Origin of the sequence: Legionella clemsonensis (genome assembly GCF_002240035.1) — a bacterium.
GTDB classification, from domain to species: domain Bacteria; phylum Pseudomonadota; class Gammaproteobacteria; order Legionellales; family Legionellaceae; genus Tatlockia; species Tatlockia clemsonensis.
Map to the genome: position 1 here is coordinate 1856200 of NZ_CP016397.1, position 57671 is coordinate 1913870.

The window sequence follows — 57671 nt, forward strand, 5'->3', positions numbered from 1 at the left end:
TGTTGTAGAAAAACTATTAACAACACCCAGTGGTAAACTTGATAGAAAACATCTCCCTACCCCTCTGAAACAACTCTACCTGGCTCAAGAACACCTAGCACCTCAAAATGAGCTAGAGAAAGTACTACAAGAAATTTGGTGTTCTGTTTTAAAAATAGACCACTTAGGCATTTATGATGATTTCTTTGAAATGGGTGGTCACTCCTTAGCTGCGATGAATATTATCTCGCAGATTAAGGAGAAATTTTCCATTCACTTAAGTATGAGAAAATTATTTGATTTTCCTACCATTCATTCCCTGGCTATTGAAATAGAACAATTACTGCAAGTTGAAAAGAATTGTAATAGGGAATTAACGCTTTCTGAACGCATTATCATTCCAATTAAAGAATCAGGGAATCAAACACCTTTGTTTTTGATTCATCCTATTGGAGGAAGTATATTTTGGTATAAATCCCTTGGCAATTATCTCCATGAAGAGGTGCCCTTATACGGTTTACAAGATCCAGGTCTTGAGAATCAGGAATTCTTTTTTCAAGAGCTGGAACAAATGGCAAATGCTTACATAAAAGCAATACAAACAATTCAACCTAAAGGTCCCTATCTTGTTGGAGGAGCTTCCTTTGGAAGCACTGTTGCTATTGAAATAGCCAAACAACTTCAAGAAAAGAATGAGAAAATACTAGCAATTGTATCATTAGATGGCTGGGCTGAATATCCTGCCCTACAAAGAAATGAGGAGCACTTTAAAGTGCTCATGCAAGAACAAAATAAACGAATATTAGAACATCATCTAAACCATAAAATTAAGCATTCTGAAAATTTATTAGAACTTCAATGGCAACGCGAAAAAATGCTCATGCACTATAAATTGCCTAGAATTAGGTCAAAACTGATTTTATTCAAAGCCGAAACACTGACTGATTTATTTAACTATGATGCACCTTTAAACTGGTGGGAAAATTATTCGGAAGAAAAGATCACCTGTTATTTAGTGCCAGGTGATCATGAGTCTATGTTTTCTGAACCTCATATTAAGGTCTTGGCTGATAAACTGAATGAATTTTTAAACTCGATACATAATATGCTATAGAATAAGAATAATTCTTTCACGAATATTTATCTACTTCATGGAAATTATGTCTTATGACTACTGTGGATGGACAAGCACTATCAACGATTCTTCAAATGGCCCAAGAACCCATTCTCTTAGTATCGGAAGAGTATATTATTCTTGATGTAAATAACGCTCTGACAGACAAATTAAGGCTTAAAAAGAACCTTCTTGTTGGAACTTCGCTCACTAATTTCTGCTCGAAGGAGGATTTAGAGCAAACAAGTAAATCTCATCTTAAACAAATTATCCTAAAGACAAAGAAAAACAAGTGTATTTGTTATGCCTTAATCATTGAACCATCCACACAAGGTGAGAAAGAGACTATAGCTCCACCTCGAGAGAACACCTCTTATGCAACGCCAATTCAAAAGAACATAAAGGACTACAGTAACACCAATTACCAATACCTTGAAGCAATAATTTCTGAAATTCCAGTCAGTGTGTATTGGATGAATAAGGATTATATTTATCTTGGCTGTAGTAATAGCATGGCAAAGCTACTTAATCTGCAATCACGACATGATATTGTTGGTAAAACCTATGCTGATTTATATGACAAAAAATCGGCTGACTTTTATAGAAAATCCGATAAATCCGTTATTGAGAATGGAATTTCATTAAGTTTGGAAGAACCACTTTATCAAGCGGATGGCACGAAACTTATTTATTTATCCAAGAAAGTACCGTTGCATGACAGTGATGGAAAAATTATAGGTATGTTAGGAATTTCAGCCGATATTACCGAAAGAAAACAAATGGAAAGTGATTTAAAGTTGGCCAAAGAGGCAGCTGAAGCTGCAGATCGCGCTAAAACAGAATTTATTGCCAACATGAGCCATGATCTGCGCACACCTATTTCAGGGGTTATTGGTATGGCAGAAATTTTAGAAGACGCCTTAGATGACAATGAACACAAAACAGAAGCTCATATGATTCACGACAGTGGTGAAGAGCTACTATCTATGTTTAATGATATTCTTGATGATATAAAAGCAGGCAACATTAATTACGAAGAAGTACAAGAAGAAGCATTTGATTTGTACGAAAGCATCAATGATTTAATCAAACTAGAGCTCCCGACTGCCACAGCTAAAAAGTTAGGGTTACATTTAGAAATCGATGAAGCAGTTCCCCGAAACATTATAAGCGACCGTAAAAAAATTCAACGCATTCTATTAAATTTATTAGGTAATGCCATTAAATTTACGCAGGCAGGGAATATAACCGTTCAAGTAAAATGTGTTGAACGCAATAATGACAGGATTAAAGTTCAGTTTACCGTATCTGACACAGGTATTGGGATCCCGAAAGAATGGCACAGCAAAATATTCGAACGTTTTTTTCGTTCCACGCCTTCTTATAAAGGGATTTATAAAGGTTATGGGTTAGGATTACACATAGCGAGCAGCTACGTTAACTTATTAGGTGGTCAGATAACACTAACCAGTAAAGAAGGCGAAGGCAGTACCTTTCAATTTGAAATACAATGTCAAATAGCTAACCCTCCTGATAAAAAAGGCGAACCTCCTTTACTTACTATCAATCCTAATCAACCCTCCACAAATTCTCCTCTTTGCTTATTGATAGAAGATAATGTAGCAGCACTAAAAGTGTTGGAGGCGCTAGCTACAAAAGCAGGTTTTAACTATAAATCAGCTACAAGTGGTGAAGAGGCACTGGATTTAATCAAATCGCTATCGTTTGACCTAATTATAACGGACATTGGTTTACCGGGCATTTCAGGCACTGAATTTTGCTCACTAACTCGTCTATGGGAAAAAGAAAATAATAAAACACCGCAACCTATTGTTGGATTAACTGGCCATGCTCGTGAAATAGCCTATGACGAATGCATAGCCTCTGGTATGAACGATGTTTTTACAAAACCAGCAAATTTAGAACTTATACACAGTTTAATTGAACGATTCTCATTAGGCGATTCTTCGAGAGAACAGGAAAAAAAGGAAACTACTCCTGATCTTGTGTTACATGATCTTCCAGCAACAGAAGATGAATTATTTCAATTAGAACAATACGCATTACTTGATGACGAGCAAGCATTAATCAACTGCGGGAATAACAAAGTATTGTTAACTGAATTACTTACTTCAATAATTAATAAAGAAGTACCAGAGGATCTAGAAAAAATGAAGAAGGCTTATGCTATCCACGACTTCTCTATGGTGGAAAAATTAGCTCATAAGATCAAGAGTGGTGCTGTGTACGTTGGTGCTACACGAATGAAATATGCTTGCCAATATCTCGAGCGTTATTGGAAATCTGGACAACGTGATTTATTTGAAAAATTGTATCAACAAGCACTCTTTGTTATTGATGAGAGCATTCATGAAATTCACCATTGGATAGATAACCAATAATTTAGTGGAGTTAAATAAAAGCTCATTAAACACCACTATTTGAAACTTCATTCAAAAAGAGTGATTTTAAATTTAATCTATTTCCATAACTCATTGATTTTATTATGCCGTTGCGGAATCGAACCGCGGACCTATTTGTCCTTTTATAGCCTATTTCGGTGATAAACCAATCGGATTTATTCAGTATTATTGGGCAAGTAAAGTAGGTGACAATTGTGGCCGGATGAGGATGATTATACAATCGGAACGGATCAATTTATTGGGGAAGAGCTATCTTAATCAAGGCTATGGGGACACTTATGATGAAAGCTTTTGTTAAGTTCCTTTTAATCCAAAAATTAACAAAATCATTACTGAAGCAGATCCTAATAATATTCGAGCCAAACGATGTTATGAAAAAGCAGGATTTCAAGATGTTGGTTTGATTAAACACCAGATGGTAATTCTATTTTACGGATAGATGAAATTAACCTGTGCTATCGAATAAATTCTAGAATAGTTAAGTTGCCTCCCCATAGATCCGTAAATTTTTTATTTAAATACGGTCTCATTTAGTAATCTCTCAAGGCATAGTTTGACTTAATCTAAACAACATAAAGTTGGCACATAACATAATCAACATAATGAAAGACTGTAATGAATAATAATGATGATGATGACAGCGAGTTAAGCGTTCTAAAAAAAGAAATTGCAAATATTCTTCGCGAAAGAATATCTGTAGAACCCGAGGCAACTCTTCATGAAAATGAGGAGTATTATCTTGCTTCCGGGCTTATAGCAGTATTGCTTGAATTTAAATCCAGAATATTAAAAATTGCTCCTACCGTTCGAATTAACTCAAATAATAAGATAGCTTGGACTTCCGAAATTGAAGAAATAGTATCATGGCTTTCTCAATGCTTAGCAAATATATTCTATGTTATAGATTCCTTTTCCCCTGAAAATAACTCCGCGTTTTGGTCTGGAAAGGCGGTAGTACGCGCAGAAAATTTTGGCATTTGTTGTTCAAAAACACCAGCTGGATATGTGATGAATAAGGCTATTCCTATTATTCAGAACGTACTGTTTTCTGGAGAAACACAGGATATTTTAAAATTGATGTTTAGTACCTTAATTTGGAGTGCAATATCAGATTTATATGCACATGGCACAACGAGTAACGCACATGTTTTTATCCTGGACGGAGTCAGCGACTGCCATTCTATATTTTGGAACGTAGAATTACCCATTCTCCGCCAAAAGCAATGGTCATTTAAAATTTGCCAAATCTATTTGCATACATTAACTCCAGAAGCATATCAACAGTTTAAATTATTAGAGAAGGAGAATAATAACAAAAACATTAAACCTGATATACGTGCTGCAAACTGCGCCCAAATAAATGCTCTTTTACTAGACGAGGAGAACTGGATTAGTAGCGCATTAGATGAATCTCCCAATTATAAAGTAGGCGCTTTAAATACTATTAGCTTTAAATTACTTAAAAAATATGCCGCCCACTTCCATAGTTCAAATAGCTTAAATGGAATAAAAAGAAGAAAACCTTTAAACCAACAGAATCTCAATAATGTGGCAAAAAAAATAATTAATGAAATAGGGTCCTCCTGTAACCAATTAGAAGGAGTTGTAATGATTATTATTAATCCTCAAGATGTGCATCAAGAAATCAGCCTTTTATTTAATAAAGCGAAGAAATATAGAAAGATAACTCCCGTTTTAGCACGATATGTTCGTGAAGATGAAATTCAAACAAAGTTAATTACTTATATTCCCAGTGAAAAGTCTCCAACTGGTTATGAAATTGAAACTGAAACTACATTATTACCCAATATGGTCATAGTGCGAAATGTCGATGCGATGTTTGACATTAAAGGGATACAACTAAAAAATGCGGAAGGAACAGATATACATAATGAATATGCTATGACTATAGAAGATTTTAGTGAACGGTATGCTAATGCCACCTTTCTATCCAAGGATTTTGGTAGGTTATTTTACAAAAAGACCGTTATTGAGGCCATAGATATTGATGAGCATTTTTTAAACACATTGCAAAATTTTGCAAAAAACACTCAAAAAGAACCCAGTAAAATATATATACAAACCTCTTGGGGGATTGAAATGCTAGAACTTGGAGGATTGTATGTTAAAGAAGGATATGCAATATCCAAGCAATACAGAGACTCTTATGTAGAAATTGCCTCAGCCAATAAAGAAACCTTCTTTTATCCGGGAAAAAAAGAAAACGCTAAAATAGACGTTCAATCGGAAGCGGAACAGAGGCCAGACGAATTTTCATGCAATCCTTAGAGGAAACATGGCCTCAGAATCCTTTAAATGTAGTAGTTCAAACTTGATCTGACGGTTGCCGGTTTTTTTAGAAGTGTCTGTCAGGTCAAATTCAGTTTATAAATTTTTCCATCCAGATTTGTTTGCCATCTGTCAAAGTTTGCATCGGAGTTCGTCCACAGCACATTTTTCCTTGATGGGTGCGCTCATTATCATAATAATGAAGCCATTCGTCCAGATCTTTTTGCAATTCTTCAATGTCATCATAGATTTTCTTACGAAATGAAATTTGATAAAACTCCTGCAAAATAGTCTTATGGAAGCGTTCGCAAATGCCATTGTTTGTGGTGGGCTGTTTCAATTTCGCCGCAGGCCTCATCGTCGTGTTTCTTCCTCTCTAAAGCGGCTATTTGTGACTCTGTAAGAAGAATACCTTCTGATGCTACCTTTATTTGCTTTTAATCAGTTTTTGAAATTGGCTAAATTATGCCTAAGCCAGACACTACGCACACCGCTCCCAGAAACAAATATCCCTTTCTTACGTAGTTCATTGCTTGTGCGCTATTGGCCATGGGCAGGGTATTCTATAGCATACTCTTTTACCGCAAGTTCAATAGACTCTTCTACTCGATTCTTGTGGTTCGGCTTCCTGCGGATTTAATCCAATAATGCTTCAACTCCGCCGCACTCCACGGCTGATTTATAGCGATAAAAAGTATCTCGAGATATGCCCATTACTTTACAAGCTTTGATACATTACCCAGTTCTTCTGCTAAATTTAACAGTCCAACTTTATGTTTAATGATTTTAACGTTTTTATCTATGATGAGAGTTTTTCTCTTGGTTTGATTAAAGTTCGCACTTCTATCAAAACCGGAAACTCTCACCTTTTCGAGTCATGGGGTCAGATTAAGTCAAAACTAATTCATATAACCTCTGTTATGTTCAACTACATACTCCGCTTGTTTGGTAGGAGAATTAACAGACTGCTTTAGTTTTTCTGGTGTAAAAAATCTTCCAAATCTCTCCATAAATCCTCCTTTAGGTGCATGATGACTATACCATTTATTGATACATTCAATTTTAGATTTTTCTTTCTCCGGAGAGAACCAGTCACTATGTCTACGTGCAGAATGGATTATCATTCGTGTTCTTAAGTCGACAGGTTTAAATAGCTTTTTCTCAATTAGATGGTCTAAGGCTTCGCACAAAAATTGATTATCCGCACGCAAAAGAACGAATAAAACATCGTCATTCACATCAGCCCCTAGATTTATCAGTTTTTTAAAATTATCCAAAAAATAAGACGCTTTATCGTTATCAAATCGCGCCAAAAAATTTGCTAATAAACTACTTTCTTTCTGTAAAGAATTATTCCAATCTATTGGCCGATTAATATCAAATCCTTTCTTCAAAAGAAAATTCACTTTTAAAATTAGCTTAGCACCCTCCGACGGGAAGCAGACCATCCGATTTAGTTCTCTTATTTCTCGTTGAAAAATGGGATAACTTCCTGATTTTAAAATGGGTCTCTTGTTAGGAGATTTCTTATGAGGTAGCCAGCTGCCTCCTCTATCATAGATAATAAGATCTTGTAGTTGGAATAATTCTGTTTTAATCGTATTCTCTAACATCGAATGTCGAGCATATTTTTTAAATAAAGTTTCACTATCTAACGCTTTATTTTCTTCAGGAGCAATTGCACGAAGTATCTCGGTTATGAAAATTCGATAAACAGCATCCTCTTTAAATGAATTATAATAAGAAGAATCTTTCTCCTTCGCTCGCTTTAACATATTTTGATAAGTGGTATTCTTTCCCCCTTTCACAGCACTAAAACCGTTTTCTAAATAATGATCAATAGCTCCCATATAGTCAATCCTGATGCAATCCAAATCTTTTTCTATTAAGGGTAAAACATCAAAATGCTCAAAAGAAACCTCTAAATGTTCAGGAATAACACAATCAAAATCAGAGATAACCGCCTCATCAAGTCCTAACTGATGAAGATTTGCCCCTATATATATTTTAGCTAAATCAATGATATGACTAAATTGCAATGCCCTCCTCTTTATTAGTTGGCAGAACTGAACATCGTCCTTAGCTAAATTAAACAAATTATGAATTTTAATGTTTAAGCCCCTGGCGACACAATCAGACTGCAAATTCACAAAAGCATCGTCGATGCCAGTATTTTGATGAAGATTACATTGTACAATATGCACGCGCCGTGAGTCGGAACTATGCGCAATCGCATTTTGTAAAAAAGGATAGTTATCTGAGTTAAAGATTGGACAATAATCATGGCTCGGATTAAAAGGAGTGTTATTAGTAACCCAGATGTAAATAATATTGCTAATCTCTGTTTTCATGATGATTCTCTCTATAAAACCACAACTAGAACAGATATTAGCCATAATGATATTTTTTTAAATCGGTATTTAAGCTTGTTTTTTACGGATGCACACTTACAAGCATACTTTAACTAGTTTCTTACCACTCTTAATTACAGCACTAACCATACCTCAATAAGCAGCTCCGTAATTTTTTACCAACAATTACCATCCAATAGTTTACTCATTATGGTTCAATAAAAACCAAAATTAGACATTATAGATAGGAGCAAGTCATGCATATTCCATTGAGCGAACCAATATCACCGAGATACCTCTATATAAACCCAACCACCAATCGCGTTCATCTCTTAGTACCAATTGTTAGTGGTCAAGAAATCAGCACCGATAACACCTGCAAAGCAACTACCACCTTAAAAGAGTTCTTTGATGGTGGCGCGCTTAATGTATTAAATGCTTATAAAGACGCGTTAACATTTGATATTCGACTATTAAGGGCAGGTAGTCTTGAGGCCTCCCTCAAACAAGATCGCTTAACCCAAGTTCATACCTATATTGAAGCATTACAGCCCTGAAGTTTGACATTGCCAGTAGTAGCAGCTGCCAATCCCAGTTGACCCAACCCTTGGGATGACCATGATTTTTTGTATACAAAGAAACAACTCTCCAGAAGCCAGAACATTAGTGGATTTTCTGGCTGCATAAGTCTTTTCAATTTCTGGGGTCAGAAAAAAAGTCTGTGCCTCACCGCCTCTTGCCCAAACGGGCTCTGCGGCTATCGAACCAACCCAGGTCCAGTCTTTAGAGGGAATAACAGACCACCCCATGGTGCCGGCAAAGGCTGTACTTCCCCACACACCGGCTGCGGCGATAGAAAGAAATAAACGATACCTCATAAGCACTCCTTGTAAAGTAAAAACGAATCATTAAGTGGAAAATAGTAAGCGGTCAGCGGCAAGCGATTGGATAGCAAGAAATTGAATGCAAAGCGCTCTTCCTTACTAAGGATCATGAGCTGTTAATTTGCGCAAATTGTCCTAGCTCAAATTAACCTGCCCTGTCGATTTTAAAAGAAACCGCCTCTTAATTCTTCATATTGGCAACTACTACACCGTTCCGGGATAAAATTCATCCTGGCTTGTATTTCCTGAAGAGCTATGGCCACCCTTCCTCAGGTGGAGTATAGCGGTGCTTAAATAGATGGTTTAATAACTGCATTAGCTTGCTCCACATAGTTTTCCCCCTCACTAGGATGGAAAAATTGTGGAGTCCCCCCCGTAGCCATACGTGCAAAGGCAACGCCTGAAATCAGTAGCCCCAGTATTCGGAAGCAGTCACGGAAAAATCGTTGCCAACAAGGATCACGGTGTTCTTTAAGCTTTGTTTCATTCTGACGTAATGTTTCCTGAAAATGGTGCAAGCGTTTACTCGGTAATTCGTCTATTTGCTCAAGAATTTTTTTTAGCTGAGAGACCGCTATTTTTTTATCATTCAATAATGTGGTTTTTGATTTTTGGGCATTTAAATGAGCAAAATAAGTATTGGTTTTCGCTTGCAGTAAGACTATTTCCACCAATGACTGTTGCTCCATTGGGCCTTGCCATTCATCTAATTGGCTGCACAGCGATACAATTTTTTCATTTTTACTATCCAATTCTTTCTGCATTTCTTGGATGTTGGTATCTTTTTCTTGCAACTCATGCATTAATGCTTGCATGGTTAATCGTTCCGTCTGTAGGAATTCCACTTTCTGGATTTCCAGTTCTTTCTCCTCTCGTATTTGAGCTATTTCTGTCTGTAATTTGGCCTGTCCGTTTTTTTCATTTTTTAACTCTCCGCTTATGGCATTAAGCATTTTTTGAGTAGATGCTAAGTGGCTCTGGGTAGATTTTAAGGTCGCATTCGCGGTATTAAGCTCCTTTCGAAGCGCGTCAAGCTCTTCCCCATAAACTCCTAATAGTTCTTTAACATCAGCTTGCAAGCGAGCAATTTGTTGCTCTAATGACTCATCAAAAGAATGAGGATCAAGCTCTAAAACCATCATTAATAAGGGCGAGATATCTCCTTGCAGCACTAGATTTGCAAGCTCAAGATTCGCTTCTAATGTTTGCCAAGCCATTCCATTTTTCCTGTGTTTATCACGGCGAAACCAATGATAAGAGGAACTATATTCCACGGGGAAAAGCTTTTTCAATAATGTTTCTGTCTCAAGAGCCGCTTGAGGATTAAGTTGATTGTATTTAGTTAAAATTTGATTAAATAATTGTTCGTTACCCAAGGCAGAACAAAAATAAAGAGCGTCATAAAGAATCAAAGCATAATTATTACCTGGCGGTAAGCATTGCAAAACTGCGTGTAATTGTTCTTTATCATTATTGCGAATAGCACTGTGAAAACAATTACTTGCCCACCTAATGGGAGTCTGATGCTCACCCGGCGCTTCATAAACCCTCATCATCAACGAAAAAATATCTTCTTGAGCTACTCCTGAACGACGCAGCGTATTAATTAACTCCTTAAATACACCTGCCATTTTGTGTTCAGCAGCATAATGAAGCAATCCCTCTTTGGCAATCCTCTCTAAAAAAGCAGGTCCCCGCATTCTTTGTAATAAATGGACTAAAATAACCTCCTGCCCCACGACAATACATTTATGGAATAAACTAGGCCTCGAAACTGCATTACCTAAAAACAGTGTTTCTATTTCATCAGAATTAAGCTGGTTTAAAATATCAATTACTTGTGCTTGATGATTTTCTGCCATGGGGACAGTGCTTAATAGCTTTAATAACTCCAAGCCATCGTTATCACGCATAAAAGCAGCCAACGAACAAATATTTTTATTACGGCATTGATTAATTATTGTTTGCAATAATTGTTGTTTTTGAGCAAGCTCTGCAGTTGCAAGAGCGTTTACAGGGAATTGCGCCAGCTCATCACCACTCCGCTGCGGATCGTTTAAGCCTTGCGTACCTAACTGTTCTACGCTGAAAATATTAGGTAAAGAAGCTAATTGTGTATAGACCAGTAATACATCAGCATCCACGCCTTCTACCGCCAATGCATTAGTATAATCTCCAGCATCCAAATGGAAAAAAGCTTGTTGTAGTCTTGTTGAAAACTGCAGTGTTTTTGCGAGATAAAATTGACTATAACGTAACTCTAATAACTTGCGCAATAATAATTCATCGTGGCTACTTAATTTTAACTCATTAATATAGACTGCTCTTTTTTCTGCCACTTCAGCCGCAACACTACGTTTTTTAAGCTCATCTAAAACGCGATTAAAATCATGTTGCTCCTGCTCGGAGAATGTTTCTGCAACTACCTTCGCCTTAATATCAGTTAAAGAAAATCCTGTAAGTAATTGATACTTAACCGAGTCAAGCAATGCCACCAAGCCAGGCTCATCAACATAAGGTCTAATTACTGATACGGGGTCTCTACCAAATCCTCCTAACTTAGTATTGGCAATATAGTCCAATAATTTTTCTGCAGTTATCTCACTTGAATCCACAAAAGAAAAAAAACCAATTAAAAACTGGCCATCAGCATTTTGGTGAATTATCGGCTTACTAAATTCTTCTTCCAAACAATCCCTTATAATAATAAGCGCATTATATCGATCCTCCCCAACAATTGGATTTTTATTATCACCGATAGGAAATACCTCCTTCCCCTCAACCTTTCTTGCTGTTTTAATAGCAGACAAAGCACCTATTAATCGTTTTCTGATAGATTCATCCCGTCCCTCAGCAGCCACAAATTGGCTCAAGTAACGCCGTTCAATTAGCTGAAGAAAGGCATGATCAGCTACACGCTCTTTTTCTTTAGTTAATAACTCAACTTCATTAATTCCCCTGGCCCAAAATAAGTCATAAGCCAAATTATCCTCTATAGTCCACACATTATTTTGGTAAGATCTCGGCCCTACATTAAACTGCTCTAAAAACTGCTTTCGTTGAATAAGAACCTCTTTTACTTCTTTTTCCATCCAATCCTGGGTCAGATTAATTCGCAATCGTTGTTCTGCTTCCACCAATAATGTAAGGAGCGTTTTGGTACATTCTCCTCGATATACGCTTAGATTATTAGTTAGCAAACCAAGTTCGGATAATTTAGTGGTTAATGAAGATAACAAACTTAGATATTGGTGAGAGGAAGAGACCGTTTCAGAGTAGTTAACCAACTCACAAGTACGCCGTACTAACTCATAAATTCCCTTATGAGCTAACCCTTGATAACGTTCATCCAGTAAAGCTTGCGGCGATTGCTCTACCAGTAAAGCTAAATGCTGAAGTATGCCTTGAATATCAAATAGCGAACAATCTGCTAATTGACTTTCTTGTTCATTAGGTTTTAAATTTAATAAGAGCTCAATACATAAATTAACTTGTAAATTTTTGATCGCCTGTGGTGCATCAGTAAGCGCATAGGACAAATGCCTAATAGTACCGAAATTTACAGCGAAATCTTTAACAAAGGACGCATCAGTAACTGGCGGTACGGTTAAATTAATATTTTTCTCGGCAGCCTGTTTTTCCAAGTTAGAACATTGTATGCTAAGCCTATTTAGCATCTCTTGTAACTGCTCGTTAACCCCTCCCTTATTAGACGACTTTTGCATCGGAACATCTAAGAGCGCACGCACTTGCATCAACTCCTTGCTAAGCTCATTATACGTATGAATAATTAAGGTGTTACGCACTTGCTCTCCCGAATCACCGATGAAATTAATCAAATTAAGCGCGTCCATAAATTGCTTACAAAAGGCCATAGCTCGAATCACTAAATTAAAGTTGAAGTCAATACTATGTTCGAGGCCCAAATAATGGGTCCGTATTTTTATCTTAATTTTACGGAGAAAAGAAAGGTTTGTTTGCCTCTCTGGAGTGCTTATGAGTGTAATACGGCGGTTACTCGTTGTAAAATTTAGGACATTCCAATCCTCATATTTACAACAGAGTAATCGCACGTAGGTAAGTAATAATTTTTGGCGAGCTCAAATCATTGTCTTGCCAAATCAGTTTGTAAAACTGGAGGCTTCCAGCCGAACATGAATTAACCCGGTCTACTATTTATAAAAAGTTGCCCTTTCTCACGTAGAACATCAGAACTTCTCTGTTTATCTGTGCTCTTGAAAAATCGTACCTGAGATGATTCACTCATTCTATTTGCCCGCTCCATTTGCGATCGTTGATAAATAGAACTTCTTGAGGAAGCAGAACTCCCAGGAATACTTTCATAAACATGTTCATGTTGAGGTGATTCTCTTCGCTGAGCTCCTTGTGAGCGCTGATAAGTAGAACTCGTTGAACCCCGTGAGGCAGAGTGATCGTTCATTGCTCGATGCTGCCTGATAGGATTCTCATTAGTGGAAGCACTATCAAACGAACTATCTAAGCCGCTATATAAACTAGCTGTATCTTCAAGTTTAACTGCAAATGCCTGTTTTAAAATATGATACAGTGAATTATGAACTTCTGGTTGTTGACTTTGAACTGACTGCCCTGCCATTACTAAGCAAAATTCTAACTTATCACTCATATCGGCTTTTATTTGCGTGTGAAACAATTTAATTAGTTCACTAGAAACAGGCTGCTGCCTATATCGAAACCGCTTTTTTGAATCCAATAAATCCTTATAAATTTGGATCAACTTAGTGGCATTTCTTTTGACACAGCTGTACAAAATCTGCTCTTCTTCAGAAAGAGAAGTATCGCTCAATGGATGAATTACTTTATCAACTATTTTTTGAATATTAAATTTGACATTAGCTATTCCTTTTAAAGCAAAGCTATTTTCAAGTTCTCTTTTAACTGCCAATGTTGAAATATTGCACATTAACTCTAAATAAACTCCTTGGGGGAAAAAACCTAAATCGGTATATGGATGAAGAGATTTATCTATTTTATCGATTGCTTTATTTAGAGTATAAAAAAATAATTGATAAAGTTTTGGAATAGCTACATACAAAAGTCCCACAGGGAGAACAACACCAGCAGTTACTCCTAGCACTCCCCCAGCAACGTCACCTATGGCATTAGTCAAGGCAGATAAAGGATCACGAAAGATACCGGCTGAAGAAACAACTCCATCAAATGCGGACGTTATGCCATTTTTACCCAGATCATAAGCGAGACTAGAACCTAATTTAGCCCCATACCCGGCCAAAGGGCCAGCAACAGTTAATGCCCCAGCAGCAGCGGCCACTCTTGATGTGTTTTTCGCTAAGGAACCAATATTTCCGCTGTTTCGCGGAGAATTTTTATTTACTTTAGGTAAATTACCTGCATGTGCTTTTTCATTATTTTTTTCTATTTTTTCTACAGCCTTATTAAGCTTTTCTTGCAGGAAACTATTATATCTCCTGGCTTTCCCAGAATGATCATTATTGCTTAAATAAAAAGTAATTTTTTCATTAATACTTTGAACTTTATTTTCTTCTATGGTTTGTGTATTTTGATATAATGGCATAATAATGCTCCAAATATAAAATCCTTAATTTATAAAGTAAGTTGTGACCTCCTTGTCATCAACAATAAGCATGCTATGGAAATGTTTCATTTAAGATAGGCCAGCAATTCGTTGCCTAGCATCATCTTCCAAAGCTTCATCAATATCTCTATCTCGCTCCGCCATTTCAAAGCTTATTGCGCTTTTTTCAGCCAATAAAGCATCTGCCTTAACCTGAATCACTTCTATACTTCTTAGAAAAGAAAGCTGCTTTTCATAAGCTTTTTCGTTAAGTATTTGTGAAAAGGCAGCCATGATCGCGGTTAAAGAAATATTGGGTCTTCCCCAAATCCGGGGGCACTTTACTCATCCACAAAGCACTCTAACTCTTAATCTATAATTTTCAAAATTTCTAAACCCATAAGCCCTGCGTTGAATCAATTTCATCTTTCGATGAAACCCTTCAGTTATTCCATTATTCTTAGTAAAACGAAGCATTCTAACGACTTCCTCTCTCCATTTAAATAGTGTATTTCCTAAAGTTCTAAGCGATTGAAAAGCGCTTTGCTTTAGTTCTTTAACCATTTCCAAGAATTGCGGTAATAAGCGTTTACACTCTTTTGCTGTACAATGCTTCTTAGTTAATAGTTCATGCAACTGTTGTTTAAAATCATAAATCGCAGCAATCGCGGGTTGTTGTTTCAGGTATTGGTCGCGTTTGCTTAAACGTAATGACGTTAGATTCTCTGGCTTTGTCTTCAAAGCCATGAGTGTGCCTCTTTGATACTTCATTGTGGGATCAATTTGATGAAAGGTTTGCATGCTCAGTTGGTTAATTAATCGGATGACATGAAAGCGATCAGCCACAATCTTGGCCTTAGGAAAGTGGCGTTTCACCAAAGCCCGATAGCTGCTACTTAAATCGATACACACGACACGTACACGCTCTTTGCCTTCCAATGTTTTAAAATAAGCCTCTAAATCTCGCCCTGAGCGGCCTTTAACAATATCAAAAACCTTATGCTTACCTAAATCACATAAGGTAGTTACATAGCCCTGCTTCTTTGTAAACGAGTGTTCATCAATACCCAATACACGAGGACATAAGGGTGATGTAATCCGTTTCTCTTGCCGTTCATAACCATAATGATACCAACGTTCTATCGTTGATTTGCCTGTATGGAAATGACGGCTTAAATCTTTTTGACTAACACCCTCTGTATGATGGTGAAACACCTCTTTACGCAAGCTTTCTGTAGCTCGCTGGTATTTACCTATCCCCGGAAAACGCTGATTAAAATAGCGCTTACACCCATAGCACTGAAACTTATGCGATTTAATAAGTAAATAGCTATAACGTAATCCGATAGACTCATGACGTATCTTTCGATTAAAGCTATCTTTCTTCCTTAATCGCTTGCCATTGCAGTAAATACAACGCACAACTCGAGTATATCTTACTTCAATATAAACAGGATTGTTTCCTGTCACCTTGACTATTGTATAGCCAGGTAAATTTAGGATAATATCTTTTCTTGGCACTTTAATCCTCTTTTGATTGCGGAATCAAAGAGTTAGATTACTATAATCTGATTAAAGTGCCCCTACATTTGGGGTAGAGCCGAAATATTTGCCTTCATGACCTTAGGACTGTTAGTACTCTCAAAAAAAGCAAAGTAAGATACAAACGTGTTTATAAGTTTGTTGTCATAAAGATTTTTCATGTCCCCTTTTGCATACTTCTCTAATCCTTTAAACAATTTCTTTACATAGGTTTCAGCCTTTTTCACGATGTACCTTTCTTCATCTTTCCATTTAAAATTTGCTTGTTCTTTGGGTGCTAAACCTAGGTATTGTTTAATCCGAGACAAATCTAATCTTTCAGGAACGATATCAATTAAAGCAAGATCATTCTTTAATTCATCCTGCGCCAACAACAATCCCAATAATGATATAAAATTTATACATTCGTCAGGAGGTAAATACTTTTCTATTGTTTTCGCTTTCTTATGTGCCATTTTCTCCTTGGCATAAAGCACCACAAACGCTCCTGTAAAGAAACTAGCAATCGCCGCAGTAAAACCTATAGCAAAAGAAGCTCCACCCGCAGCTGTTCCCAAGGTAGTAGCGACAGCTACTGAACTTATAGTCGACTCTGCGAACTGAGTCACCTCTTCTCTGGTTGACTGGAAAGGTGTTATCGAGGCTTGTCTACGCTTTTTCTCTGTTGTTTCTTTAAGTTTATCTCGAAAATTATGGTGGAATTCCCCCTTTCGCTTTTCGTCGATAGAATGGTACACACCAGATTGATTAACTTGCAAAAAATCACTTAGTGTGGTTTCCATTGAAGATAAATAATGCTCATACAATCCTTCAATTTCAGCTCGGGTAAACGATGGAGCACTTTCCTCCGATATCGTCTGTAGGCTGGCTACGGAGGGAATTTTTTTCGCATTCAGCGTTTGCGGGTCCGAAAAAAATTTATTCCTTGCCACCCCAGGATCTGAAAACGCGTATCTTGCCCTTTGGCTCCTATAATAAACGCTATCAGTCGATAGTATTGAAGAATTTGATCTAAGTGCAGTAGCGTCGTGGGGAGGTAACCCTTGTTTCAACCTTTGACTACGCAAATAGACACTCATAGTTGATTGTCCTGAAGTAGTACTCGATCCTGACGAAGCGGTTGCTCTAGAAATAACACCACGAGGTAAATCGATAACAGCTGCGGAATGTTGTTTACGAGATGCTTGACTTCTCTGATAAACGCTAGTATTCGATCCTGCCGAAGACGAAGCCGTTTTACGAGAAATGCGAGAACCATTTGAGGTATTAGTTAAGTTATTCATAGTTACTCCTTTCAAGTCATTGTTAAAACATCTATTGAGATTAATTAGCCTAAAAGGAGACTCAATAGATTAATTTAAATGCGGTATTTATTAAGTGCTAATGTTGTAAAACGAAGGTTAGTTATTTTCTATCTTACAATTAGAACAAATTAAAAACACCGTGGCTATTATATGCGCACAGTGTTCCTTTTAAACTGGGTTTTTTTTCTCTATTTTTACGGATGACTATTGCTACGCTTAAGATCGTTTTAATCTTAAGACGCCTAATTTACAGAATTTATGGAGTGGTTAATCAATCTCAAACAACACTACAACCCGAGCTAGAATTAAACACTTGCATTTGACTCGCTTGGGTTTCTTTCAAATTTCCTCTATTTATTGGGTTAAAAAAAGTAAAATTTCCTGTAAGTCCATCTGACAAAACTGTCTTATTTATTTTAGTAAGTACCCTATCTATTTCTGCTATTTTTTCTTCAACGAAGGTTTTCACAATTAGCGAAGGATTTAATTGTTCTATTCTCATAGGGGCTCTCGTTAAGGGAGAATTCGGGTTTATTTTAAGCCATGTCTCGATTGCATCCTTTTCATAGGTATGTCCATCAGGCGCAGTTACAGGATTAAGCATTAGTTCACCGCTAATCGGACAACGCAATCCAGGATGAATTATTATTTCTTCCGCTTCTAACAGTTCATCTACATTCTCTTTATGCTTGATTAACAAAATATGAATTTGAGCATCATAAGACTCATCATTGCGAGGGATAGACTGAAGCAGTGAATAGTAAGAAAGAGAAGGTTGCTTTAATAAAAAATGAACCACCGAAAGATGATTATATTGTACAGCATAGTACAAAGCAGTTTTTCCATACTTGTTTTTGTCATTAATACTCATAGGGCTATTTTTATGAAACCATCGCAGTGTTTCAAGATACCCCTGACGGGCTAGGAAATGTATCGCGGAATCCCCCTGGTTATTTTTTTCAGTAAGACAAATACCTCTTTGCTCAATAAGCCATTTAATTATGGGGAAATGATTATGCCAAACCGCTTTGAGTAATACAGTATTACCCTGATTATCTTTCTCACTAAGTTTTGCATACCCACTTTCAATAAGCCATTTAACGAGATCAAAATGGCCTTCCGATGCGGCCATGAGCAATAGAGTATTTCCAGCGTTATCTTTATCTCTGAAACTTATATTTTGGTTCCTGATAAACCATTTAACAAGTTCAAAATAGCCATTCAAAGTAGCTATATGTAAGGCAGTATGACCACTATTATCCCTAGCTGCTAACAACGTGGTATTTTTTTTTAAAACCCATTGAATAAACGAAAATTGATTATAAAAAGCCGCATGGTGCAGTATTGTACTTCCATAATTATTTTTTTCATGTGACTTAAATTGCCCTTTCTTGAGGAGCCATTGGGCAATGGCGATATTTCCCATCATCGCAGCATAATGTAATAAGGTATTGCCATGTTTATCTTTCTCGTAAATACTGACATACTTATTTTCAATCAATAATTCTACTATGGTGAATTTGCCATAGCGGATTGCCTCAAGCATTAATTCAAAATAGTCGATCTCTAATCGTTCAATTTTTGTTACTTCAAGTAAAAATATGACCAGGGGATATAATCCTCTTTGGATAGCTAAAGAAAGTAAGGAAATATCATTTGTAGTCTTTAGCGTAATGAGCAAACAATTACCCTTAACGAGTTCCTTAAGTTCATCCATTCCATCTTCATTACATAAGCTGAAAACCAGATGTTCATCAGCTAAATTAATTTGATTGGTACAGCATGCACCTAAAGAAAATAGCTCTCTCATATCAATATCCTTGAGCAAAATTTCAATTTTAAGCGCTGATAATACCTACCATTCAATAAATTAATTCAGTAACTTAAGGTAAGAAAATACTGAATCAAAGCTCGGTTTCAAGTAACTATTTCTCGAGTCTCCTGCCAGCCACCGTAGTTTTTATGAATAACTACCAATCCTTTAGTTAAATGGAAATTAATAACATAGAGACTCTTTGATAAAGAGGTAGTAAGCATGAAAAATACAGAAGAAATATTATTAAATTTAAATAGACTTCTACGATTTGAAATCAACCGATGCGAAGAAGATAAAAAAGAGTTAATACGAAGAGAACAAAAAATAGAAAAACTTCAAGCGAAAAAAGTCGTGCTCAACGAAAATAGAAAATACACCCTCATTCAAGAACAAGAGTCTGCAAATGTTCAGCGGAAAGAGCTTTACAATTTTGTTTATAATGAGTTTTCTATACTGCTCAATCGTGCAAATGATATTTTAGTGAATTGTAGTAAAATATCCTTAAAGCAACAGAAAGAAATTAAAAATATAGGCTCTGAGATATTGTATTTGAATAGAACAATACCCAAAAATGTTTCGCATCCTGTAGAATGGCAGCTGTTTAATGAGAGTTGGTCAATTACCGAAGTACTTTTAAACCGAAAAAATGCAGATTTTTCTTACCCAATGCCATCTACCACCATTGAAATTTCTAAAAATCAAATAGTTGAAGAAACCGTACGCGATATTAACCTTAAAGAGAAAGATTTTGCAGAACAAGGAACGGTTACACTTACGATGATTCATCTAATTAATTTCATGTGGAGTCAAGGTCAAAGGTCAGTTTCTATTAACTCAGAAGATACCACTGCAAAAACGATTATCAAAAAGTATCTCGAATACTTAGAAAAGAAGCATGGTTTGGCAGGTTATGAGGTCAAAATGAACCTGGAGAATGAGGCGACTGACAATGTCGATGAACTATGGAATTTACTCCAAACTAATTTTTTCTCACCAGCTAAGTTACAGACACAGCCATGGTATAAAAAAATTATTTCTGTGTCTAAATCACCAATGACATCCTTTAGTCTTTTTTCAATTGCCCAACAGAGCGCTAAAGATAATAAGAATGAATTTAGGACATCTTGTCAATCATTAGCGTGAAACAACTAACAAAATAGTTTGCAACGACGCTCATGGATGAGCGTCTAAAAAGGAGCAACCGTTTAATTCTATAATTTTAAAATTAGGCAAAAATTATCCCCTAAGCGATACAGAGTCTATCATTGTAATCGGAGAACAATCATTTTGGTTTTGGTGTTGGTTTTCATAATCAGTTTTAACTAAATTATACAGAGATTTTAAAATCGGCTTCATCGCAAGGTAAAGGTCTCGTCTTTCACCTGGATTTGGTAGATAAGTCTTAATGCTCAGTCCAGCTCCTGCAGTAACTAATATAACTCCCGAGGTAATTGCTATTGGAGGTACTATAGGAGTCAAAGCAAAAACTCCTGCCGTACAAACCCCGGCCATACCAAATACCCCTGCTCCGCCTGCTATGCACTTAGCCACATAATGATCATTACCAGTTAATGAACGTATCCTATTATTTAAGTGCAAGGCAGCTTTATGTATGGTGTCAAGATAGTTCTCTGCCTGATGAGTAGTTGTTTTTGCAAAGAAATCAATTTCATCACTTATTTGGCTCTTTGTCAGAGGATCTAAGCATTGACATTCATTAATAAGTTTTTTGAGGAGACTTAATCCATTTTGGGTTGCATGATATGTAGCAGGACAAGTAACTGGCTTATTAATCATTATTACTCCAGATTGAATTATTATTATTGTTAAGAGAAATAAAAACGCTAGCATCAACCTATGCCACTGAACCTGATGCTAACGTTTCTCGTAATTTGGCAGAATATCTAGCCGAAAAAATGTTATATTCTAATGTAAACTTTTTTTGTTATAACCGTATATCAATAGTTCTCTTTACGGATTACACTAAAATTTAAGCGTGTTAACAGAACTCTCATACCTATCTTTTTTGTAGCTATGCTGAAAAACTCATTATTTGCTTAAGAGCTTGAGTGGGAGTTTTTGCTCAGCAATGCTCACTAGCTCCCAATTTTGATTAAATAATATTGACTTTTTCAAAGTAATTCAAAATCTCTTTCTTTGATTTAACTAAGAATTTTTGCTTTATATTCTCAACATGAGTTTCTATAGTTCTTGGTGATAAATTTAGTAAGGATGCTGACTTTTTAGAATTATAGCGCTGTAATAAATGTTGCAAGCAGTCTTTCTCACGAACAGTTAGCTTCATTTTATCGCACCTAGATAATAAATATTTATCTAAAAAGGACATGTGAAAAACACTAAGCAAATCTTGCTCTTCAATTTCATAAAAGGGGTTTCTTAAATTATTTGATTTAGGAATTTTAATTTTTGGTAAGAGTTTTTTCACCTCATCATTCGCAACTTTATTTTGAATAATAAAACAAATTTTCTTTAACATTTCGATATTATTAAGATAAAAATTATTGAAACTTAAAGAAGGATCCGTTCCTAAAATAAAGAAATCGCAATAATCTTTTTCTTTTTGTGAAATTAAAAATAAATTTCCTATATTAAACTCATCACGAAGCTCAGTAATATGCTTTTTTTCATGTTCATTTGCCGGCAAGGAATCAAGAAAGAAGAAACCTGTCTGATACTCTTCAAAATTATCTTCTGCAAAATGAGACACAAAATATTCTTGCTCAATATTGTGATGAAATGATTTTTGATCACTACAAAATCCCTGCCAAAAACTATCTTTCGTATAACGAACATATTGAAAAAATTTAACTTCAGTAAAAGTAAATAAAGGATTAATGTATTGATTAAATTTAGATTGATATTCATAAATATTTACGAGAAAATTTTTCTTTTCTATAGCATCAATTAAAGCCATAATTATCCTCTCCGTATCTAATTCCTATAGAAGGATACCATATAAAAATTAAGCTCAAATTAAGAACACGAAGAAACAAGAAACAACTTAATAGCACCTGAAGCAACCATTTAAATTAAAAAATTTCCATTTTTGAACGCGGTTGTACATTTATTGAATGTGTCACATCGACAATTTCTACAGCTCAGATAAATGGCATTAAAACAAGAAAAGCTAAACTCCTATTCTTGAATTCAATATAAGTAAATTAAACGCTATAGAGCATTCCATATCAAATTCAGAGCCGGTTCTTTGTCACTCATCAATGAAACTCACACCCAACTTTCGCACAACCGAAACTTTGCCTGTTGCTCATTGGCTACTGATGATGGTATTGTCCTTCTAGACTCCCCAAAAGAGTATTCATAACGCTCCCTTCTTATACTTGGAGAGCGGAATAATGTGTTCATGTTTTTTGATAGCTCACAGATAGAACACTCATAGCGTTCCCTTTTTATCCTGGGAGAGCGAAATGTGCTCGTATCTTTTAATAACTCCTGCTCCGTTGTTTCTGGCAATTGAAAACGCTCAGATACTTTTGCAGAAATGTTCTTAATCACTGAAAAATATTTATTTTTAGAGGTTAATGAGGTCTCTGCAATAATGGAGGCAAGAACAGCAAGCCATTTATTTAACGTCTCTATTTGCGGCAGCACAGCAATAGCCGAAGGTTTACTGTAGTAAAATTGCACTCGTTTGATAATAAAGACAAACAATTTCTCCTGTTCGCCATTACCTTTCAATTTTTTGCCCTCATTCAGCATTAACAAACGTTCTAATAACTTCTTACTATAGAGCTGAGACATTTTACAAAGTTCTCTCTCTTCTCCAGGCCAATTTAAAGTATCTGTTGGTTTAGAAACAATCTTTCGCATTTTAGTTAGAAAACCTGCAGAACGTTCTGCTTTATCTACCAGACTGGAATAGAATTCATCTTTAATAAGCAGCAAAGTAAGTAAGGTGATTAACTCGATATACATTGCTTTGGGCTGTACTCTCTCTTTAGAAGACTCGTATAGATCCAGTAAGCCTTTATAAGTTTTATCATAAAATACGTTTATTCTTTTATGTTCTAAAGATCGATAAGGTCCCACTTTGATAATTCCAAGTTCATTTTTTAACTCCTGAATCATCAAATTATAAATATCATTAAACCGCCCTATAGCCTCTGAAATGACTGTTTTAACTGGCTGATTATCTCGCTTTGAAGAAGCGGCATTAAAACTTTGGCTTCTTTGCACCATTTGTGGTACAGAAATGCTACTAGCACTTTGAGGTCTTCGGAAAGAAAAATTAGAAATTCCACTCATTTATACACCTTAACAACAAATAAACTACGTGGACATTATATGATCATAAAGTATCTTTAATTAGGTCTTTTTTTATCAATTATTACGGATGAAAAAAGTATATAACATAATTTTCTTTAATGGCAGAGATAATAGTAATACTCCGTAATAATTTACTTATAAATACTGGTTCAAAATAAAACCTAATTGGTCAAAATAAAGTCTTGTTGATTTATTGGTTACAAAATGAAGACTTTAACATATTTAGGAGTGCCCGGGTGTGAGATCGCAGTATCAAGACAAGATATTCGCAACCTCATGATACAAGCATTTATCGTATTGGCTAATTTTCAATATCAACATGCACGAGGTTTCGTTGATAATATCACCTTTGGCCGGCCGACTCCCCGAGATCGTGACAATTTTATAGAAAAGATTAAAGACCGCATACTTGCCTATTTTCCAGATGAAGAACATCACAATCAGGAATTTATTCAATGTATTTTAGCGGATAAGCCAATTTCGGAGCTTCGCAATTTATTATTTTTTAGAAACCGATTTCTTCTGAGATATAGAAAACTCATCCATATTTCAGCTATAGAAAACGGAATTAATAGTTTACTTGATTTGATTGCCGAATTGGTGAAAACCCCTAAAAAAGCTATTGCCTCTAATTCAGAGCGCAAACTAAAGCTTATTGAAAAAATAGAGCAAGTATACTTCGCTCTAGATGACGGCCTATTGACAACAGTTCGTTCTACAAAAGAGCATCAGTATCATAAAACCTACCTGAATAATCTCCGAGAGCAAGTTATAAAAATAATACAACAAATCGATGAACCCGCTTCCCTGGCAACTGAGGAAAAAATAGGTAAGTGCCCTCCCCTGGCAATTTGTAACGAAAAAGATTCCTTACCTAAATACCAAAATGAACAAGAAAACTCGAGTGAGCTACCCTTTGAACCAATCAAAGAGGATTACTATTTTGAAGATAAAGTTAATTTATTTGTAGCCTATGTGTTAGCAATAACACAGCAAGACAGAGCCCTAATAACCATGGAAAATGGATGCATTAGTAGTACCTGTGAAAAAACGCTACCGACTCAAGAAAGAAACGCATTAATCATGGAAAATACTTATGTGCATACATCCGAAGATATGTTATTAGAAAAAACAGCTCTTTCAATGATTAATTTAGTGAATCTTGGACTCAGTCGAGGGTTATCTCAATTTACTATCGAATCAGATTTCCCGGTAGTTGCACGAGTAGTCGCGCTCTATATAAAATATATACAAAAATATGAGGTATCAGCGCTTGACTTTCCTGATGACGAGTACTCTGCAATGACTGATAACCTTTGGAATAAACTCCGAACGACCTATTTCGCTAAAAATAAACTAAAGGGCGAACAACCCCACGATCAAAAAACCTCTACCTCAACAGAAGAAATCAAAAAGAGACATAAAGCCAGTTCAATTGGCTTCTTCAGAGAAGAAAAAGACAAGATAAGCGAACTTAATAATCCGAATCACCCTGTTTATTTTCTGTGAATAAACCGCTTCAACTCGTGCTGCGCGCCGGCTTACCTTACCGCGCAGCATTACTTCATTTATTACTTCTCTTGCACTGAGCAAATAAAAATTGAAAATAAGGAAAAAAGAATAAAAATAAATGCAACTGGTAATAAATTTTCATCTCCCAAAAATGCCATTGCGCTGCTTGTAAAAATCCCACCTAAAATTTTACTAAATTCAAATATTGCCCCTGCTGCACCGGCAATATGAGGAAAGGGAGTTAGAACTTTAACGGCGCAATTTGGAATAATAAGGCTAGCGCCGATCATAAATGGAACTATGGGGGCAACAATGGTAACGACATTCATCAGCTTTAAAATAAAAAAACAAAGTAACATACAGCCTGAAATCAATTGTAATATCAACCCCAGCATAATAATGGAATCAATTCTTAAGCGATAAATTAATTTTACATTCAGAACACCACCAAGCAGAAATCCTATACCAGGATAAATATATAGCCAGCCACACTTTATAGAAGATATGCCTATTTGCTGTTGTAGCACCACTGGCGCCTCAATATACCATGCAATAATTCCGCCGTACGTTAGCAATGAGCAGAGAGCAAACCTTAATATTTTAAAGTGCCTTAATAAAAATAGCAGCGTGTAACGTAGGGTTTTAACAATATTCTTATTTTTTAAAGAGGGATTAGTTTCAGGAATATTTTTATAAAAAAGGTATAAAATTATAATAGTAAATACAGCAAGTAACAAGAAATTACTTCTCCAACCGATATATTGCTGAACATAACTTCCGGCTAAGGGCGTTAACGATACTATAATTACGGTGATTAAACCTAAATAAGAATTATAAAGGGCCAATTGCTCTTTTTCATAAAGATCTCTCAACATGGCGCGCGCTAAACCCGGAGTTACGCCTAAGCCAAAACCCTGTATAAATCGCCCTAAACACAATAGATAAATATTAGGAGCCAACCAACAACATACATTCCCAATAATATTAATAAACAGTCCCCAAAATAGAGGACGGCTTCTACCAAAAAGATCAGACAAACAGCCAAAAATAAGTAGTGAGGGGCAAAGTCCAATCAAAAACACGCTAAGCGTAAATTGGGTATAATTTATATTTACAATAAAATCCGTTGTAATCGCCGGCAAAGAGGTTAAGTATAAGTCGGAATTTATCGGCATGAGCGCAAAAACTAAAGTAATTATCAAAAAATCGCGAATCCCCTGAAGAAAATTATACTTTTTTGTCATAAAAATATTATTGCCTATCAAAATTTAATAATAAGCGCCACCAATATTTCTCTCAACAGCAATTCTTAGTCTAGTTCAACAAAAGTCACCAGGAATTAGCTTAGCTACCTGAGTAAAGGATTTGCGAAAATGCAAGGGCGCATTATCCACCGACCTGAATAAGCTGTGCGCTAATTCCGTAATTTCTATCAATAAATACCAATTCAATAAGCAAACAGGTTGATTAATATACTGGCCTAATATCTATACCCAAGAGGCAATGAAAATGAATGACATAATTACTCAAGGTATCCCAGGTTGTGAAATGGCTATCTCGCGAGAAGATCTCAAGGCATTGATGATGCTTACTTTTGAGCTATTAGCGGAATTTACGGCTAATCATTCAGAATTTACTTTCAAGAGTATTAATGATGAAAAACAGAAATTTTTAAAAGAAATTAGGAAACGACTAGATGATTACTTGCCTAAGTATATACAAAATAATCCAAATAAATTTATTCAAGCGATGTTACAAAAACACCCAGTCAACGCCTGTTGGAAATTATTGGAGGACCAGAATCACTTCCTTTTCAAAAGAATAAAAGGAAAGCATTTTAATTCAGTGAATATCGTAGTAAAGCAATTACTTGCTGTAGTAGTACTACTTATGCAAACCCCTAAGGCGGATCTTCAATCCACGAACCCAACTGCTAAAAGACAAATTAATATCCATTTTGAACTATTAGAGAATGCGATAGTTCAGAAACTATTTGCCCATGCTCGCCGTGGTCACGCGATGTTAAAAGATACAGACTCGAAACGAATCGTAAAAATATTAGAACAGCTAACCCACATAAAAGAGAAAATAGATGCTCTTCAGTTTCAACCAAAAATAGATGATGTATCCAATAGCAATACCTACCCACCCTTTAAGACAAGCAGCTATTTAGAAGATAGTGACGAATTGGTGGGTGGACATATTTCCCTTTCAGAAGAAGAGTACTATTTATCATCAGATGAACAGTTCAACAACAATAATTTTTCTGAAGAGCAAGCTAACTTCAATAATGATACCCATCAATCCTTGGAGAGAAGAAGCTATTTAGAAAATAGTGACGAATCGGTGGGTGGACATATTTCCCTTTCAGAAGAAGAGTACTATTTATCATCAGGTGAACAGTTCAACAACAATAGTTTTTCTGAAGAGCAAGCTAACTTCAATAATGATACCCATCAATCCTTGGAGAGAAGAAGCTATTTAGAAGATAGTGACGAATCGGTGGGTGGACATATTTCCTTTTCAGAAGAAGAGTATTATTTATCATCAGGTGAACAGTTCAACAACAATAGTTTTTCTGAAGAGCAAGCTCGCTTCAATGACAGCATGGATAGAGATGAAAAGAATAAACAAGAAATATTAAGAGTGCAAAAACTTCTAGAAATGAAATTAAATGAGCGTAAAAACTATTTCAAAGAATTAGTAGAAAAACGGAAACAAATGAATGAGCTTAAGCAAAATATTATAGAGGTATCTAAGGACAAAGAAATTACTCAAATCCAAAAAGATTCAGCTGCTTATTCAAAAGCATTAATTAAGCTAATTTATAATAGTTTTTCAAGAGAACTTACGCAAGCCAACTTTATTTTGACTCATATGGAAGAAATAAAAAATCTCGATGAGAAAATAGAAGCTATCGAGAATAAGATCTTCTATCTTTCTGAAATACTATTAAAATTACCTACTGCCAACAATGAGAAATTAAATTTGCTCCATCATAGCTGGGAGATTACCAAAACCCTAATCCAAACTCCGGTGAACGATGATGGGTCCATACAAATAGCAATCAATGAGAGTAGAACATTAATCAATGGAGCAAATAATACCGTAAGTGTGCTGAGTTTAAATGAAGCTCTATCTCATGAAAATAAACTTTCCGATAAGAAAAAAACTGCTCTTACGACCATTCAGTTAATTAATTTCATGTTGAGTAAAGGCAAAAAAACTATTTCCATTCAAAGCCATGACGCAACGATAAAGCTAGTTGTAGAAAACTATCTGCGATATTTAGAGAATGAATGTGGGCTAGTTGCATGCCTTGGAAAAATAAGAACAAATAATAAACAAGCTAACGAAAAGGATGCTAATAAAATATGGGGAAAACTATATAGTTATTTCTTCTCTCTGCCTAATATTACGGCACAACCTTGGTACGAAAAAGTAGCTTCTTTGCAAGAAAAGAATACATCTGTAATTAGCAGGTTAACCATGTTCCATTTCCGCCCACAAGATACTAGAGACATTGTTTCTATGAATAGTACTCAAGCAACAGAGCAGAAATCAAACACCGCTTATGATCTCGTCAATTAGAGCGTTGTTCATTATCAGACAATGAACATGACTTGTACTAAAGAAACTATCGCCTTACTAACCGGGTAAGGCCATAATTGAATTATTTTTGATTTAATCTAACACAAGTACCTCAACTTAACTCATCAATTAAGTTGAGGTTATATTCAAGCAAATGAAAATCAATAATGGGCAAGCTCATTAATATAGCGTCCTTATTCTTATGAAATTCGGATAAACTGTACTATTTAGGGAGAGTCGGGGAATCACAAAAACCGTCAAATTTGATCTTTCCACTTAAGAACTGCCTCTATCAAATAAGCTTATGAGAAACTCTTCTTTTTGCAGCCTCTTATTTTTGGAGGAGTACCTTTACATGTTTTTTTGTTAAATTTTATCCGTAAAAATAAGCAAATTTTTACGACAATAATTCCTTATTAAAATGGCACAATTTGCCAAACCATTCTTATTTAAAGATTAGTCCTTTTAGCAATAGGTTTGGGGATTTCTTGTTATTTTCTATAGGGAAAAATTATGTCAAAGAATTGGGATTTTTTGGGTGAAGGTTCCTACAATACTGTTTATGTAAGCCTTGACAAGAGATTAGTTCTTAAAATCCCGCGTACAGATGCAAAAACCGATACTCCTGAACGTGCGATAAAATTATGGAACGCAATTAATCCACATCTTTCGCCCTCAGCTACACTTATAGATACAGAAAAGGGTAGAGGTTGGATCTGTCCATTTATAGAGGGAACACCCGCCTCTGATATAGAAATAAGTAATGCATTAATTGATATTTATAACCGAACTGGCAGAATTGTTATTGATGCCATTGTAAAGGGTAATTTTATAAAGGCCTCATCTTTTAATAATCAAGTTATATGCGTAGACATAGGCTGGGCTTTACAACTAGAAGACAGGGAAAATACCTTTTTTTTACACTCCACTCGTCAGAAAAGTGATGTAAGTATGGAGACTTTCAAAAAGTCTTTTCTTTTTGATCCAATCAAACTTGCGGATTTATCCCCAGATTATCCTCACACGATACAAATTCTAAAAGCATTGACGCAAATAAAGTTTGTATGTCCAGATATTTTTAATGTTAGTTTACTAAAAACCAACCGATCCCTAGTAAAAATGTTGGCAGCGAACTGGCTATCACCAGGTGATAAAATAGAAGAACTTAGGGAAAAGGTAAAGGCAGTTTTTCCGGAATATTGTTTTATTACAAATAAACCATATAAAGAGCAAGGCAAAGTTAATTCATCTAAAAATGTAACAGATATAATACAAAGGCAAAGAAAATTTTATCTTGATAATATAAAAGAATATTGTTTAGCCGATTACAAAGATATATAAACTTAGAAGGAAAAAGAGAGAGGACAAGGCAACTTTTAACAATGAGATATTTTGCAACCAATAAAATACAACAAGCCAGGAATTTAATAGGCTCTACCCCAAATGTAGGGGCACTTTAATCAGATTATAGTAATCTAACTCTTTGATTCCGCAATCAAAAGAGGATTAAAGTGCCAAGAAAAGATATTATCCTAAATTTACCTGGCTATACAATAGTCAAGGTGACAGGAAACAATCCTGTTTATATTGAAGTAAGATATACTCGAGTTGTGCGTTGTATTTACTGCAATGGCAAGCGATTAAGGAAGAAAGATAGCTTTAATCGAAAGATACGTCATGAGTCTATCGGATTACGTTATAGCTATTTACTTATTAAATCGCATAAGTTTCAGTGCTATGGGTGTAAGCGCTATTTTAATCAGCGTTTTCCGGGGATAGGTAAATACCAGCGAGCTACAGAAAGCTTGCGTAAAGAGGTGTTTCACCATCATACAGAGGGTGTTAGTCAAAAAGATTTAAGCCGTCATTTCCATACAGGCAAATCAACGATAGAACGTTGGTATCATTATGGTTATGAACGGCAAGAGAAACGGATTACATCACCCTTATGTCCTCGTGTATTGGGTATTGATGAACACTCGTTTACAAAGAAGCAGGGCTATGTAACTACCTTATGTGATTTAGGTAAGCATAAGGTTTTTGATATTGTTAAAGGCCGCTCAGGGCGAGATTTAGAGGCTTATTTTAAAACATTGGAAGGCAAAGAGCGTGTACGTGTCGTGTGTATCGATTTAAGTAGCAGCTATCGGGCTTTGGTGAAACGCCACTTTCCTAAGGCCAAGATTGTGGCTGATCGCTTTCATGTCATCCGATTAATTAACCAACTGAGCATGCAAACCTTTCATCAAATTGATCCCACAATGAAGTATCAAAGAGGCACACTCATGGCTTTGAAGACAAAGCCAGAGAATCTAACGTCATTACGTTTAAGCAAACGCGACCAATACCTGAAACAACAACCCGCGATTGCTGCGATTTATGATTTTAAACAACAGTTGCATGAACTATTAACTAAGAAGCATTGTACAGCAAAAGAGTGTAAACGCTTATTACCGCAATTCTTGGAAATGGTTAAAGAACTAAAGCAAAGCGCTTTTCAATCGCTTAGAACTTTAGGAAATACACTATTTAAATGGAGAGAGGAAGTCGTTAGAATGCTTCGTTTTACTAAGAATAATGGAATAACTGAAGGGTTTCATCGAAAGATGAAATTGATTCAACGCAGGGCTTATGGGTTTAGAAATTTTGAAAATTATAGATTAAGAGTTAGAGTGCTTTGTGGATGAGTAAAGTGCCCCCGGATTTGGGGAAGACCCATTTAATACATCAAATCGAAAACGCAAATTCACCAGCAGAAATAAATACCCTTTTATCAGATGCTATCAATCTTTTTAGCCCACAATCTAGTAGCCATTTAAAAACAGCTATTAACCAATGCCTTCATATATATATTACAATTTGCGGCTCAGGATATTGAGCTGCAAATTATTGACGAAACTGAAGTAGGAACTTGGATTGATATAAGCGCAGAGTTATCTTGTCAGCCAGGAACTAGCTCAATTTCACTGTAGGACGAATTTTGAAAATTATAGATTAAGAGTTAGAGTGCTTTGTGGATGAGTAAAGTGCCCCCGGATTTGACCCGATTTGAGGAAGACCCCATTTTTTTATTTCAAAAAGAGTATAACTCCTTGATTTTACAATGCCGTTGCGCAGAATCGAACTGCGGACCTATTGATTACGAAACTTTATTATACCGATATCAAACAATATCATTTAATTTCAAAAATAGCAAAAAACCCTTTATTTATAAGAAATAATTGAGTTTTAGCAATTCAATTAGTATCATTTGATAATATACCTATACATAAATTTTGGTACCAAAAATGGTACCAAAATAAAAAGGACTGTGTAGATGAAATTTATCGATAGCTATATTAAAAATCTCGCGCCAGAGACCACCTGGTTTGAAAAAATAGAATCTTCTGGATTAGGTATTAGAGTAATGCCAAGTGGTAATAAATCTTGGTTTTACCGTTTTAGTATGAATGGTAAACGTCAAAAAATGACCTTAGGAAAATATCCAGCTATTAGTCTAAAACAGGCTCGTGAATATCTTGCTAAAGCGCAAAGTTTAAAAGAGCAAGGTATAAATCCTATAGAAAATACCAAGCTAGAAAAATTAAAAGAAGACAATACCTTTTCAAAATTAATACAGTCTTGGTACGAAAATTATGCCGTTAAAAATAGAAAGCAACCACGCCCTATCAAATATCAGATTGACTCAGAAATAATTCCTCTACTAGGCGATACTGTACTTGATAAGTTACAAACCAAAGATATTACAATCGCCCTTGACAAAATAGTACAACGAGGAGCGCCAATTCATGCGAATCGCATTCTCAGCACTATTAAACAAGTTCTAAACTATGCAGTGAGTCGTGGTTATATTCAATATAATCCAGCTACCAATATACGATCACGTGATATCGGTGGTATTGAAAAGCCCAGGGAGCGGGTACTATCGCCCGAAGAAATAAGAATAATATGGAAATTCCTTGAAAGCGATAAAAGCCAAATGTCTGAATCAGCCAGGTTAGCAATTAAAGTTATTATACTTACTGGTGTTAGAACAGGTGAAATCCGACTGGCACAATGGCATCAATTTGATTTTGAGCAATCTTTATGGACTATTCCTCCCGAGCATTCAAAAGGAGGAATAACTGTAAAAATACACTTGAGTGAACTTACAAAAAAATTACTACTTCAGTTTAAAGAACAATCTGTCTCCCCTTTTGTAATTCCAGGCATAACAATCGATGTTCCTATGTCCAAAGATGCCCTTCCACGCGCAATTAAAAGAATTCAGAATCGGGTGGGAATTCCTGAATGGACTGCCCATGACTTAAGAAGAACCTTTGCGACACAATTGGGTGAGTCACTAAATATTGATCCCGTGGTGATAGAAAAATGTCTTGGCCACAAAATGCCTCGTATTATGGCTACTTATAATAAAAATGAGATGCTACCCCAACGCAAAGAGGCATTGGATTCCTGGGCAAACCATATTGCAAGATTAATCTCATCAAAGGATTGAAAAAATCATATGAACTGCTCTATAATTAACTTAACACAACCGCCACGCCTAGAGGATGTTAGTCCTTGCGTAACCTTGGCGGTTTTTTTATGCGTATTGCTATGAATAATCCTCTCATTAAATATCTAAAGCCAGCCCTGAGTTTCCAAGATCAACTGGAAAAACTTCAAGCAAAAGGGCTTATTATAAATAATTGGCCTTCAGCCCTGCAAAGCCTTTCTAATACCAACTATTATCGGCTTAGTGCCTACTGTTTACCCTTTAAACGTTCAGATACAACAGGAAATATCACCGAACAATTTCAAGATAATGTTACATTTGAAAATGTCATAGATCTCTATGAGTTTGATCGTAAACTAAGATTGTTAGTAATGGATGGATTAGAGCGAATTGAAATTTCAGTAAGAACCAGTATTGCTTATCACCTTGCTCATAGTTATGGACCATTTGCTTTGTCGAATCCTCAAAATTTCCATCAGCAATTTGAACATAATACCTGGTTAGCACAAATTAATAACGAGATAGAGCGTTCCAGAGAGTACTTTATTGAGCATTATAAAAATAAATATCTGGGCTATCCTAACTTACCAATATGGATGGCAATAGAGGTTTTATCCTTTGGTGCATTGTCGGTCTTATTTAAAGGGCTTAAAAATGAAGACAAAAGGATAATTGCTGAGGGTTATAAGTTACATCCAAAAACTTTAGCCAATTGGCTATACTTTCTAACTTATGTAAGAAATATATGTGCTCATCATAGCCGCCTTTGGAATAAAGATTTAGCCATTAAACCCAAAATTGATGCGATTAATGAACTTTGGCTACCTCCTATTACACCAAGAAATGATCGCTCATATATTATCTTGTTGATCATCAGAAAATTACTAACCACTGCGGGTAATGGCAAAGATTGGGCAATATCATCCGAGAAACTTATTCAGCCTATTATTGAAAAATATGATTGGGCGCATGAAAGCATGGGAATTCCAAGGAGCTGGTTAGATCATCCATTGTGGAAAGAAGTTCAATAGCCCACATAATATGGGCTATTATGCTAAGATAATCGCATGTTTTGTTGAATCCAATGATTAACTGTCTCAGAGTGCCATGCCAGTGTTGTGCCATTTAGTTTAACTGGTTGTGGAAATTTTCCGCTAGTCCACCAACGCCTTAATGTCAAACGGTTACGACCAAGAAGCTCCTCTAAATCAGTAATAAACAAAATCTGTTTTGGCATTTTATTATCAGAAAACTGCATCTTAAAGCCTCCTAATGCATGTCAGCTGGAAAAAGCTTCTCAGCTTTCTGCTCTCGTTTAATTTCCATATCGATAAACACAATGAATAATTTCAGCAAATTTAGCTCTACACTTCTATTTTGAAGCAATCGGTTATGGTGATAAATCAATTGCAAATATGCAATTGGTGAGTTAGATAAGTTAGCAATTCGCTGCAACGGATAGTTAGTTGCATCTAGCAAATACTGGATAATCCCCTTGTAAATACCTATTTTATTATTATGGGACATGAAAAATACTCCTGTAAATCATGTGTACTAAAGTCCAATTCACGTCAAATTAACATTTAGAATCATTTGACGAAACTTATATTAAAACAATATTAATTTTATTATCAATATGTGTTTTAAAGAAATTTATATTAAGATACGATATGATATTGAATGATATCGTTTTATATGATAATTTTTTATGACGTTCGATTACAAGGATAATTTTATGAGTAAGGGACCCTATCAATCGTTTGCTAACCGCTTGATTAGCGCCCTCAAAGATAGAGGATATACGGCCTCTCGCTCGCCAAATGGGATCTGTATTAAAACCCTGGCTGAGTTTACTGGTGCCTCTGAACAAATCTGCCGCCGTTATATACGAGGAGATGCTTTACCAGACTATGAAAAAGTCAAACAACTGGCTTTCCATCTTCAAGTAAACCCAGGCTGGTTACTATTTGGGGAAGACGAAAATGCAACAACGAAGAAGAATGAAGTCGATGAAAAATTGCTTCATTACATCTTGAAACAAAGCCATCATTTATACCCTATCTCTCAGGGAAGTAATGACGATTACGCCGATTTTGTGTTAGGATTGATCAAAGAAGTCAAAGCAATTGACACTTCGGAAAATAATTTACTAAAAATCATTGACTTGGCCATTGGTTCAATTTCTTCTTATGAAGAAAAGAGAAAAAAGCACAGTCATGCAGTTTAAAAAACTTGTAGATATGGATGTAACAGCTGTGGAAGTAAAGCTTCACCCCAAAGCCAAGGAATTTCTGTTTGAACACTTTGTCACAATACGCAGGGTGTTTTCAGATGTACTAGGGCAAGTAGAAACTGACTATGCTTCTATTGCCCTTATTAACCAGGCAGGACAGATCTTTTTCATATCCTCGAACCCAGCCATAGAGCAAAATTTAATTGAGCAAAGTCTCTGGCTATTTGACGGTTGCTATCAACCAGAATTCCTCAGCCAGGATCAACCGAAATTATGGAGCGAACTACCACATATAGGCTGCACAGAATCAATTGTAAAATACAAACAAATAAAACCTAGACTTATAACAGGTATCTCCATCCCCACTGAATATGATTCTTATAAAGCTATCTTTTCATTTGGATTAAAACGGATAAATCCATATATCCAGAACAAAAGCTCGATTCATTGCGAAAAACTGTTAGCCATGGGCAAATTTGCGTTAAGGCGAATTCAAGAGTATTTAATTTTCCCTGACAAACAGCCCTGCATGACGACAAAACCCAAACTGACATTAATCATCAACAATCAGGTGCCCCATGAACACACTCCTTGATAAAAACAACCCTATTTTAAGACAAACCGCTGATCCAATTTCTGAATCAGAATTTGGTAGCAGTTGGTTAAAAGAGCTTATTAAGACTATGTTTGGCATAATGGCTGACAAGGGGGCTGTAGGCGTAGCTGCCCCCCAAATTGGCATCAGCAAACGAGTTATTGTATTTGGTACTGATTACACCAAAAGGAGAAAACCAGAATACCCAATTCCTGATACAGCCTTAATTAATCCTTCATTAAAAATCCTATCTCAAGAAATTCAAACTGGCTACGAGGGTTGCCTTAATTGTGGTGAATTAATGGGTGAAGTTCCAAGAGCCATGGAAATTGAATATTCAGGGTTTGACATAGATGGAAATAGAATTACCAAAAAAGCTTCCGGTTTAGAAGCCCGCATTCTTCAACATGAAATTGATCACCTGGATGGATTTTTATTTTTAGACCGAGTGGAAGATCAAGATTCACTAACCACTCTATCGGCAATGCAAAGTAAAGGATAATCGCATGAAGCACCAAACCCGAATCATTCTGGCAGGTACACTGGGTAATTTAATTGAATCCTTTGACATGGCTATTTGTGGCCTACTCTCAGTTTACATTGCCAAATACCTGATTGGTGATGTCTCCAAGGGTTTGTTTCTCGTCTTTCTTACTTTCTTTGCTGGATACCTAGCCAGACCTATTGGGGCTATGATAATGGGCTTACTATCCGATATCTATGGCAGAAAAATTATCCTTGCAGGTTCTATCCTAACAATGGGCATATCAACAACCCTTATCGGGTTTATCCCCCCTCACAGTACTATAGGTACATTTTCTGCTATTACCTTATTAGTGTTAAGAATTATTCAGAGCTTCTCCTGCGGTGCAGAATATTTAAACTCCTCTGCTTACCTAGTTGAGAATGCCGAAGCCTCAAAAAAGGGCTACTCAGGAAGCTGGGCATCCTTTGGCGCTATGTCAGGGATGCTGATAGCGTCTTTAGTTGTATTGATTGTTACTTATTTTACCAGTCACTATCCTGAACAGGACTGGATGATCTGGCGTGTTCCTTTTGTGCTTGCGCTTTTAGGATCTTCGATTGGTTTATACATCCGTTTATGTATCCCCGAGAGTATGGAATACATCGTATACTATGCAGACAGACCAAAGCCTAAATTTAAGAGTTTACTTTCTGAATCGGTAACCTATATCAAAAACAATAAAATACAATCCCTTTATGTGTTTATTTTGAGTTGTTTGGGTGTAACAACTACATTTCAAATTTACATTTATGGTCCTATGCAAGCTCGTTTATATGGTAATTTTCAAAACCATGAAATTATCATTTCCAACATCATTTCTTTAATGGTACTTCTAGGAGTATTTCCTCTGATTGGGAATCTATCTGATAAAATTAGTAGAGAAAAAATCGTAGTTGCAGCAAGTATAGGATTTCTAGTTCTATCTCAACCTTTTTTCAACTTCTTATCGCACAAAATATTTTATCAGTTAATTTTGAGTCAAGCTTTAATTGCTATTCCAGCAGGAGCATATTATGCAACAGTACCAGTAATGTTAGCTGAAATGTTCCCGATTAAATTACGTTGTAGTGTTTTATCAATACTATATTCCATTGCAGCAAGTTTATCCGCTGGCCTCGCTCCATTACTTTCTATGATACTTGTAAAAAAAACCGGCGTTGCATCGTCACCATCAATTTTAGTTTTTACGCTAATAGCAACAATGTTTATAATAATAATTTACAGAACCATAAAACCTGAAAAGAGATGCTCTTTAACGACACTTAAAGGCTAAAATAATAACATCGCATGGCAATGTGCTTCGGATAAAAGTACCGCTCAGATTACTTAATGATAGTGTTGCAAAAATATTCCCAATAAATGAGGCAGATTCTAACTTTTAGGTGTATCAATTTTAACCTAAATGAATTTTCAGAAATTTAAACGGCTTATATCTAGAACCTAGATAGAAAATAACAACTCAGACTGTAAAGGTGTTAATCTCTGAAATGACGAGCTGTGCTTATCCCATTACAATTAAATAAGCATTACAAAATCGTGAACGAAAATATTATTATGTTTAAATAATTTCTCATTGAAATAATCAAATCGTTATTTTCAGCATAGGGGGATAAATACTAACTCGTATGATAATGAAAGAGGAACCGCCTCACAGCTAATCCTGTCTAACCAGAGCCTGCAGGCGCTCTTGAGCTTGCAAGTGACCTTGCGCAGCAGCCTTTCGGAGCCACTTTATTGCTTCCATACTATTTTGAGGAAGACTCACTCCATCATGATAAAGTGCAGCAAGCACATATTGAGCTTGGGGCAATCCTTGACTAGCAGCTAAATGAAACCATTTCAGAGCTTTTGTGTGATTTCGAATCACCCCTTTGCCGTTAAGAAAGCCCATACCTATATTATATTGAGCCACAGCATCTCCTTGTTTCGCGGCCAGACGAAACCATTTCATCGCTTGAAAATCATCCTGTTGAACATTGCTCCCCGTTGCGTACATTAATCCAAGTGTTCGTTGAGCCATGAGATCGCCATGTTTGCCTGCTTTACGAAACCACTTAACTGCTTCCGTATCATTTTGCCGAACCCCCTTGCCTGTGACATACATAACTGCAAGATTATATTGGGCTATGGCATCTTCTTTCTCAGCTGCCTTGTGAAGCCATTTAAAAGCTTCGACATAATTTTGTTGCCCATTTTCAGCAGTGGAATATAGGATGCCAAGACTACGTTCAGCCTCTGGAAATCCTTGTGCGGCTGCTTTATGAATCCACTTGATTGCTTCCCTATCGTTTTGCTGAGTACCCATACCTTTTTGATACATGACACCAAGATTTAATTGTGACACGGCATCATTTTGAAGAGCGGCTTTACGAAACCATTGCATAGCCTTGCCATTATCCTGAGGGACCCCTTTGCCTGCAGCATACATCAAGCCAAGGTTGCGCTGGGCCATGGCTTCGCCTTGTTTCGCTGCCTTGCAAAACCATTTTACAGCTTCAGAGTCATTTTGTGCTACTCTTTTGCCAATCACATAATCTACACCACGATTATTCCAGGCTGATGGGCTTTTATACCCTATTATCACATTTTCTATGGGCTCTTTAATGACATTCACTATCCCAGAATAACTTCCCACACCAATAATAATTGCGGCTAAAACTAAGATGACAAGACGTAAACGCATACTAAACTAATCCTTGTTAGAGTCGTTAATAAAAACTAAAATGAGTCTCCAACCTCATAATAAGTTATTCTGTTGACTGAGCTCTATTATGACAAAAAGGAATTATGCTATTAAAGATTGGGCATGTAAAAATTTTATGACAAAATAGTAAAAATAGATGAGCAAGAATAAGAATAGGAATCCCATGAACGATATCACGTCATTTAAAATAAAAAAAATAGTCCTTCTTAAAATTATTTTTGCGGTAATTTTTTCGTGCACGACACTTAATGCCTGCGCCGGCACGCAATCCTATCACATCAAATACCACAAGGACTCCAAAATAAACAATGTGCCCTTATCCAATACTGAAGTATTAATAGAGTTCCACCGTGCTGGCAATTCCCTGGGAAGACTCCTGACAAAAACGAATGAGACTCAAGACATCACCATCGACAACACTTATGGGAGCAATTTGGTTATTCATGTGCTATTCATCGAGAAAGAGGGAAAAAGAATACGATGTTGGGGGGTATCTGCTGCTAAAACAAATACCATTGAGATTCAATGTGATAAAGTGGTTTCATTGAAAAAAACAAAGGGAAACACTGGAGAGTCCACTGATTCAATCCATTAAATCACTAAGAGCTCTCTGGTTAACAAGTATTGACAAAAAGAACAACGTGGCATGACACTATGTAACCTGCTTGATTATAAGGAAATAAACAAAATGACTAATAAAATTCGTGGTAAAGTCAAATGGTTTAATAAAGACAAGGGATTTGGTTTTATTGAAAGCAGTGGCAAGGATTACTTTGTCCACTTTAGCTCGATTCAAAGTAACGGCTTTAAAACGCTTCCCGATGGGGCAACCGTTCTTTTTAAAATGGGAAAAGGACAGAAAGGACCTCAGGCCGAGGAAGTAGAGGTTATCAAAAATGACCACCATTAGGTCTAGGCAAGACCGTTCTGATGAACAATAACACTTATTTTTACTGCATGAAACCATCAAGGAGGAAAGAAGTGGACCAACGAGTTGCTTTAGTCACAGGGGGCACTGGTGGTATTGGTACCGCCATATGCCAGGCAATGCAAAAGTTAGATTATCAAGTCATTGCCTGCTATTTTAAACAGGGCAATCATGATTTGGCGAAAGAATGGCAGAAAAAACAAGCCATGCAAGGCTTTGATATCGACATTGTCTACGCTGATATTTCTTCCTTCAATGATTGTGAGAAAGTGACCGAATTGGTCATCGAAAAATACGGCAAAATCGATATTCTAGTGAATAATGCCGGCATGACGAACGATGCCACTTTGAAAAAAATGACTCAAGAACAATGGCAGGATGTCATCAATGCCAATTTGAATAGTGTCTTTAATATGACGAAAACCGTGTTATCCAATATGTTGGATAATAGTTATGGACGTATTATCACCATTTCTTCTGTGAATGGACGCAAAGGTCAATTTGGCCAGTGTAATTACGCGGCCACTAAATCTGCATTATACGGTTTTACCAAAAGTCTGGCGCAAGAAGTGGCAAAGAAAGGCATTACAGTGAATACCGTCTCTCCTGGCTATATTAATACTGAAATGCTCGCTTCTCTAAGGGACGATATTTTAGAAGCGATTGTGGCCCAAATTCCTGTGGGACGATTAGGAAAACCCCAAGAAATTGCTCGTGTTGTTGCCTTCCTTGCAGAGGAGCAAAGCGGTTTTATTACCGGTGCCAATTTTGATATTAATGGTGGGCAATACATGTAACTCACGCAAAGGCGTTCTATTTCTGAAGCACATAAGTTCCTGGTGCCGCTTGCAGTGAGGGATTCATGACCGGTGGCGCAATGCGTTTTTTAGTGTTTTGCTGAACTAACCACGCATGCCATGCTTGCCACCAGGAGCCCTCTCGCTTCTCTGCCATCGTAAGCCAGCTTTCAGGATTTAAGTAAGCCTCGCCTTGTTTATGCTCATGGACACGATAAGAACGTCCTGGGTGACCCGGCTCACTGATGATGCCTGCATTATGCCCACCACCAGTGAGAACAAAGGTCACATCTCCTTCGGTCATAAGATGGATTTTATAGACCGATTGCCAGGGCGCTACATGGTCTTTTTCAGTGCTCACAGCAAAAACAGGCAATTCGATGTTCTCAGCGGCCACCGGCTTTCCTTCCACGGTATAACGCCCTTCGGCAAAATCATTCCTTAAGAAGAGTTTTTCAAGGTATTCACTGTGCATTTTGTAAGGCATCCGTGTGGCATCCGCATTCCAAGCGGTTAAATCAATCATCCCACGCCGCATTCCATGCATGTAATCTTGAACCATTTTGGACCAAATTAAGTCATAAGCACGTAACATCTGAAAAGAACCGGCCATTTGCTTGGTATCCAGATACCCTTGCTCCCTCATCATACTTTTAAGAAAATCCACTTGACTTTCTGTCACAAAGAGCATTAATTCCCCAGCCTCAGTAAAATCCCCTTGAGCTGCTAAGAGTGTCAAGCTGTTTAAACGTTCGTCCTTGTCTCTTACCATCGCGGATGCGGTAATCATGGCCAAGGTGCCCCCTAAACAATACCCCATCAGATTGATTTTAGTTTCTGGCAAAAGGGTCGACACCGCATCAAATGCAGCCATAGCTCCTTGCCGATAATAATCATCCATCCCCAAATCCTGGTCCTCTTTGTCAGGATTGCGCCAAGAAATGATAAATACGGTGTGCCCCTGACTTACGAACCACTTCACCAAGGAGTTATGTGGTGATAAATCGAGAATATAATATTTCATAATCCAGGCTGGTAAGATGAGTATCGGCTCTTTATAGACTGTTTTCGTTTGGGCCTCATACTGAATGAGCTCAATTAAATGATTTTGAAAGACCACCCGCCCTGGGGTAATAGCCACTTGTTTCCCTGGGATAAAATGTTCAGAACCTGTAGGTGGTGCACCGGTTAGCTTTTCTAGCCAATCTTCGAATGCGATTTGGCTGCCTTGGATGAGATTAAGTCCCCCAGTGCGCCTGGCTTCATGGAATAAATCAGGATTAGACCAAACAAAATTGGAAGGGGATAGGGCATCAAGGGATTGGCGTGCCCAGAATGAAACAGTACGTTCCACCTGGTTGGGCAATCCTGGTACGTCCGTTGTGGCGCGTCGCCACCAATCCTCCATCTGCAAAAATCCTTCAGCGAATAAACGCCAAGGCATGGGCTGCCAACTGTCTTTTTTAAAACGTACGTCTTTACCATCCGCAGCACGTTCAACACAAACGATATTATTAATGCAATCCTTGGCATGAAAAACCGGATAAAAAGCAAGTTCCCACAAAACCCCAGGGGATTGGGCCAATTGCCAAAGCCAGGTGGAATAAGAAGAGCCGATGGCAGCAGGACTTATTCCTGCCGTCCATTTAGCCAGGTTGGCTTGCACTAATCGAGTGAAAAACGGAAAGAAGCTATCGGAAGTACTCATATCAGCCGGTGCACAACAAGAGAAATCCACCCCTTCTTGCAATTCTTGGTCCTGAGTGAGTATCCTTTCCTTAGGACAACATTGTTTTTCTGATCTCTTCATGGCCACGACATCCCTGGCATTATGCCCTATAATCAACAAGATATAATACAGCATAGCACAAGAATGAACCCATCAGTTCCGATTAAAGAGTCTCTCTTCAGAAATAGACAGGCTAAATAGTCACCCCTTACTATCTTTTGGCCGAACAGCACTTCTGTGTTTTTCAAGAAATGTTATCTCATTGATTTTGGCCAATAAAGTGGGCTTGTTAACTTACTTTATCCATTTTGGCTAAATTGCTTTTTTGTAGCCCAATTGGATTATTACTTGATAGTAATGAAACAACGCAAAACTACAGTGTGGTAATGGTTAACACTCAGTATTTCTAAACGGTGCTATATTATATAAATGATTTATAAAATGAGGGGTTTGTTTTTATATTGATTCAGCTACCACTTTATTCCATTGCAAGGAGCATTGATATGCCAAAGCAGAGACTTATTAAAGCAGTTATTGGGATAATGAGCGCGATACTTTTATTGGTCTCTTGTGCCCCATCAACAACGACGAATAATTCACACCGTGTTTCTCATACTTATGAAGGACACAACGTGGGAGGAATAGGTTGGCATTAACATGAGCAAGTATGTTTTTTTGCTTTTTATACCCTGTTCATGTAGTGCTATAGTAGGATGCTCAGCCCAAACAATTCATTGAAAAAATAATAAGGAGATTTCATTATGTTAAAACGGAATGTATTCATTTTATTGGCCGCTTGCAGTTTGGTTGCCATGCCACTCTTTGCAGAAGACATGTCTTCTGGTTCTCAAATGAATAATATGGGAATGCAAAGCTCTAATCAGCAGTCAACCCAACTGCAAGACGAAATGAAACAAATGCAAGAAGCACTAAAACAAATGCAACAGATGCATGATAAGCTTATGAATGCAAAAACAACGGAAGAAAAGAAATCGTTGATGCAAACACAAATGCCCATGATGGAAGAAGGCATGCACACCATGCAAAAAGGCATGAAGATGATGCAAAGTATGCACGATGATACAGCAAAACAACCCGAGATGATGGATCAACGTATGAAAATGATGCAAATGATGACGCAAATGATGCAGATGATGATGGATAGGCAAATGATGGGATGTCCCATGATGAAAAACCAATAACTCCTCTATAAGAGAGGCCTATCCTAGGGTAATTGACTCAAATCACCAGGGCTCTTATGAGATGTCTAAGAGCCCTATTATGCCAGTAGCCCATTAAGATTGGCCTATTCAGAGCCTACCTATTTCATTGAACTCTATAAAGGGATGGTTTGGTGTATCATCATATAACCCAGTGACATGGGTGTGCAGATTGATGAGACCTCCTACATAGCTTTTGTTTTTTAGATTTGAGGCGAGCTTTTATTAATTAGCATTTTGCTCTCTGTTTTCAAACTCTGTTATATTAAAATTCCATAAAGTGATGTAAAAATAGAGAGAATAGGACGACACCTAATTCATGGGTCATGAATACAATTGGAAAATGATGGATAAAAACACGGCTGTTGCTCAAACTCATGGAACTCCCATCGGCAGGATAATCGAAATCAATGGCCCTGTTGTCAGGATACATTGTGATGTACTACCTCCTTTGCATCAATCTCTTAAAACTTACACGGACAGTGATGAATACATTTTGGAAGTGTGTCAGCATCTTGATGAGCATCATGTGAGAGCCATCACGCTTCACAGTACTTCAGGACTGCAAAGAGGTTTAGTAATCTATGATCAGGGCACTTCCCTACAAATTCCCGTTTCAAAAAATTGCTTGGGCCGCCTTTTAAATATTTTTGGTGAGCCTTTAGACGGAGCTCCGCCATTAGAAACCCATGAATATCGTGATGTTCTGGCAAACTTAGCGCCACTTGAAATGACGAGCACTCAAGAAACCATTCTTGAGACTGGAATTAAAGTCATTGATTTACTTTGTCCTTTCGTCAGAGGGTGTAAAACGGGATTGTTTGGTGGTGCAGGAGTTGGGAAAACCGTACTCCTGATGGAATTGATGCATGCCATTATTCAATTGCATCAAGGGACCTCTGTCTTTGCTGGTGTTGGGGAGCGCATTCGGGAAGGACATGAATTGTGGCATGAGATGAAATCCGCAGGCGTTATGGATAAAACCCTCATGGTATTTGGTCAAATGGATGAATCACCTGGAGTGCGCTTTCGCACAGGGTTATCGGCATTAACTTATGCGGAATATTTGCGTGATACGTTGGGCCATGAGGTTCTTTTTCTTGTAGATAATATTTATCGCTTTGTGCAAGCCGGCAGTGAAATTTCGGGGTTACTCGGCCGAATGCCGGCAAATGTCGGTTATCAACCCACCTTAATGACTGAGATAGCGGAACTTGAAGAGCGCATGACGTCGACTGCCAAAGGAGCAGTGACTTCGGTACAAGCAGTTTATGTTCCAGCCGATGATATGAGCGATCCGGCGGTGACCGGGATTATTACTCATTTGGATTCCATCATAGTACTCTCTCGTTCACAAGCAGGTAAAGGCATTTATCCTGCCGTGGATCCCTTAGCTTCCAAGAGTCAATTTATGGATAAAATCCTATTGGGCGAGCGACATTATTCCATTGCACAAGCCGTACGAGAACACCTGGAACGTTATCAAGAATTAGAAGACATGATTTCTATGATGGGGATTGAAGAGCTTTCTCCTAAAGACCGTGCTATTGTGTTAAGAGCACGCAAACTGCAACGCTATCTTAGCCAACCCTTTCATGTCACCAAGCTTCAAACAGGAATGGAAGGGAAATCGGTTTCATTGGAACACACATTAACCGATTGCGAATCATTTCTAAGAGGCGATTACGATGAGTTTTCAGAAGAAGCGTGTTACATGATAGGTGCCATGAATAAAGGGAGATAACGACGGACATGGAGCTTTTTACTATCCATCTTAAGAGTGCCACACAATATGAAAAAATCGATAAGGTCATCAGTTTTGTGGGTGAGGATGCTTCTGGGCAATTTGGGATTTTAGCTCATCATGGCCGAATGATGACGTGCTTAAAATTCGGCTTGGCCTGGTTTCGTGATGAGAATCAAGAGACGGAATACTTAGCATTACCAGGTGCCGTGGTTTATTTCATTGACAATCAATTGCATATCGCGACAAGACATTATGTGCGCCATAAAGAGTACCAAGCCATACAAAGGGTCCTGGAGGAAGAATTACATTGGGAAGAAAACAATCTAGTGCGCACCAAAGAAAGCGTGCATCGTTTGGATGAAGAAATGTTAAAGCGTTTATGGGAATTAAACCGGCAGAACAGCTATGGAATTTAAAAATTCAAACAAGGAACTGGAACAACAAGTGAAACGAAACGTCCGCAAAATCAATGAAGCCAAAAAGGGAAAATCAACGTTATTAGCCCAAACAGTTTACCTGGGCACTTTGGGCTTTGTTTTTGTGTTACCCATCATTGCAGGAGCCTATCTCGGGGTTTGGCTCGATGAGAAAATAAAAGGGTATTCCATCAGTTGGACCATCAATTTAATCCTCCTTGGGGTGATTATTGGTGCCATTAACGTGTATCTTTTAATTAAGGACTAACTGTGGGAGAAGAAGGATTCTTAGCGCATTTTGCCTTTTCAATCGGTGGATTACCCATCACACAAAGCGTCTTAACCACGTGGTTCATTATGATCTCCTTATTCATCATGGCATGGAGTACCACTTACAAATGCTCTCTCCTACAGCCAAGCACGTACCAACTCATTTGGGAGGGTGTTTTAAGCACCATGTACGATGCAATAAAAGAAGTATTGCCCGAGCACGTTGAACTGATATTTCCTTTTGTAGCCACCTTGTGGATTTTTATCCTTGTTTCCAATTTAATTGGTGTTATTCCGGGATTTTATTCACCAACAGCGGATTTATCGGTGACGGCATCCCTTGCGATAATGACTTTTTTATCGGTACACTGGTTTGGAATTCGTGCCGAGGGGTGGCGAGAGTATTTGAAACATTATATTAAGCCAACTCCTTTTTTATTGCCTTTTCATTTAATCAGCGAAATCTCTCGAACCTTAGCATTGGCTGTCCGCTTGTTTGGTAATATCATGAGCTTGCAATTAACCGCCCTGATTGTCCTCATGATTGCCGGATTTTTAGTTCCTATTCCAATACTCATTTTACATATTATTGAAGCCATCATCCAAGCGTATATTTTTGGCATGCTGGCCTTAATATACATTGCTGGGGGCATTCAAGCCCATGAGCTTAAAAGCCAAGGAGAATCGTTATGAATGACATAAGTTGGTTTAGTTTAGCGTCAACCGTTATTGCCGCAATAGCCATTGCCATAGGAACTATAGGGCCGGCTCTAGCCATGGGGCGCGCGATTAGTCACGCCTTAGATGCTTTGGCAAGGCAACCTGAAGCCGAAAAATCCATCACCAGAACCTTATTTATTGGTTTGGCCATGATCGAATCGTTAGCCATTTATTGTTTGGTGATTGTTTTGATTATCCTCTTTAGAAATCCATTATTGTCTTATTTTGTAACGCAACAGGGATAAAACCAATGGAACTCTCTTGGACCACTTTTTCATTAGAACTCATTAATTTTCTTATTCTCATTTGGATTTTGAAACGCTTTCTTTATGCGCCCATACAAAAAACCATATTAGAACGAAAAAAAAGAGTGCAAGAACAATTAGAGACTGCGGAAAGACTGCACAAGGAAGCAACGCAATTGCAAACAACCTATGAACATCGTCTTACCGATTGGCAACAAGAGAAAGCGACCCTACAAAACGAGTGGCATGAGGCAATGGAACAATGGAAATCAGAAGAAAGACTCCGGTTTGAAAAACAATTGCATCAAGAAAAAGAACAGATTTTTTCCCATGAAATGCAAAAAGCCGAAGCCATCATTGAAAACAATGCCAAGGAAGCGTTTCTATTGGCTGGGAAATTTGCTGAACAATTGTTAATGCCTTTTGCGGATGCCCATCTTGAAGAGAACATCATTAAAAAAACCATTGAGGATCTGAATCATTTTCCGGTAGAACAATGGCAATGGCTCAATACTGTGCCGGAAGAAGAAACCATTTCGATACAAACGGCCTACCCCATCAAAGAACATCAGAAACAGGAGCTCTTGCAAGTCATTGAACAATTGTCACCTAAAAAACTTACAGTCTCTTTTACGGAAAATCCAAAGCTTCTCGCGGGATTAACCCTGCAAATGGGCCCCATGTGCTTGCAAGCCAATCTTCGTGATGAATTAAAATTCTTTATAGAGACAAAAAATGAATTGGTCTAACACCCCTTCTTTTCTTGAGAAGCAACGACAACGCCTTGAGCGCTATCAATTTCAAATCAAGGTATCCGAACAAGGGCGGGTGGTTTCTGTTGGAGATGGGATTATCTGGATTAAGGGCTTACCAGGGGCTGCCATCGATGAAATTCTTATTTCAGAGGATGAGTGCTGTATCGCGATGGTGTTCCACCTCACCGAAGAGCTGGTTGGCGCTGTGATGCTGGTACAAACCAAAAAATTAAAGGCAGGCACCCCTATTTTTCCTCTGAAACGCGTATTGAGTATTCCTGTAGGTGATAAACTGCTTGGGCGAGTGATTGATCCTCTAGGCCATCCATTAGACGGCGGTGAGATTCCGCCCCATGAAGAACAAGGATTACTGGATAGGCTGTCCCCACCTATTCTTCACCGTGACTTTGTGAATCGACCATTGTACACAGGAAATAAGATGCTTGATAATCTAATTCCCATTGGAAAAGGACAAAGGGAGTTACTGATTGGGGATAATGGGCTTGGTAAAAGTGCTTTGGCCCTTGACATTGTGATGAATCAAAAAGATAAAAAAGTGTATTGTGTCTATGTGTTGATTGGCCAAAAACGTTCCACGGTAAGCTCTACCATTCAATTATTAAAAGAAGCCAATGCCTTGGACTATACGACTGTTGTAGTAGCCCAAGCGACGGCCTTACCAGGATTACTTTATCTGGCTCCTTTTGCAGGGTGCGCCATTGCCGAACACTGGATGAAAAAGGGCTTAGATGCCCTGGTGATCTATGATGATTTGAGTGCTCATGCCAATAGTTATCGTGAACTGTCCCTTTTACTGCGTAGACCTCCTGGACGTGAGGCATTTCCTGCGGACATTTTTTATCTGCATTCCCGTTTATTAGAACGCTCCACCTGTCTTTCCCCTGCTCTGGGCGGCGGTAGTATGACGGCGTTGCCTATTATCGAAACCAAAGAAGGTGAAATGGCCACTTATATTCCAACGAATCTCATCTCCATCACTGATGGGCAAATCTTTTTTGATGAATCCTTATTCTCTTCTGGATTTCTTCCCGCCATTGATATCACCAAATCGGTCTCACGAGTCGGTGGTAAAGCGCAGCATCCGCAAATTAAAAAAGAATCCGGTCGAATGAAACTGGATTACCTGCAATTTCTTGATTTGGAACTGTTCACCCGCTTTGGGGCGAAACTGGATGCCAAAATGCAAAAGCAGATTCAAAAAGGGCGAGTTTTAAGAGAAATTCTAAAACAAGAACGTTTTTCACCACTACCCATTGAATTTCAACTCGCATGGCTTATTGCTTACAATGAGGGTTTCTTTGACGAATTGAATTTAGAAGACATCCCCAAAATGCTCAAAAAAATAGAGGAAGAAATAAAACAAAGCACTTTATCCTTGGGAAGCCCACGAGAACAATGGAAAAAAGCGATAAAAGAATGGCTAATGGCATAGAACGGACTCATTATCCACTCCAAAGCAATGAGTATCACTTAATACCCGGATGGTATCATGACGAAACGAACCAAACTCAAAGAACATGTTCATACTTTAGAAGAAATTGGCCACATTATGACGGCCATGAAAAATCTTTCTTTCATTGAACTGGGCAAAATCACTCAATGTCTTTCCATGCAGGACAACGTCATTAAAACCATTCGTGAGGTGAGCCATGATTTTTTAAGTTTCTATCCCATGCCCCCCATGAATCAACAAGAAAATCCTCCCTTAGTTTCTATTCTTATTGGCTCAGAACGCGGCTTTTGTGGTTCTTTTAATGATAATGTACTTCATCAGTTAGACGCGCACAACGAGCAACATTCTGAATGGGAACCAGCACTCGTTCTTGTAGGGCATAAACTGGCATTAAAAATGGCCAATGATTCTCGTGTCATGGCAACAATCGATGGACCCAATGCCATTGAAGAAATCCCAGCCGTGATTTCAAACGTGTTACACACGTTAGAAAGAGCCTTATTGCAAAGAAATAAGACATGGCACTCTTGGCAATGGACTGTTCTCTTCAATGAGGAAGAGCACAATCAAATTCAAGTAAAAACCTGGCAGCCCTTTAAAGAGTTGGATATAAGTCCTGCGCCTCCTTTTTCTGTGCCACCTGTTTTGAATGGTTCCAAAGACCAGTTTTTCGCTGACTTGGTGGAGCATTATTTACTGGCCAGGTGTTATGCGATTTTTTATCAATCGTTTTTTGCGGAGAATCATCAAAGACTGTTTCATTTAAACCAGGCATTAGATCGGTTAGAAAATAAAAAAAATGCATTAAACCATCGTCTTAATTTAATGCGCCAAGAAGAAATTACGGAAGAAATTCAGAATATTTTGCAAAGCGCCCAAGCGATTATTGGTCATGAGTTCACATAGAGCACTATGAGGCAAAAGTCACACCGCCTCTTTATAAGGTCTTTTTCTTATACGGGTTACAGACGACTATTAATTTCAACTGCCCTGGTTTCGATTCTCCACGGCATAAGGCCTTATATTGTTCCTGTCCCGAAATGGCGATGAGTTCGAGAGCGATTTGATACTTATCATCATAACCCATGATAAAATGTTGTTTTTCATCCGTGACCACTGAGAAATGCCCTTTGGGATATCCATAATAGTAGATTTTGATTATTAATGTGGCTTTTTTAAGAGGGATATTTTTTATAGGGGAGGCCTTTGAGTACTCCACTGAAAAAACACCATTTCGATATTGTGCTAACGAAGCAGTCGTCAATAAACTCAAGACCACACACCCTATTAAAACCATCCACTGCTTCGCCATTGGAAATTCCTCCATCCTGGCATCATAATGTTCACTACCATGTCAGAATTAGCACTTAACCGATTGATCCCTGTAAAGTATCAAAGCGTGCCGTCCCTTCACTTTTTTAAGATTCCACATAGGACATCTCTTAAAAAAGCTTCTATTATAGAATAGACAGAACCTCAAAATAGAGCAAATAACGTACTGATTTGGTTGAGTTTCTAATCCATGGAATGAATGACTGCATGAATTCCTAATCATACCCTTTTAAGTTATTGGAAATTTGTTACAGAATATGGGATAAACTAATAAGAGGCAGGAAAACAAATAATCTCAGCTTGTTCAGTGCGCTTTGGAGGGAAAGGATGCTGTTTCAATACATTAAAAAATTTTTCCTATTTCTATGGGTTCAAGCAGTATCTATTTCTTTCCTGTTGGCGATGGCTTCTGTTTCCTTTGCTCAACTCACAGCACAAGACCATGCTGCCCATCATCAAGGAGAAAAAGAAAGTGAGGGAATGGGGGGCATGATGAAAAACATAGGGACTCCCTCTAAGGAACTGTACCCTTCTTTAATGAATTTACCCACATTATCCCCCGAAAAACGCCTTGCAATTCAACAAAAGGCACATCAACGCATCACATCCGGCATGGCGCTCATGAAAGGTGGACTTAACGAGCTTTTGTTGGCATCCAACAATAACGATTACGCTAAAATGCAAGAAGCTTTAGAGAAATTACGGGAAGGGATAGCGCAATATGAGAGTGCACTGGCTGCACTTCGCGCACTGTCTGAAGGAAAAAATCCTCGCGACATCGCTTTGCAGTGGTTTAAACGTGAAATGAATCTTCTTCCAAGTACTCCTCAAGCCAAAAATGTCTTAGGCGGTCCTTTTTTTCATTTAACGATTATCGCTCTATTTGGTCTGTTTTTTTTGGTCATGATTTGGATGTATTTTTTCAAAATGAGAAGAGCGGCTGCTTTGCTCGATCGCTTAACCAAACAAAATGCGACTGTATCTTCAGAGACACCACCCCAATTCTCAAAAGCACCTGAACCAACCCCTTCCTTAACATCTGTAGAGCCTATTAAATCCTCTCAAGTTTCTAAAGTGCCATCAGAAATAGCCCCAACTACGCCTCCTACCTGCCCCGCTCATAAATGTCCTGTCCCGCAATTTCCAGTCATGAGATCGCTCACCGAACCGGAAGAGAAATGGGAAGGACAACTTCGTGTTTGCCGTATCTTTCAAGAAGCCCCGGGAATCAAAACGTTTCATTTGGCATCAACCCATGAGGTGGCTTTGCCATTTACCTATTATCCTGGCCAGTTCATTACGCTCACCGCCTTAATTAATGGTAAAACCGTAAGACGCAGTTACACCATGGCGTCCACCCCAACCCAATTGCATTATTGCGCCATCACGGTCAAGCGGGAAGAACAAGGCGTGTTTTCCCGTTATTTGCATGACGAAATTAAAGAAGGGGATTTACTGGAGGTGATGGGACCTAATGGTAAATTTACCTTTACTGGTGAAGAGGCAAAGAGCATTGTACTGATTTGTGGAGGAGTTGGTATTACCCCGATGATGAGTATCATCCGCTACCTCACCGATATTGGATGGCACAATGACATTTATTTGCTGTACTGTTGTCGCACGACGAGTGAGTTTCTCTTTCGCGAAGAATTAGAGCAACTTCAAGAAAGATACCTCAATCTCCATGTGTACGCGTCGATGCTGCGTTCAGAGGGAACCATTTGGATGGGGTTGCAAGGCCTATTTACCAAGAACATCATCAGCCATCTTGTCCCTGATATTGCCTCTCATCGTATCCACGTTTGTGGTCCTCCTGCGATGATGGCAGCCATCCTTGGTATCTTAAAAGAACTTAAGGTGCCCGCTGATTTGATTCTAACAGAAGCATTTGGACCAGAAAAGAAACCAGAAATAATCCAAGAAGACTTAGAGGCCATCAAAGCCGATACCCGTTCGATGATTTCTTTTCGGAAATCTGAAAAAATGGTTCCGATTTTGCCAGACCGTACCCTTCTTGAAATCGCGGAAGCCAATGGAGTTACTATTGATAACGCGTGTCGAACCGGGCAATGCGGGTTATGTAAAGTGAAATTGCTGTCAGGGGAAGTGACCATGGCTTGTGACGATGCGCTTTCAAAGGAAGACAAACAACAGGGGCTCATCTTAGCCTGTCAGGCCAAAGCGACTCAAAACATTGAGGTGGATGCTTAATGAATGCGCAAGGACGTATGATGGTTTTGGGGTTAGTACTTCTAATGCTTATCACATGGCTAGGCTTTACAGTCCATACGTCTTCTCGTTTTGCCGGGAGTTTTTGGGGTGGCGTTTTTGGAGTGAGTGGCTCGATATTGATGCTGATTCCGCTCCTCTACCTCTTTGTTAAACGCATTTCATTTTTGAAAAATTGGATAACACACTATGTGTCCATGAATACCCTGTTGTCATGGCATATTTATACAGGCATTATCGGCTCTATTTTAGTCTTGATTCATACTGGGCATAAATTTAATAGCGCTCTGGGTATTGCTTTGACTGCTATGACGCTCATTGTCACGCTCAGTGGTTTTATTGGCCGTTATCTCATGGGCTTTATGACTCAGGAAATCGATGAAAAAAGACAATCCTCTTGGGATTACAACAGCAATACCAAATCGTGGCTCAAGAATTACAAGCAAGCGCACACCCCAAGCAAAACATCGAAAAATTACATCTTATGACCGCTCGCTTTCTTTCCTGGCTGCTTGAAGACACCGCACTGGATGGTCAGTTAATCAAGTCGGCAGAGGTACGCGCTTTGTGTTTAGCAGATGCCATCTCTGAGCTGGAATACGCCATTCGTTTTCACGAGCACTTCAAGCGCCTGTTTCAAAAATGGTTAACCTGTCACATTATTACAGCACTGGTATTGTATGTTCTGCTGGGTTTGCACGTTTGGTCTGGAATTTATTTTGGATTAAGGTGGTTTCAATGAAGCTGAGTTGGGCTACCCTCGCTGCCCTTACCGTAATCGCGGCACTGTCTTTTATGGCCTATTATCTGTCTTCTCATGGAGATGAGGTGAGCAGTTTGACGAACGTAGCGGAGTGGCAAAGAATGGCAAGCCCCGGAGAACTTTCCAAAGCCCACTCGTTTTTAAGTCACAACTGCACTGCATGTCATACGCCTGTGAAAGGGGTTGAGGCAGCGAACTGTATCGTCTGCCATGCCAACAACGAATCTCTGTTAAAACGCCAGCCGACCTCCTTTCATGCCAACATAGGCAGTTGTGTTGAATGTCATAGAGAGCACCAGGGCAGAACAGCACGTATCACCCAGATGGATCACAATGCTTTGGTTTCGTTAGGACTTCAGCAACTTCGTGCCTTTTCAAATGCAAATGATGAAGAAGAACAGTTGATTATTAATCAAGTTATGCTCTTTTTAGCGCAGAACGAATCCAATAAGTCCACATTACGGGTCAACCCCCATTTATCACCTCAAGAACTGACTTTACGCTGCGCCTCATGTCATCAAAACAAGGACAAGCACTTTAAGTTATTTGGCGACGATTGTTCTGCTTGTCATGAAACGGCTCATTGGAGCCTCTCTGAATTTAGGCACCCATCTCCGAGTTCAATGGATTGTGCTCAATGCCACCAAGCGCCACCCAGTCATTATATGGAGCATTTTAATATGATTTCAAAAAAAGTGGCTCATGAGCATGAAGCCCGTGTCGATCAATGTTTCCTTTGCCACCAAACCACGTTGTGGACTGATATTAAAGGAGTTGGGTTTTATAAGCATCATTGAGGGACACCTTCACTACAATGGAAAATTATAAGTGCCATAACAATTTATTATGGCACTTACCAGGACTATTGATTGGGTGACTGTTTCTGCATCGGGATTTGATGTTGTATCAACATAGACATACTAGCAGGCGTTTGAATATATCCTTTATGCCAATACACAGTGGCATAATAAGCACTACAAATCATGCCTAAAATCGCAAAGAGAACGATGAGCCAACCAAAGACTTTTGCCAGCGAAATACCACGTCCTTCGTTACGTAACGCCCATGCTATCAAAATAATACCCAGTGCTATTGCAATGAGAGACAACATCTGAGCCACATGGAACAGGAATGCTTCACCTGACATCATTGGCATCTGGAAATAGCCTGCATACCAGTACTTAATCGCGTAATAAGTACTGCATAGCTCCCCTAAAATCCCGATAATGACAATCAACCATCCAAATATTTTGGCTAATCCAGTACTGTTGCCTTCATTACGTAATGCCCAAACAACCAACATGATTCCAAGCGCTATTGCGATAAGGCCGAGCATCTCGGCACTGTGAAACATAAACATCATGGTGCACCTCCTTTACTGTCTTGTTGTTTACCAAAACGAGGTATAAACCCAGGAGTAACTGCAGCATAGTGTTTATATTCCTCACCATATTCCGCCAAGACCTCTTTTTCTTCTCTACGCGCGAGACGAACATACATATAAACCAATATAGGAAACATGATTAAGGTCAGAATGGTTGGCCATTGCAATAAAAAACCAATCATCACCAGAATAAACCCATCGTATTGCGGATGACGAATTTTGGCGTACAGCCCACTGGTTGCAAGTTGATGCGCCTTTTGAGCACGATAAAGAGTACCCCAGGCTGATGCAATCATCCAAAGACCGCCGATAATGAAGACAAAACTTAAGATATGAAAGACATCAAAATGGGGATCACCTTTCAAGCCAAGCAGGGTATGGAGTAAATGGCCACTGTCATGACCATATAAATCCATTCCAGGATAATATTTAGAAAGCCATCCTGACAGTAAATAAATGGTTAAAGGAAAACCATACATTTCGGTAAAATAAGCGATGACAAACGCAGAAAAAGCACCAAAGGCGCGCCAATCTCGCCTTGTTTTAAACGTGGTGGTAAAACTGTAAGCAAACAAAATGAAAATCGCCGAATTGACAATGACCAATAACCACAAACCATAAGCATAAGAAGAATGTTCCATTTCGATTAATCCTTTTTCTCAGAAGAGTCGTTGTCCTCGTCATCGGATTTATGGTGATGATTCTCTCCATGCCCCCCATGTCCTCTATGCATAAAAAGATGCATCAATGGACAGAGTAAGACTAACAGCACCAATGGTGAAGCGCCTAAAAAGCTTGCTATGTGAGCACCATGCTCTACAATTAAGTAATAGCTAATAATCCCAATAATGATAATGGCCATTAGACCGGAAGGAGAACTCCAGAAGCCCTTCTCTTTTTGTGGTTTTGGTGATTTCGGGTGGTGCCCAAATGCAGGCGACATGATGTGCACTCCTTTGACTCAGTAATTTGTATTAGTATAGTTCATCCTTCTAAAGGATTGCGCCAGTCAGGTATCATTTCATAAATTGATCAATTTATGAAATTCAGTGCTATCTTGTCTATAGATAAGTATTGGATTTAGAGTAGCTTAATCAGCTCTTTTACAAGGAGCGGCAATATGTGGACTTTAAAGACGTTGAAGTGGTTTGTTGCAGTAGCCGCTTTGATGGGTTCAAGTGCTGTAGCTTCTGCCTTTGATACCTCAATCAAAACTGATTCACCAATAGGTTCCATAACATTGGCTTCCAATATACCTCATGCCCCTCATTGGACACCTCATGGTGGACATGGCCGGTGGCATTGGGATGGACATAGATGGCATTGGATTCAATATCACTACAAGTGGCATCATAACTGGCATCAAAATTGGCACCATAATTGGCATCAACAAAACTGGCATCACGGTGGTCATGACGGACATGGCGGTGGACATTAAGAATGGGAAATTCATTCCCAAGTCTTGATGTGTGAGTGAGGGCATTTAACCTTTGGTTTAGAGGGTTTTTTGTGCCAAATATTTGGAAATGAGGCAGAAACGAGACAAATGCGAGCCAGAAAAACCCTCATCGAGAGACTATGAAAAAAGTATAACTAGCCACAGAAAAAATTGAAGCACTTAAATATCTTGTTCGAGATAATAAAAATCAATTAAGCCATTTAAATACCTTAAGCAATTTATTGCAACAGCGGATTGATTATTTTAAGCAGATTATTACCACCTATCAAAAACAAGAGAAAGAAGTAGCCGAAAACATGATGGCAAGTGACACGGGACTTTATCTCGCAACTCAGGTACGCATTTTAACCATCACTATACAAAATGGCGAATTTATTTTACTCAATTGAAAGCGACATTAATTTTATATTTTTACAATTAATACTTTTATTCATAATCAAAGTAAGTAATAGTCTTATATGGGTATGTTAAAAGCACGCTAAATAAAAGGAATTATGGATATGAAAATTGTTTATTTAATAATTAGCTTTATGATTCTTCTTTTGAATTCGGGCTGTGGCGGATTACGTCAAGTAAATGCAGATGCGAAAAATGTGAACTTATATTTGTCCTATCCTACAGGAAATTGCCGTTTCTTAGGGATTATTAAAAACCCAAATGTACATGAAGTTATGGATATCCGCTCCTCTTTAAAAGATCTAGAAAAAGATGATAATAATTTTTTAAAAAATGAAGGCGCGAAGTTAGGAGCAAATGTTATCGTTCTTGTAACCCATACACCAAGTGAAGCTCATAAGAGATATGTAAGGGGATCAAAAAACTTAACAACTATTAATATCCATTCCATAATAGCTAATGCCTATTACTGTCCCCATATGAAAGTTGACCAATTACAACAAAGAAATTTAGAAATTAAGCAAACTCCATTATTTGAAAATGATGATCTGCAGATCAATCATTAA

The 57671-nt window shown here is 37.8% G+C and carries 55 protein-coding genes and 1 pseudogene (1 of these 56 running past the window's edge); 35 read left to right on the plus strand and 21 right to left on the minus strand.

Features of this window, described 5'->3' with window-relative positions; all coding sequences use genetic code 11:
• The 3 genes from clem_RS08000 to clem_RS08010 all read left to right on the plus strand — a co-directional run.
• Positions 1 to 1093: the final stretch of an amino acid adenylation domain-containing protein gene (locus clem_RS08000; protein ID WP_094091156.1), read on the plus strand. Its footprint begins 3119 nt before the window's first position; 1093 of the gene's 4212 nt are visible here — the last part of the coding sequence; its start codon lies beyond the left edge, outside the window; the stop codon is at positions 1091 to 1093.
• 53 nt (positions 1094 to 1146) lie between these two features.
• On the plus strand, positions 1147 to 3495 hold the full coding sequence (locus clem_RS08005) for an ATP-binding protein (RefSeq protein ID WP_094091157.1): 2349 nt from the start codon (positions 1147 to 1149) through the stop codon (positions 3493 to 3495).
• A gap of 636 nt (positions 3496 to 4131) precedes the next feature.
• Positions 4132 to 5805: a hypothetical protein gene (locus tag clem_RS08010; protein WP_094091158.1), complete on the plus strand. Its 1674-nt coding sequence runs from the start codon at positions 4132 to 4134 to the stop codon at positions 5803 to 5805.
• Between the two features lie 91 nt (positions 5806 to 5896).
• On the opposite strand, the pseudogene clem_RS08015 reads toward clem_RS08010, so the two are convergent.
• Positions 5897 to 6611: pseudogene (locus clem_RS08015) on the minus strand (helix-turn-helix domain-containing protein).
• A gap of 93 nt (positions 6612 to 6704) precedes the next feature.
• Positions 6705 to 7901: a hypothetical protein gene (locus clem_RS08020; RefSeq protein WP_157698208.1), complete on the minus strand. Its 1197-nt coding sequence runs from the start codon at positions 7899 to 7901 to the stop codon at positions 6705 to 6707.
• Positions 7902 to 8413: 512 nt separating this feature from the next.
• Here clem_RS08020 and clem_RS08025 point away from each other — a divergent pair.
• On the plus strand, positions 8414 to 8713 hold the full coding sequence (locus clem_RS08025; protein ID WP_094091160.1) for a hypothetical protein: 300 nt from the start codon (positions 8414 to 8416) through the stop codon (positions 8711 to 8713).
• Here the strand turns inward: clem_RS08025 and clem_RS08030 are convergent.
• The 7 genes from clem_RS08030 to clem_RS08065 form a co-directional block, all read right to left on the minus strand.
• Positions 8702 to 9034, minus strand: a complete 333-nt coding sequence (locus clem_RS08030) for a hypothetical protein (RefSeq protein WP_232505437.1) — start codon at positions 9032 to 9034, stop codon at positions 8702 to 8704. The genes clem_RS08025 and clem_RS08030 overlap by 12 nt on opposite strands.
• Positions 9035 to 9330: 296 nt before the next feature.
• Complete coding sequence (locus clem_RS08035; RefSeq protein ID WP_232505438.1) at positions 9331 to 12894, minus strand: hypothetical protein; 3564 nt, start codon at positions 12892 to 12894, stop codon at positions 9331 to 9333.
• 305 nt (positions 12895 to 13199) lie between these two features.
• Positions 13200 to 14615, minus strand: coding sequence for a hypothetical protein (locus clem_RS08040; RefSeq protein ID WP_094091162.1), 1416 nt, complete (start codon positions 14613 to 14615; stop codon positions 13200 to 13202).
• A gap of 90 nt (positions 14616 to 14705) precedes the next feature.
• A complete protein-coding gene (locus tag clem_RS08045; RefSeq protein WP_094091163.1) occupies positions 14706 to 14909 on the minus strand; it encodes a hypothetical protein in 204 nt (67 codons plus the stop codon).
• Between the two features lie 51 nt (positions 14910 to 14960).
• A complete protein-coding gene (locus tag clem_RS08050; RefSeq protein ID WP_094090993.1) occupies positions 14961 to 16136 on the minus strand; it encodes an ISL3 family transposase in 1176 nt (391 codons plus the stop codon).
• 62 nt (positions 16137 to 16198) lie between these two features.
• Complete coding sequence (locus clem_RS08055; protein WP_157698209.1) at positions 16199 to 17440, minus strand: hypothetical protein; 1242 nt, start codon at positions 17438 to 17440, stop codon at positions 16199 to 16201.
• Between the two features lie 298 nt (positions 17441 to 17738).
• Positions 17739 to 19271: an ankyrin repeat domain-containing protein gene (locus clem_RS08065; RefSeq protein WP_094091166.1), complete on the minus strand. Its 1533-nt coding sequence runs from the start codon at positions 19269 to 19271 to the stop codon at positions 17739 to 17741.
• Between the two features lie 225 nt (positions 19272 to 19496).
• Here clem_RS08065 and clem_RS08070 point away from each other — a divergent pair, with 225 nt between their 5' ends.
• Positions 19497 to 20420, plus strand: coding sequence for a hypothetical protein (locus clem_RS08070; RefSeq protein ID WP_094091167.1), 924 nt, complete (start codon positions 19497 to 19499; stop codon positions 20418 to 20420).
• A gap of 93 nt (positions 20421 to 20513) precedes the next feature.
• On the opposite strand, the gene clem_RS08075 is transcribed toward clem_RS08070, so the two are convergent.
• The 3 genes from clem_RS08075 to clem_RS08085 form a co-directional block, all read right to left on the minus strand.
• Entirely contained in the window at positions 20514 to 21074 is a 561-nt protein-coding gene (locus clem_RS08075; protein WP_094091168.1) for a hypothetical protein, read from the minus strand.
• Between the two features lie 316 nt (positions 21075 to 21390).
• Entirely contained in the window at positions 21391 to 22212 is an 822-nt protein-coding gene (locus clem_RS08080) for a helix-turn-helix transcriptional regulator (protein WP_094091169.1), read from the minus strand.
• A gap of 311 nt (positions 22213 to 22523) precedes the next feature.
• The gene (locus clem_RS08085) at positions 22524 to 23561 is read right to left on the minus strand and encodes a hypothetical protein (RefSeq protein WP_094091170.1); all 1038 of its coding nucleotides are present in this window, start codon (positions 23559 to 23561) and stop codon (positions 22524 to 22526) included.
• A gap of 225 nt (positions 23562 to 23786) precedes the next feature.
• Here clem_RS08085 and clem_RS08090 point away from each other — a divergent pair, with 225 nt between their 5' ends.
• Complete coding sequence (locus clem_RS08090; protein WP_094091171.1) at positions 23787 to 25091, plus strand: hypothetical protein; 1305 nt, start codon at positions 23787 to 23789, stop codon at positions 25089 to 25091.
• 62 nt (positions 25092 to 25153) lie between these two features.
• On the opposite strand, the gene clem_RS08095 is transcribed toward clem_RS08090, so the two are convergent.
• Positions 25154 to 26338: a multidrug effflux MFS transporter gene (locus clem_RS08095; protein ID WP_094091172.1), complete on the minus strand. Its 1185-nt coding sequence runs from the start codon at positions 26336 to 26338 to the stop codon at positions 25154 to 25156.
• Positions 26339 to 26603: 265 nt separating this feature from the next.
• Here clem_RS08095 and clem_RS08100 point away from each other — a divergent pair, with 265 nt between their 5' ends.
• From clem_RS08100 to clem_RS08120, 5 genes are all read left to right on the plus strand, one after another.
• A complete protein-coding gene (locus clem_RS08100; RefSeq protein WP_094091173.1) occupies positions 26604 to 28685 on the plus strand; it encodes a hypothetical protein in 2082 nt (693 codons plus the stop codon).
• A 513-nt stretch (positions 28686 to 29198) separates the two neighbouring features.
• Positions 29199 to 30026, plus strand: coding sequence for a hypothetical protein (locus tag clem_RS08105; protein WP_094091174.1), 828 nt, complete (start codon positions 29199 to 29201; stop codon positions 30024 to 30026).
• Positions 30027 to 30196: 170 nt separating this feature from the next.
• Positions 30197 to 31372: an ISL3 family transposase gene (locus clem_RS08110; protein WP_094090993.1), complete on the plus strand. Its 1176-nt coding sequence runs from the start codon at positions 30197 to 30199 to the stop codon at positions 31370 to 31372.
• A gap of 629 nt (positions 31373 to 32001) precedes the next feature.
• Positions 32002 to 33183: a tyrosine-type recombinase/integrase gene (locus clem_RS08115; RefSeq protein WP_010946805.1), complete on the plus strand. Its 1182-nt coding sequence runs from the start codon at positions 32002 to 32004 to the stop codon at positions 33181 to 33183.
• Between the two features lie 89 nt (positions 33184 to 33272).
• Entirely contained in the window at positions 33273 to 34214 is a 942-nt protein-coding gene (locus clem_RS08120) for an Abi family protein (protein ID WP_016356862.1), read from the plus strand.
• Between the two features lie 23 nt (positions 34215 to 34237).
• Here the strand turns inward: clem_RS08120 and clem_RS08125 are convergent, their stop codons facing one another.
• Positions 34238 to 34441, minus strand: coding sequence for a helix-turn-helix transcriptional regulator (locus tag clem_RS08125; RefSeq protein WP_010946803.1), 204 nt, complete (start codon positions 34439 to 34441; stop codon positions 34238 to 34240).
• A gap of 11 nt (positions 34442 to 34452) precedes the next feature.
• Positions 34453 to 34710 carry a hypothetical protein gene (locus clem_RS08130; protein WP_013101378.1) on the minus strand — a complete coding sequence of 86 codons (258 nt, stop codon included), beginning with the start codon at positions 34708 to 34710 and terminating at the stop codon, positions 34453 to 34455.
• A 208-nt stretch (positions 34711 to 34918) separates the two neighbouring features.
• Between clem_RS08130 and clem_RS08135 the strand changes: the two genes are divergently transcribed.
• From clem_RS08135 to clem_RS08150, 4 genes are read left to right on the plus strand one after another with little or no spacing between them, the layout of a single operon-like run.
• The gene (locus clem_RS08135; RefSeq protein ID WP_013101377.1) at positions 34919 to 35410 is read left to right on the plus strand and encodes a helix-turn-helix domain-containing protein; all 492 of its coding nucleotides are present in this window, start codon (positions 34919 to 34921) and stop codon (positions 35408 to 35410) included.
• Positions 35400 to 36011, plus strand: coding sequence for a hypothetical protein (locus tag clem_RS08140; RefSeq protein WP_011946159.1), 612 nt, complete (start codon positions 35400 to 35402; stop codon positions 36009 to 36011). Before clem_RS08135 ends, clem_RS08140 begins: the two co-directional genes overlap by 11 nt.
• Positions 35995 to 36513 carry a peptide deformylase gene (def, locus tag clem_RS08145; RefSeq protein WP_010946799.1) on the plus strand — a complete coding sequence of 173 codons (519 nt, stop codon included), beginning with the start codon at positions 35995 to 35997 and terminating at the stop codon, positions 36511 to 36513. Before clem_RS08140 ends, def begins: the two co-directional genes overlap by 17 nt.
• A gap of 4 nt (positions 36514 to 36517) precedes the next feature.
• Positions 36518 to 37810 (plus strand): MFS transporter, encoded by a 1293-nt coding sequence (locus clem_RS08150; RefSeq protein ID WP_010946798.1) that lies wholly within the window; start codon positions 36518 to 36520, stop codon positions 37808 to 37810.
• A 381-nt stretch (positions 37811 to 38191) separates the two neighbouring features.
• Here the strand turns inward: clem_RS08150 and clem_RS08155 are convergent, their stop codons facing one another.
• Positions 38192 to 39220 (minus strand): tetratricopeptide repeat protein, encoded by a 1029-nt coding sequence (locus clem_RS08155; protein ID WP_010946797.1) that lies wholly within the window; start codon positions 39218 to 39220, stop codon positions 38192 to 38194.
• 184 nt (positions 39221 to 39404) lie between these two features.
• On the opposite strand from clem_RS08155, the gene clem_RS08160 reads away from it, so the two are divergent.
• The 3 genes from clem_RS08160 to phbB all read left to right on the plus strand — a co-directional run bounded on the left by clem_RS08160 (position 39405) and on the right by phbB (position 40966).
• Entirely contained in the window at positions 39405 to 39836 is a 432-nt protein-coding gene (locus clem_RS08160; protein WP_011946158.1) for a hypothetical protein, read from the plus strand.
• A 93-nt stretch (positions 39837 to 39929) separates the two neighbouring features.
• Complete coding sequence (locus clem_RS08165; protein WP_011946157.1) at positions 39930 to 40151, plus strand: cold-shock protein; 222 nt, start codon at positions 39930 to 39932, stop codon at positions 40149 to 40151.
• Between the two features lie 71 nt (positions 40152 to 40222).
• Positions 40223 to 40966: an acetoacetyl-CoA reductase gene (gene phbB / locus clem_RS08170; protein ID WP_011946156.1), complete on the plus strand. Its 744-nt coding sequence runs from the start codon at positions 40223 to 40225 to the stop codon at positions 40964 to 40966.
• Between the two features lie 16 nt (positions 40967 to 40982).
• Here the strand turns inward: phbB and clem_RS08175 are convergent, their stop codons facing one another.
• Positions 40983 to 42776, minus strand: a complete 1794-nt coding sequence (locus clem_RS08175; RefSeq protein WP_027265824.1) for a PHA/PHB synthase family protein — start codon at positions 42774 to 42776, stop codon at positions 40983 to 40985.
• A 422-nt stretch (positions 42777 to 43198) separates the two neighbouring features.
• On the opposite strand from clem_RS08175, the gene clem_RS14975 reads away from it, so the two are divergent.
• The 10 genes from clem_RS14975 to clem_RS08220 all read left to right on the plus strand — a co-directional run bounded on the left by clem_RS14975 (position 43199) and on the right by clem_RS08220 (position 50448).
• Positions 43199 to 43351 (plus strand): hypothetical protein, encoded by a 153-nt coding sequence (locus clem_RS14975; RefSeq protein WP_167592935.1) that lies wholly within the window; start codon positions 43199 to 43201, stop codon positions 43349 to 43351.
• 105 nt (positions 43352 to 43456) lie between these two features.
• Positions 43457 to 43897 carry a type IV secretion protein Dot gene (locus clem_RS08180; protein ID WP_027265825.1) on the plus strand — a complete coding sequence of 147 codons (441 nt, stop codon included), beginning with the start codon at positions 43457 to 43459 and terminating at the stop codon, positions 43895 to 43897.
• 364 nt (positions 43898 to 44261) lie between these two features.
• Positions 44262 to 45659 carry a F0F1 ATP synthase subunit beta gene (atpD, locus tag clem_RS08185; protein WP_216818699.1) on the plus strand — a complete coding sequence of 466 codons (1398 nt, stop codon included), beginning with the start codon at positions 44262 to 44264 and terminating at the stop codon, positions 45657 to 45659.
• A gap of 8 nt (positions 45660 to 45667) precedes the next feature.
• The gene (locus clem_RS08190) at positions 45668 to 46078 is read left to right on the plus strand and encodes a F0F1 ATP synthase subunit epsilon (protein WP_010946788.1); all 411 of its coding nucleotides are present in this window, start codon (positions 45668 to 45670) and stop codon (positions 46076 to 46078) included.
• The gene (locus tag clem_RS08195) at positions 46068 to 46346 is read left to right on the plus strand and encodes an AtpZ/AtpI family protein (protein WP_010946787.1); all 279 of its coding nucleotides are present in this window, start codon (positions 46068 to 46070) and stop codon (positions 46344 to 46346) included. Before clem_RS08190 ends, clem_RS08195 begins: the two co-directional genes overlap by 11 nt.
• A 41-nt stretch (positions 46347 to 46387) precedes the next feature.
• On the plus strand, positions 46388 to 47041 hold the full coding sequence (locus clem_RS08200) for a F0F1 ATP synthase subunit A (RefSeq protein ID WP_225969170.1): 654 nt from the start codon (positions 46388 to 46390) through the stop codon (positions 47039 to 47041).
• Positions 47038 to 47313, plus strand: a complete 276-nt coding sequence (locus clem_RS08205; protein ID WP_011946148.1) for a F0F1 ATP synthase subunit C — start codon at positions 47038 to 47040, stop codon at positions 47311 to 47313. Before clem_RS08200 ends, clem_RS08205 begins: the two co-directional genes overlap by 4 nt.
• 5 nt (positions 47314 to 47318) lie before the next feature.
• Positions 47319 to 48062, plus strand: a complete 744-nt coding sequence (locus clem_RS08210) for a F0F1 ATP synthase subunit delta (protein WP_027265827.1) — start codon at positions 47319 to 47321, stop codon at positions 48060 to 48062.
• Positions 48049 to 49521, plus strand: coding sequence for a F0F1 ATP synthase subunit alpha (locus tag clem_RS08215; RefSeq protein ID WP_010946783.1), 1473 nt, complete (start codon positions 48049 to 48051; stop codon positions 49519 to 49521). Before clem_RS08210 ends, clem_RS08215 begins: the two co-directional genes overlap by 14 nt.
• A gap of 57 nt (positions 49522 to 49578) precedes the next feature.
• On the plus strand, positions 49579 to 50448 hold the full coding sequence (locus clem_RS08220; protein ID WP_027265828.1) for a F0F1 ATP synthase subunit gamma: 870 nt from the start codon (positions 49579 to 49581) through the stop codon (positions 50446 to 50448).
• A 31-nt stretch (positions 50449 to 50479) separates the two neighbouring features.
• On the opposite strand, the gene clem_RS08225 is transcribed toward clem_RS08220, so the two are convergent.
• Complete coding sequence (locus clem_RS08225; protein ID WP_013101362.1) at positions 50480 to 50854, minus strand: hypothetical protein; 375 nt, start codon at positions 50852 to 50854, stop codon at positions 50480 to 50482.
• A gap of 347 nt (positions 50855 to 51201) precedes the next feature.
• Between clem_RS08225 and clem_RS08235 the strand changes: the two genes are divergently transcribed.
• From clem_RS08235 to clem_RS08245, 4 genes are read left to right on the plus strand one after another with little or no spacing between them, the layout of a single operon-like run.
• Positions 51202 to 53085, plus strand: a complete 1884-nt coding sequence (locus clem_RS08235) for an FAD-binding oxidoreductase (protein WP_027265829.1) — start codon at positions 51202 to 51204, stop codon at positions 53083 to 53085.
• Entirely contained in the window at positions 53085 to 53591 is a 507-nt protein-coding gene (locus clem_RS08240) for a hypothetical protein (RefSeq protein ID WP_232505439.1), read from the plus strand. Before clem_RS08235 ends, clem_RS08240 begins: the two co-directional genes overlap by 1 nt.
• Positions 53588 to 53845: a hypothetical protein gene (locus tag clem_RS15105; RefSeq protein WP_232505440.1), complete on the plus strand. Its 258-nt coding sequence runs from the start codon at positions 53588 to 53590 to the stop codon at positions 53843 to 53845. Before clem_RS08240 ends, clem_RS15105 begins: the two co-directional genes overlap by 4 nt.
• Positions 53842 to 54663 carry a cytochrome c3 family protein gene (locus clem_RS08245; RefSeq protein WP_027265831.1) on the plus strand — a complete coding sequence of 274 codons (822 nt, stop codon included), beginning with the start codon at positions 53842 to 53844 and terminating at the stop codon, positions 54661 to 54663. Before clem_RS15105 ends, clem_RS08245 begins: the two co-directional genes overlap by 4 nt.
• Before the next feature lie 65 nt (positions 54664 to 54728).
• Here the strand turns inward: clem_RS08245 and clem_RS08250 are convergent, their stop codons facing one another.
• From clem_RS08250 to clem_RS08260, 3 genes are read right to left on the minus strand one after another with little or no spacing between them, the layout of a single operon-like run.
• Complete coding sequence (locus tag clem_RS08250; protein ID WP_027265832.1) at positions 54729 to 55229, minus strand: hypothetical protein; 501 nt, start codon at positions 55227 to 55229, stop codon at positions 54729 to 54731.
• Positions 55226 to 55891 carry a methyltransferase family protein gene (locus tag clem_RS08255; RefSeq protein WP_042755008.1) on the minus strand — a complete coding sequence of 222 codons (666 nt, stop codon included), beginning with the start codon at positions 55889 to 55891 and terminating at the stop codon, positions 55226 to 55228. Before clem_RS08255 ends, clem_RS08250 begins: the two co-directional genes overlap by 4 nt.
• Positions 55892 to 55896: 5 nt before the next feature.
• The gene (locus clem_RS08260; RefSeq protein WP_027265438.1) at positions 55897 to 56193 is read right to left on the minus strand and encodes a DUF2933 domain-containing protein; all 297 of its coding nucleotides are present in this window, start codon (positions 56191 to 56193) and stop codon (positions 55897 to 55899) included.
• Between the two features lie 177 nt (positions 56194 to 56370).
• Between clem_RS08260 and clem_RS08265 the strand changes: the two genes are divergently transcribed.
• The 3 genes from clem_RS08265 to clem_RS08275 all read left to right on the plus strand — a co-directional run bounded on the left by clem_RS08265 (position 56371) and on the right by clem_RS08275 (position 57671).
• Positions 56371 to 56688 (plus strand): hypothetical protein, encoded by a 318-nt coding sequence (locus clem_RS08265; RefSeq protein WP_027265439.1) that lies wholly within the window; start codon positions 56371 to 56373, stop codon positions 56686 to 56688.
• Positions 56689 to 56858: 170 nt separating this feature from the next.
• On the plus strand, positions 56859 to 57098 hold the full coding sequence (locus tag clem_RS08270; RefSeq protein WP_072363891.1) for a CHASE3 domain-containing protein: 240 nt from the start codon (positions 56859 to 56861) through the stop codon (positions 57096 to 57098).
• A gap of 111 nt (positions 57099 to 57209) precedes the next feature.
• Complete coding sequence (locus tag clem_RS08275) at positions 57210 to 57671, plus strand: DUF4156 domain-containing protein (protein ID WP_015444656.1); 462 nt, start codon at positions 57210 to 57212, stop codon at positions 57669 to 57671.

What these genes read in the sequence shown, in the direction of transcription:
- clem_RS08140 (WP_011946159.1), top strand. Translation starts at nt 35,400, where the DNA reads ATGCAGTTTAAAAAACTTGTAGATATGGATGTAACAGCTGTGGAAGTA.
- clem_RS08100 (WP_094091173.1), top strand. Translation starts at nt 26,604, where the DNA reads ATGAATGACATAATTACTCAAGGTATCCCAGGTTGTGAAATGGCTATC.
- clem_RS08130 (WP_013101378.1), bottom strand. Translation starts at nt 34,710, where the DNA reads ATGTCCCATAATAATAAAATAGGTATTTACAAGGGGATTATCCAGTAT.
- clem_RS08240 (WP_232505439.1), top strand. Translation starts at nt 53,085, where the DNA reads ATGAATGCGCAAGGACGTATGATGGTTTTGGGGTTAGTACTTCTAATG.
- clem_RS08005 (WP_094091157.1), top strand. Translation starts at nt 1,147, where the DNA reads ATGACTACTGTGGATGGACAAGCACTATCAACGATTCTTCAAATGGCC.
- clem_RS08205 (WP_011946148.1), top strand. Translation starts at nt 47,038, where the DNA reads ATGAATGACATAAGTTGGTTTAGTTTAGCGTCAACCGTTATTGCCGCA.
- clem_RS08095 (WP_094091172.1), bottom strand. Translation starts at nt 26,338, where the DNA reads ATGACAAAAAAGTATAATTTTCTTCAGGGGATTCGCGATTTTTTGATA.
- clem_RS08250 (WP_027265832.1), bottom strand. Translation starts at nt 55,229, where the DNA reads ATGATGTTTATGTTTCACAGTGCCGAGATGCTCGGCCTTATCGCAATA.
- clem_RS08255 (WP_042755008.1), bottom strand. Translation starts at nt 55,891, where the DNA reads ATGGAACATTCTTCTTATGCTTATGGTTTGTGGTTATTGGTCATTGTC.
- clem_RS08225 (WP_013101362.1), bottom strand. Translation starts at nt 50,854, where the DNA reads ATGGCGAAGCAGTGGATGGTTTTAATAGGGTGTGTGGTCTTGAGTTTA.
- clem_RS08105 (WP_094091174.1), top strand. Translation starts at nt 29,199, where the DNA reads ATGTCAAAGAATTGGGATTTTTTGGGTGAAGGTTCCTACAATACTGTT.
- clem_RS08160 (WP_011946158.1), top strand. Translation starts at nt 39,405, where the DNA reads ATGAACGATATCACGTCATTTAAAATAAAAAAAATAGTCCTTCTTAAA.
- clem_RS08070 (WP_094091167.1), top strand. Translation starts at nt 19,497, where the DNA reads ATGAAAAATACAGAAGAAATATTATTAAATTTAAATAGACTTCTACGA.
- clem_RS08155 (WP_010946797.1), bottom strand. Translation starts at nt 39,220, where the DNA reads ATGCGTTTACGTCTTGTCATCTTAGTTTTAGCCGCAATTATTATTGGT.
- clem_RS08035 (WP_232505438.1), bottom strand. Translation starts at nt 12,894, where the DNA reads ATGGACGCGCTTAATTTGATTAATTTCATCGGTGATTCGGGAGAGCAA.
- clem_RS08025 (WP_094091160.1), top strand. Translation starts at nt 8,414, where the DNA reads ATGCATATTCCATTGAGCGAACCAATATCACCGAGATACCTCTATATA.
- clem_RS08265 (WP_027265439.1), top strand. Translation starts at nt 56,371, where the DNA reads ATGTGGACTTTAAAGACGTTGAAGTGGTTTGTTGCAGTAGCCGCTTTG.
- clem_RS08150 (WP_010946798.1), top strand. Translation starts at nt 36,518, where the DNA reads ATGAAGCACCAAACCCGAATCATTCTGGCAGGTACACTGGGTAATTTA.
- clem_RS08010 (WP_094091158.1), top strand. Translation starts at nt 4,132, where the DNA reads ATGAATAATAATGATGATGATGACAGCGAGTTAAGCGTTCTAAAAAAA.
- clem_RS08245 (WP_027265831.1), top strand. Translation starts at nt 53,842, where the DNA reads ATGAAGCTGAGTTGGGCTACCCTCGCTGCCCTTACCGTAATCGCGGCA.
- clem_RS08220 (WP_027265828.1), top strand. Translation starts at nt 49,579, where the DNA reads ATGACGAAACGAACCAAACTCAAAGAACATGTTCATACTTTAGAAGAA.
- clem_RS08065 (WP_094091166.1), bottom strand. Translation starts at nt 19,271, where the DNA reads ATGAGAGAGCTATTTTCTTTAGGTGCATGCTGTACCAATCAAATTAAT.
- clem_RS08190 (WP_010946788.1), top strand. Translation starts at nt 45,668, where the DNA reads ATGGAGCTTTTTACTATCCATCTTAAGAGTGCCACACAATATGAAAAA.
- clem_RS08180 (WP_027265825.1), top strand. Translation starts at nt 43,457, where the DNA reads ATGTTAAAACGGAATGTATTCATTTTATTGGCCGCTTGCAGTTTGGTT.
- clem_RS08115 (WP_010946805.1), top strand. Translation starts at nt 32,002, where the DNA reads ATGAAATTTATCGATAGCTATATTAAAAATCTCGCGCCAGAGACCACC.
- clem_RS08275 (WP_015444656.1), top strand. Translation starts at nt 57,210, where the DNA reads ATGAAAATTGTTTATTTAATAATTAGCTTTATGATTCTTCTTTTGAAT.
- clem_RS08030 (WP_232505437.1), bottom strand. Translation starts at nt 9,034, where the DNA reads ATGAGGTATCGTTTATTTCTTTCTATCGCCGCAGCCGGTGTGTGGGGA.
- clem_RS08080 (WP_094091169.1), bottom strand. Translation starts at nt 22,212, where the DNA reads ATGGCTTTAATTGATGCTATAGAAAAGAAAAATTTTCTCGTAAATATT.
- clem_RS08125 (WP_010946803.1), bottom strand. Translation starts at nt 34,441, where the DNA reads ATGCAGTTTTCTGATAATAAAATGCCAAAACAGATTTTGTTTATTACT.
- clem_RS15105 (WP_232505440.1), top strand. Translation starts at nt 53,588, where the DNA reads ATGACCGCTCGCTTTCTTTCCTGGCTGCTTGAAGACACCGCACTGGAT.
- clem_RS08175 (WP_027265824.1), bottom strand. Translation starts at nt 42,776, where the DNA reads ATGAAGAGATCAGAAAAACAATGTTGTCCTAAGGAAAGGATACTCACT.
- clem_RS08195 (WP_010946787.1), top strand. Translation starts at nt 46,068, where the DNA reads ATGGAATTTAAAAATTCAAACAAGGAACTGGAACAACAAGTGAAACGA.
- clem_RS08260 (WP_027265438.1), bottom strand. Translation starts at nt 56,193, where the DNA reads ATGTCGCCTGCATTTGGGCACCACCCGAAATCACCAAAACCACAAAAA.
- clem_RS14975 (WP_167592935.1), top strand. Translation starts at nt 43,199, where the DNA reads ATGCCAAAGCAGAGACTTATTAAAGCAGTTATTGGGATAATGAGCGCG.
- clem_RS08040 (WP_094091162.1), bottom strand. Translation starts at nt 14,615, where the DNA reads ATGCCATTATATCAAAATACACAAACCATAGAAGAAAATAAAGTTCAA.
- clem_RS08055 (WP_157698209.1), bottom strand. Translation starts at nt 17,440, where the DNA reads ATGAATAACTTAACTAATACCTCAAATGGTTCTCGCATTTCTCGTAAA.
- clem_RS08090 (WP_094091171.1), top strand. Translation starts at nt 23,787, where the DNA reads ATGAAGACTTTAACATATTTAGGAGTGCCCGGGTGTGAGATCGCAGTA.
- atpD (WP_216818699.1), top strand. Translation starts at nt 44,262, where the DNA reads ATGGATAAAAACACGGCTGTTGCTCAAACTCATGGAACTCCCATCGGC.
- clem_RS08085 (WP_094091170.1), bottom strand. Translation starts at nt 23,561, where the DNA reads ATGAGTGGAATTTCTAATTTTTCTTTCCGAAGACCTCAAAGTGCTAGT.
- def (WP_010946799.1), top strand. Translation starts at nt 35,995, where the DNA reads ATGAACACACTCCTTGATAAAAACAACCCTATTTTAAGACAAACCGCT.
- clem_RS08135 (WP_013101377.1), top strand. Translation starts at nt 34,919, where the DNA reads ATGAGTAAGGGACCCTATCAATCGTTTGCTAACCGCTTGATTAGCGCC.
- clem_RS08075 (WP_094091168.1), bottom strand. Translation starts at nt 21,074, where the DNA reads ATGATTAATAAGCCAGTTACTTGTCCTGCTACATATCATGCAACCCAA.
- clem_RS08210 (WP_027265827.1), top strand. Translation starts at nt 47,319, where the DNA reads ATGGAACTCTCTTGGACCACTTTTTCATTAGAACTCATTAATTTTCTT.
- clem_RS08120 (WP_016356862.1), top strand. Translation starts at nt 33,273, where the DNA reads ATGCGTATTGCTATGAATAATCCTCTCATTAAATATCTAAAGCCAGCC.
- clem_RS08235 (WP_027265829.1), top strand. Translation starts at nt 51,202, where the DNA reads ATGCTGTTTCAATACATTAAAAAATTTTTCCTATTTCTATGGGTTCAA.
- clem_RS08165 (WP_011946157.1), top strand. Translation starts at nt 39,930, where the DNA reads ATGACTAATAAAATTCGTGGTAAAGTCAAATGGTTTAATAAAGACAAG.
- clem_RS08215 (WP_010946783.1), top strand. Translation starts at nt 48,049, where the DNA reads ATGAATTGGTCTAACACCCCTTCTTTTCTTGAGAAGCAACGACAACGC.
- clem_RS08045 (WP_094091163.1), bottom strand. Translation starts at nt 14,909, where the DNA reads ATGGCTGCCTTTTCACAAATACTTAACGAAAAAGCTTATGAAAAGCAG.